General features: G+C 57.2%; 43 protein-coding genes (1 of these 43 only partly in view). 20 read left to right on the top strand and 23 right to left on the bottom strand.

The window, feature by feature from the left end; genetic code table 11:
- On the bottom strand, nt 1-729 hold the 5' end (the start) of the coding sequence (locus RISK_RS03325; RefSeq protein WP_047812835.1) for a flagellin N-terminal helical domain-containing protein. The gene continues 1,227 nt to the left of window position 1, outside the view; 729 of the gene's 1,956 nt are visible here — the first part of the coding sequence; the start codon lies at nt 727-729; its stop codon lies beyond the left edge, outside the window.
- A gap of 170 nt (nt 730-899) precedes the next feature.
- On the opposite strand from RISK_RS03325, the gene RISK_RS03315 reads away from it, so the two are divergent.
- The gene (locus RISK_RS03315; RefSeq protein ID WP_047812833.1) at nt 900-1,532 is read left to right on the top strand and encodes a zinc-ribbon domain-containing protein; all 633 of its coding nucleotides are present in this window, start codon (nt 900-902) and stop codon (nt 1,530-1,532) included.
- 53 nt (nt 1,533-1,585) lie between these two features.
- On the opposite strand, the gene RISK_RS03310 is transcribed toward RISK_RS03315, so the two are convergent.
- Together RISK_RS03310 and sthA are read right to left on the bottom strand one after the other, a co-directional pair.
- Nucleotides 1,586-1,882 carry a DUF202 domain-containing protein gene (locus RISK_RS03310; protein WP_047812832.1) on the bottom strand — a complete coding sequence of 99 codons (297 nt, stop codon included), beginning with the start codon at nt 1,880-1,882 and terminating at the stop codon, nt 1,586-1,588.
- 2 nt (nt 1,883-1,884) lie between these two features.
- A complete protein-coding gene (gene sthA / locus RISK_RS03305) occupies nt 1,885-3,378 on the bottom strand; it encodes a Si-specific NAD(P)(+) transhydrogenase (RefSeq protein ID WP_047812831.1) in 1,494 nt (497 codons plus the stop codon).
- Between the two features lie 164 nt (nt 3,379-3,542).
- Between sthA and RISK_RS03300 the strand changes: the two genes are divergently transcribed.
- A complete protein-coding gene (locus RISK_RS03300; RefSeq protein ID WP_047812830.1) occupies nt 3,543-4,394 on the top strand; it encodes a carbon-nitrogen hydrolase family protein in 852 nt (283 codons plus the stop codon).
- 174 nt (nt 4,395-4,568) lie between these two features.
- Here RISK_RS03300 and RISK_RS03295 read toward each other — a convergent pair whose 3' ends face one another.
- Nucleotides 4,569-5,453, bottom strand: coding sequence for a cysteine peptidase family C39 domain-containing protein (locus RISK_RS03295; protein ID WP_047812829.1), 885 nt, complete (start codon nt 5,451-5,453; stop codon nt 4,569-4,571).
- Nucleotides 5,454-5,791: 338 nt separating this feature from the next.
- Here RISK_RS03295 and rph point away from each other — a divergent pair, with 338 nt between their 5' ends.
- The 4 genes from rph (at nt 5,792) to RISK_RS03275 (ending at nt 10,309) form a co-directional block, all read left to right on the top strand.
- A complete protein-coding gene (rph, locus tag RISK_RS03290; protein WP_047812828.1) occupies nt 5,792-6,532 on the top strand; it encodes a ribonuclease PH in 741 nt (246 codons plus the stop codon).
- A gap of 215 nt (nt 6,533-6,747) precedes the next feature.
- On the top strand, nt 6,748-7,806 hold the full coding sequence (locus RISK_RS03285) for a Gfo/Idh/MocA family protein (protein ID WP_047812827.1): 1,059 nt from the start codon (nt 6,748-6,750) through the stop codon (nt 7,804-7,806).
- The gene (larE, locus tag RISK_RS03280; protein WP_047812826.1) at nt 7,803-8,723 is read left to right on the top strand and encodes an ATP-dependent sacrificial sulfur transferase LarE; all 921 of its coding nucleotides are present in this window, start codon (nt 7,803-7,805) and stop codon (nt 8,721-8,723) included. The genes RISK_RS03285 and larE overlap by 4 nt, the downstream gene beginning before the upstream one ends.
- A gap of 20 nt (nt 8,724-8,743) precedes the next feature.
- A complete protein-coding gene (locus tag RISK_RS03275) occupies nt 8,744-10,309 on the top strand; it encodes a serine/threonine-protein kinase (protein WP_047812825.1) in 1,566 nt (521 codons plus the stop codon).
- Nucleotides 10,310-10,491: 182 nt separating this feature from the next.
- Here the strand turns inward: RISK_RS03275 and RISK_RS03270 are convergent, their stop codons facing one another.
- Entirely contained in the window at nt 10,492-10,890 is a 399-nt protein-coding gene (locus RISK_RS03270) for a hypothetical protein (RefSeq protein WP_047812824.1), read from the bottom strand.
- Between the two features lie 259 nt (nt 10,891-11,149).
- On the opposite strand from RISK_RS03270, the gene RISK_RS03265 reads away from it, so the two are divergent.
- Nucleotides 11,150-12,013 (top strand): GAF domain-containing protein, encoded by an 864-nt coding sequence (locus RISK_RS03265; protein ID WP_047812823.1) that lies wholly within the window; start codon nt 11,150-11,152, stop codon nt 12,011-12,013.
- 126 nt (nt 12,014-12,139) lie between these two features.
- Here the strand turns inward: RISK_RS03265 and RISK_RS03260 are convergent, their stop codons facing one another.
- From RISK_RS03260 to RISK_RS03250, 3 genes are all read right to left on the bottom strand, one after another.
- On the bottom strand, nt 12,140-12,907 hold the full coding sequence (locus RISK_RS03260) for a helix-turn-helix transcriptional regulator (RefSeq protein ID WP_047812822.1): 768 nt from the start codon (nt 12,905-12,907) through the stop codon (nt 12,140-12,142).
- A gap of 436 nt (nt 12,908-13,343) precedes the next feature.
- A complete protein-coding gene (locus tag RISK_RS03255; RefSeq protein WP_236695985.1) occupies nt 13,344-14,150 on the bottom strand; it encodes an aminotransferase class IV in 807 nt (268 codons plus the stop codon).
- 110 nt (nt 14,151-14,260) lie between these two features.
- Nucleotides 14,261-15,388, bottom strand: coding sequence for a fatty acid desaturase family protein (locus RISK_RS03250; RefSeq protein ID WP_047812820.1), 1,128 nt, complete (start codon nt 15,386-15,388; stop codon nt 14,261-14,263).
- 231 nt (nt 15,389-15,619) lie between these two features.
- Here RISK_RS03250 and RISK_RS03245 point away from each other — a divergent pair, with 231 nt between their 5' ends.
- Together RISK_RS03245 and RISK_RS03240 are read left to right on the top strand one after the other, a co-directional pair.
- The gene (locus tag RISK_RS03245) at nt 15,620-16,924 is read left to right on the top strand and encodes a BaiN/RdsA family NAD(P)/FAD-dependent oxidoreductase (protein ID WP_261340209.1); all 1,305 of its coding nucleotides are present in this window, start codon (nt 15,620-15,622) and stop codon (nt 16,922-16,924) included.
- Between the two features lie 276 nt (nt 16,925-17,200).
- Nucleotides 17,201-19,324, top strand: coding sequence for an adenylate/guanylate cyclase domain-containing protein (locus RISK_RS03240; RefSeq protein ID WP_047812819.1), 2,124 nt, complete (start codon nt 17,201-17,203; stop codon nt 19,322-19,324).
- Nucleotides 19,325-19,513: 189 nt separating this feature from the next.
- Here the strand turns inward: RISK_RS03240 and RISK_RS03235 are convergent, their stop codons facing one another.
- The 3 genes from RISK_RS03235 to rsfS all read right to left on the bottom strand — a co-directional run bounded on the left by RISK_RS03235 (nt 19,514) and on the right by rsfS (nt 22,506).
- On the bottom strand, nt 19,514-19,900 hold the full coding sequence (locus RISK_RS03235) for a hypothetical protein (RefSeq protein ID WP_047813012.1): 387 nt from the start codon (nt 19,898-19,900) through the stop codon (nt 19,514-19,516).
- Between the two features lie 124 nt (nt 19,901-20,024).
- A complete protein-coding gene (argS, locus tag RISK_RS03230) occupies nt 20,025-22,040 on the bottom strand; it encodes an arginine--tRNA ligase (protein ID WP_047812818.1) in 2,016 nt (671 codons plus the stop codon).
- 61 nt (nt 22,041-22,101) lie between these two features.
- Nucleotides 22,102-22,506 (bottom strand): ribosome silencing factor, encoded by a 405-nt coding sequence (gene rsfS / locus RISK_RS03225; protein ID WP_047813011.1) that lies wholly within the window; start codon nt 22,504-22,506, stop codon nt 22,102-22,104.
- Nucleotides 22,507-22,810: 304 nt separating this feature from the next.
- Between rsfS and bcp the strand changes: the two genes are divergently transcribed.
- From bcp to RISK_RS03205, 4 genes are all read left to right on the top strand, one after another.
- Entirely contained in the window at nt 22,811-23,308 is a 498-nt protein-coding gene (gene bcp, locus RISK_RS03220; protein WP_047812817.1) for a thioredoxin-dependent thiol peroxidase, read from the top strand.
- Nucleotides 23,309-23,314: 6 nt separating this feature from the next.
- The gene (locus tag RISK_RS03215; RefSeq protein ID WP_047812816.1) at nt 23,315-25,201 is read left to right on the top strand and encodes an Hsp70 family protein; all 1,887 of its coding nucleotides are present in this window, start codon (nt 23,315-23,317) and stop codon (nt 25,199-25,201) included.
- 9 nt (nt 25,202-25,210) lie between these two features.
- Entirely contained in the window at nt 25,211-28,105 is a 2,895-nt protein-coding gene (locus RISK_RS03210; RefSeq protein WP_047812815.1) for an Hsp70 family protein, read from the top strand.
- 96 nt (nt 28,106-28,201) lie between these two features.
- On the top strand, nt 28,202-32,203 hold the full coding sequence (locus RISK_RS03205) for an FG-GAP-like repeat-containing protein (protein ID WP_047813010.1): 4,002 nt from the start codon (nt 28,202-28,204) through the stop codon (nt 32,201-32,203).
- Here RISK_RS03205 and RISK_RS03200 read toward each other — a convergent pair.
- From RISK_RS03200 to RISK_RS03180, 5 genes are all read right to left on the bottom strand, one after another.
- On the bottom strand, nt 32,197-33,051 hold the full coding sequence (locus RISK_RS03200) for a TerC family protein (protein ID WP_047812814.1): 855 nt from the start codon (nt 33,049-33,051) through the stop codon (nt 32,197-32,199). The genes RISK_RS03205 and RISK_RS03200 overlap by 7 nt on opposite strands.
- 93 nt (nt 33,052-33,144) lie before the next feature.
- Nucleotides 33,145-33,921, bottom strand: coding sequence for a sulfite exporter TauE/SafE family protein (locus RISK_RS03195; RefSeq protein WP_047812813.1), 777 nt, complete (start codon nt 33,919-33,921; stop codon nt 33,145-33,147).
- On the bottom strand, nt 33,918-34,331 hold the full coding sequence (locus tag RISK_RS03190; protein WP_083434751.1) for a nucleotide pyrophosphohydrolase: 414 nt from the start codon (nt 34,329-34,331) through the stop codon (nt 33,918-33,920). Before RISK_RS03190 ends, RISK_RS03195 begins: the two co-directional genes overlap by 4 nt.
- 19 nt (nt 34,332-34,350) lie before the next feature.
- Nucleotides 34,351-35,469 (bottom strand): FG-GAP-like repeat-containing protein, encoded by a 1,119-nt coding sequence (locus RISK_RS03185; protein ID WP_047813008.1) that lies wholly within the window; start codon nt 35,467-35,469, stop codon nt 34,351-34,353.
- Nucleotides 35,470-35,915: 446 nt separating this feature from the next.
- On the bottom strand, nt 35,916-39,443 hold the full coding sequence (locus RISK_RS03180) for a mechanosensitive ion channel domain-containing protein (RefSeq protein WP_047812812.1): 3,528 nt from the start codon (nt 39,441-39,443) through the stop codon (nt 35,916-35,918).
- A gap of 456 nt (nt 39,444-39,899) precedes the next feature.
- Between RISK_RS03180 and RISK_RS03170 the strand changes: the two genes are divergently transcribed.
- Both RISK_RS03170 and RISK_RS03165 read left to right on the top strand, forming a co-directional pair.
- Nucleotides 39,900-41,174 (top strand): hypothetical protein, encoded by a 1,275-nt coding sequence (locus RISK_RS03170; RefSeq protein WP_236695984.1) that lies wholly within the window; start codon nt 39,900-39,902, stop codon nt 41,172-41,174.
- Between the two features lie 88 nt (nt 41,175-41,262).
- On the top strand, nt 41,263-42,786 hold the full coding sequence (locus RISK_RS03165; RefSeq protein ID WP_047812809.1) for an RtcB family protein: 1,524 nt from the start codon (nt 41,263-41,265) through the stop codon (nt 42,784-42,786).
- 1 nt (nt 42,787) lies between these two features.
- Here the strand turns inward: RISK_RS03165 and RISK_RS03160 are convergent, their stop codons facing one another.
- Both RISK_RS03160 and RISK_RS03155 read right to left on the bottom strand, forming a co-directional pair.
- Complete coding sequence (locus RISK_RS03160; protein WP_047812808.1) at nt 42,788-43,774, bottom strand: Gfo/Idh/MocA family protein; 987 nt, start codon at nt 43,772-43,774, stop codon at nt 42,788-42,790.
- 127 nt (nt 43,775-43,901) lie between these two features.
- Nucleotides 43,902-45,671, bottom strand: coding sequence for an alkaline phosphatase (locus tag RISK_RS03155; RefSeq protein WP_047813007.1), 1,770 nt, complete (start codon nt 45,669-45,671; stop codon nt 43,902-43,904).
- Between the two features lie 426 nt (nt 45,672-46,097).
- Here RISK_RS03155 and RISK_RS03150 point away from each other — a divergent pair, with 426 nt between their 5' ends.
- Nucleotides 46,098-46,622, top strand: a complete 525-nt coding sequence (locus RISK_RS03150; RefSeq protein ID WP_047812807.1) for a hypothetical protein — start codon at nt 46,098-46,100, stop codon at nt 46,620-46,622.
- 1 nt (nt 46,623) lies between these two features.
- Nucleotides 46,624-47,121, top strand: a complete 498-nt coding sequence (locus tag RISK_RS03145; protein WP_047812806.1) for a response regulator — start codon at nt 46,624-46,626, stop codon at nt 47,119-47,121.
- A 34-nt stretch (nt 47,122-47,155) separates the two neighbouring features.
- Here RISK_RS03145 and RISK_RS03140 read toward each other — a convergent pair whose 3' ends face one another.
- The 3 genes from RISK_RS03140 to RISK_RS03130 all read right to left on the bottom strand — a co-directional run bounded on the left by RISK_RS03140 (nt 47,156) and on the right by RISK_RS03130 (nt 51,223).
- Nucleotides 47,156-47,968: a hypothetical protein gene (locus tag RISK_RS03140; protein ID WP_083434750.1), complete on the bottom strand. Its 813-nt coding sequence runs from the start codon at nt 47,966-47,968 to the stop codon at nt 47,156-47,158.
- Between the two features lie 2 nt (nt 47,969-47,970).
- On the bottom strand, nt 47,971-49,509 hold the full coding sequence (locus tag RISK_RS03135; RefSeq protein WP_047812804.1) for a trypsin-like peptidase domain-containing protein: 1,539 nt from the start codon (nt 49,507-49,509) through the stop codon (nt 47,971-47,973).
- A 316-nt stretch (nt 49,510-49,825) separates the two neighbouring features.
- On the bottom strand, nt 49,826-51,223 hold the full coding sequence (locus RISK_RS03130) for a tetratricopeptide repeat protein (protein ID WP_047812803.1): 1,398 nt from the start codon (nt 51,221-51,223) through the stop codon (nt 49,826-49,828).
- 531 nt (nt 51,224-51,754) lie between these two features.
- Here RISK_RS03130 and RISK_RS03125 point away from each other — a divergent pair.
- The gene (locus tag RISK_RS03125; protein WP_236695983.1) at nt 51,755-53,509 is read left to right on the top strand and encodes a heterocycloanthracin/sonorensin family bacteriocin; all 1,755 of its coding nucleotides are present in this window, start codon (nt 51,755-51,757) and stop codon (nt 53,507-53,509) included.
- A 151-nt stretch (nt 53,510-53,660) separates the two neighbouring features.
- Here the strand turns inward: RISK_RS03125 and RISK_RS03120 are convergent, their stop codons facing one another.
- Both RISK_RS03120 and RISK_RS03115 read right to left on the bottom strand, forming a co-directional pair.
- Nucleotides 53,661-54,503 (bottom strand): hypothetical protein, encoded by an 843-nt coding sequence (locus RISK_RS03120; RefSeq protein WP_047812801.1) that lies wholly within the window; start codon nt 54,501-54,503, stop codon nt 53,661-53,663.
- Entirely contained in the window at nt 54,484-55,191 is a 708-nt protein-coding gene (locus tag RISK_RS03115; RefSeq protein ID WP_047812800.1) for a PTS sugar transporter subunit IIA, read from the bottom strand. Before RISK_RS03115 ends, RISK_RS03120 begins: the two co-directional genes overlap by 20 nt.
- Before the next feature lie 225 nt (nt 55,192-55,416).
- On the opposite strand from RISK_RS03115, the gene RISK_RS03110 reads away from it, so the two are divergent.
- The gene (locus tag RISK_RS03110) at nt 55,417-56,988 is read left to right on the top strand and encodes a hypothetical protein (RefSeq protein WP_047813006.1); all 1,572 of its coding nucleotides are present in this window, start codon (nt 55,417-55,419) and stop codon (nt 56,986-56,988) included.
- A gap of 119 nt (nt 56,989-57,107) precedes the next feature.
- Nucleotides 57,108-57,377, top strand: coding sequence for a 30S ribosomal protein S15 (rpsO, locus tag RISK_RS03105; RefSeq protein ID WP_007329975.1), 270 nt, complete (start codon nt 57,108-57,110; stop codon nt 57,375-57,377).
- Nucleotides 57,378-57,671: the final 294 nt, after the last annotated feature.

The raw sequence follows: 57,671 nt of genomic DNA, 5'->3' as shown, positions 1-57,671 counted from the left end.
CGTCGCTGCCTGTCGAAGGTCCAACTCCACGAAATGGTCGCCATCTGAAACGGTCAAGACGCCAGCTTGGACACCTTCCCCTTGTTTCATGTCGATCAACCGGGTGTCTGCATTCAGCGCCGCGTCCAGCGATTCGCCCTCGATGAATGGCTCGCCCACTCCGATCGCCGTCGCAGCGCTGACAGTGAATTCGGCCTGAGTCCCATCGCCCACCTTGGTCAATCCAATCGCCTGATTGCCATTGAATCGCACCGTTCCGCTGACGTGTTCCAGCGCCAAATCGGTCTGCAGCACACCGCCTAGCAGTTGGTGATCGGCGAACATGCCATTGCCGGCGCTAACGATCGACTCCATTTGTTGGCGGATCGTCATTGCCAGAGCTTCCCTCTGGTCATCCGACAACACGCTTTGGGCGGCTTCGACAGCGGCCCCCCGTGCTTCAATGATGGCCGAATCGACTTTGTCCAACGTCACATCGGCGGATTGGTAAAACGCCTCCGCGGCATCTGCGTTCCGAACCATCTGGTCCGTTCGTGAAACTTCACGCTGCAGCCCGATCGCGCGGGCCGCCGCCGCAGGGTCATCGCTGATGGTCAGCACACGACGCCCGGTGCTCAACTGATCATACTGACGCTGAATCGCCAATTGATCGCTGTTGAGCTGATACATCAACCGCTGATTTTGCAGCGGCGTGCTCGTTCGGTTCGTTGCGACGGGAAGTAATGACATGATTCAACGATGCGAAATGGTTCGAAAACACCGTCCGAGAACACGGTGCAAGCATTTTCGGTATCGTTGTAATCGGCACAATTGACTTCACGACTGAAGATCAATCCCATGGGGATTGGTTCCGGCGTGGCCGAGGCACGGTCCAGCAGGACTCCGCAGCGAGAAAGAACATGATTTTCATCAGCACCATGCAACTGACTCGGACCCTGGAACGGGGCGAGTTCTTCTGTCCCACCTGCGAATCCATCCAGGGATACCGACTGCGGTCCAAACGAACGTTTTTGACGCTGTACTTCATTCCAACCATTCCGATCAGTGCCCCCGAACCGTTCATCCAGTGCGATCACTGCAAATCGCCCTGGGACCTGAGCGTGCTGCATATCGATGAGCGCACGCACAAGAAGGTCCGCGAGAATCAGTTCCGCAATGAAGCGATCCGGTCCTGCGTGTTGATGGCACTCGAAGACGAAGAGATCACGGAGCCGGAAATACAGTCGTTGCTGCGGATCAGTCGCGTGATCCTCAACAACCCAATCGAACGAGAAGAATTAGGGCGTCTGTGTTCCGTCGCCATGCATTCGGGAATCGAAACGCAGAACTACGTCATGACCGTTTCCAAACGTTGGACCATGCAACAACGTTTGCTGGCAATTCAAGCCATGTTCTTGGCCGCCTCTTCCGGAGAAAAGAACATCTCCGACGCCAAGGTTCGACAACTCGGCCGAATGAAAGACCTGTTGGAGCTAACCGACACGGAATTCGAAGCCGTCATCGAAGACTCATTGCTGTACGCCGGCGTCTGACCCCACTCGTGCTGCGCCGCAACGAGCGGAGGTGTTGTTTCAGACGGGTCGGCTCACTGGTGGTCCAATCGCACCCGCCGCATCGTTTGCAGGAATCGGATGCACCCCGCCAACAGCACGACCGCACCGATTCCGATCGCAACATAACCGGCGAACAACAACTCTCGCGATTCGCCGAAGAACTTGATCAGCGTTCCTCCCGTTCCGACCATCATCAACGATGTTCGCAGGTAAGCCAGCAACGTCCGTTCATTGGCGAGATCCGTGCGAATCACCGCCAAGTCATTGCGTTTGCGTGCGAGCGAATCGCCCACCGGTTCGGGATTGGGGTCCGATTCAGATTCGCTCATGCTCAAAAAAGCCGGTTGATCCCGTTGAGAGCCGCGACCCGATAGGCCTCCGCCATGGTCGGGTAATTGAATGTGGTCTCAATGAAGTAATCGATCGTGTTCTGACGCCCGGGTTGATTCATGATCGCTTGACCAATGTGCACGATCTCCGATGCGTTGGCGCCAAAGCAATGGACCCCCAGGATCTCTTTGGTCTCCCGATGGAACAACAATTTCAGCATCCCGGTGGTTTCACCCGTGATCTGAGCACGGGCCAGCGAACGGAACTGAGCCTGGCCGACCTCATAAGGCACACACTGATCGGTCAACTCACGTTCCGTCGCACCAACCGAGCTGATTTCAGGACTCGTGTAGATTCCCGTGGGAATGTCATTGAGCCGTAGGTTGCCGTCAGCCCGACCCAACATATGCATCCCCGCAGCCCGACCCTGCGTGTAAGCCGCACTGGCAAGCGACGGAATTCCGATCACATCACCCACCGCATAGACGTGCGGCAAACAAGTTTGAAAATGCTCGTCGACCACAATTTGGCCGCGGCTGTTGGCCTCGATCGGAAGGCTGTTCAACCCCAGATCATCCGTGTTCCCCTGCCGACCATTGGCCCACAGGAATACGTCGGTCTTGAGAACCTTGCCACTTTTGAGACGCAAAATCACGCCGTCATCCAGCCCCTCGATGCTCTCCATCGTCTCGTTGTGACGAATGATCACTCCCTGGTCACGCAAGTGATACGACAACGCATCAATGATCTCATCGTCCAAGAACTCGAGCAGTTTTTCGCGCGTGTTGATCAAGTTGACCTTGATCCCCAAGTTGCGAAACATTGAGGCGTATTCCGTCCCGATCACACCAGCGCCATAAACGGTGATCGAACCGGGTTTGTCCTTCATCTCCAAAATCGTGTCGCTGTCGAAGATTCTGGGATGCGAAAAGTCGACCCCTTTGGGACGGTAAGGCCGTGATCCGGTCGAGATCACAAACGCTCCGGCAGTGATCACCTCGCCATTGTCGATGGTGATCGTGTGCTCATCGACAAAGCGTGCTTGCCCACGATAAATCGGAACCGCATTGCGATCGTAAAACGATTGCCGCATCGAAACTTGCCGGCCAATGATGGCTTGAGTGCCACGATTGAGTTGTTCCATGCTGGGGCTGGCGGCGAATCCCATTTCGCGCATCACGGGATTCTTCAATGACTTCATCGTACTCGTCACGGCGTACCGCAACGCTTTGCTGGGGATCGTGCCCCAGTGAGTGCAGCCACCACCGATTTGCCGGTATCGCTCGGCGACGCCAACCCGCAAACCACCCTTGGAGGCTTGCATCGCGGCACCTTCCCCCCCCGGGCCGGTACCAATCACGAATAAATCGAAATCAAATTTGTCGCGAGCTGGCTTGGCGGCCGGCTTCGTCTCTTGGGCGGGCAGATTGACGTCCGGCGTTTCGGGGGGCGACGCCGCCCCGTTTGCCGAGGAGGATTCGGTCGCTGATGACATGCCTCGTTCCCTGAAAATGCAATGAATTGCGAGTCAATTGAGCGTCGGCCGCCTCACCGAACGCTTCGTGTCTCGACGTGATTGGGTACCACGGACCGTCGAATTCTGTTCGAATCATGGCTCGAAAGATTCCGTCACCCCGTCGAATAAGTCTTGTTTGTACGATGTTGATTGCTTGCGTCCAGACCGGTGTCCATTTTGCTTCCGTCGATCAAAACGTTGACGACGTCTGTCAAAAGATCAATCGCCTTGGCAAACAAGGCGTCCAGCTCGCGGTTTTCCCCGAGTGCACGCTGACCGGTTACGGCTACGAAAGTCGTGAAGAAGCGCTCGACGCCGCTCCCACGATCGACTCCGCCGCTATCACGACTCTTGTCGAAGCCTGCCAAGTCAACCAATTAACGATCACAATCGGGACGTTGCTTCGGAAAGATCGCGACGAACTGCACAACTCGGCGCTGATGATCGATGGATCTGGGCTGGTCGGTCGCTACAACAAAGTCCACCTGCCGCATCTGGGGGTGGACCGGTTCGTTGATCGTGGCCAAGCCTGCGACCAAATCTTGACAACGCAATCAGGTTGCAAAGTGGGGCTGGGGATCTGCTACGACAGTTCCTTTCCCGAACCGATGCGGGCGCTGGGACTGGCTGGTGCCGACATCATTGCACTCGGCACCAACTGGCCCGTGGCGGCGTCTCGAACGGCCGAGATCGTTCCGCCTGCTCGCAGCATGGAAAATCACCTGTTCTTCGTCGCCGCCAACCGCATTGGAACCGAGCGAGGATTTGAATACTGCGGCATGAGTTCCATCTGTGGGCCCGATGGCGTCGAATTGGCTCGTGCCAAGGGCGCCGAGGAAACCGAACTGATTGTCGATGTCGACCTGGAACAAGCCCGCAACAAACGGATCGAGCGAACGCCCGGAAAACATGTCATCGATCGCTTTGCCGATCGTCGTCCGGAAATGTATTCGCGTTTGGCAGATCCGATTGTCACGCCTCCCGACGAGTGCTGAGTCACAGCTTGGAATGAGGGGTGATGAGTTTGGCCATTCGGCGATCGCCCCGGCTGATTGCGATGAAACCGTGGCTAGCGGCCAAGACGGCCAACCAGACGACGAAGCTGTGACGCGGCACTTGCTGTTGAAACAACCACCGCCGGTGAAACCAACCACTCATCAGTTGCGCGGCTACGGTCGGGACAAGTAGATCGCTTCGCCAGTGAATCGTTTCCGAAGGTCTTCATCGCTCCAAGAAACCTTGCCCACCGCGGGATCGCCGATCAGCCAGCGTCCGCTGTCGGTTTGACCCAGCACCGTCACGACATGCCCGACGGTGACGTTGCCGACGAAGCCTGTGTCCTGCAGATCGTCACCACTCAATCCAAACCGAACCAATGCCACGTTGGGCAACTGGCCCCGCTGATGCCACTTGCTGGGATCTCGCGATGCAACCTTGGCCTTGAGATTGTGCTCGTGAGCCACCGTCGACAACCCTCGATAAAGCCCCAACGGGGCGGTCCCCAGCGAACTGCTCAAACAAGCTGAAGCGAGGTCTCGTTCACTGGCCGAGATCCCCGATGTGCCCAACAAGGTGACAGCAGCGGCGGGCGCGCAGCTGGCTGAGTTGGACTGCATGTAAACCCCATCTTGCCACTGCGCCATCCATTGCGGCTCACGAGGTTGATCCCAGTCCAACGGGAACAGCACCGGGCGAGCGATCGGCGTAATCACAAAGGAAACCGCCAAAGTCATCAGAATTCCCGCGACCGCCGGCCGAAATCGACGACGCAAATCGACGGCATGTCCCGCCATCCCGGCCGAAAAAGCCAACACAACGGGCGTCACGTTGGACCAGTACAGGGCCGCCGATGACGTGATGGCCTCGGCCCAAATCAGACGGCCGAAGAAACTCCAAGCAAATAGAAACGAAATTCCGATCAGCCCCACAAACACCCAGCGATCCGAGGACGTTCGAGAGCGGCATCCCAAGCGGTAAGCCCCCAAGGTCAGCAGCGTCACCACGACCACAGCCAAGGCCAGTTCGAGATCGGGGCGAGCGAATTCAAGGTCCATGCAGGAACCTCCATCAACAGACAACGGGGACTTAACCAACTTTCGGCAGGATTAACGTTAGCAATCAAATACATTCAATACAAATGCTAATTTCACCCCATCTTCATCATTCTCCCCTTCAAAATGCGTTTTGAATGATCGACACCGCCTGCATTCGTGCCCCTTCCCTAAAAACCCCCCTGTTTGATCTGTCTTCCGCCAGGTGCAGTGAAGAGGCATTGGGTGTGCCAGCGTTATCTTTCCAGCGCTACTTTTTAGAGTCGCCCATCCATTTTTGATCGAAAGTCCGATAGGCTTCCCCGTTTCCCCACCCGTTTGCTCGCGCCGTCACCCTTCGCATGAACTCTGCTGCCGATCTTGCACGCCCTCATGATCAAATCCGCCCCGTCGAAATCGAATGCGGTTACTTGGAATCCAACCCCGCCAGCGTCCTCTACAAAAGCGGCAAAACGATCGTGCTGTGCACCGCTTCGGTCGAAACAAACGTTCCACCGTGGATGGAAGGCCGAGGAAAAGGGTGGGTCACAGCGGAATACAACATGCTGCCCGGTAGCACGAGCCCGCGAAAACGTCGCGATCGCAGCGGCAAAGTGGATGGCCGCACCACCGAAATCCAGCGTCTGATCGGCCGCAGCTTGCGAGCCATCGTCGATCTTCATGCTTTGGGCGAACGATCCATCACGGTTGACTGCGATGTTTTGCAAGCCGATGGCGGCACTCGCACCGCGTCGATCACCGGCGGTTACATCGCGTTGTCGCTGGCGGTGTCTCAGTTGGCATCCAATCCAGAACTGGACCCTGCCGTGGACCCTGCGGCCGTCCTTCGCGATTCCGTCGCGGCAATCAGCGTGGGTGTGATCGGCGAGGACGTTGTCCTGGACCTGGATTACAAACTGGACTCCGCTGCTGATGTGGACATGAATGTGATCATGACCGGGTCAGGGCGTTTCATTGAGTTGCAGGGCACCGGCGAAGAAGCGACATTTGATGACGCTCAGCTGGCCGAACTGTTGCGGTTGGGCAAAATGGGCATCGCCGATTTGACTCAACTGCAGGCGGCTCAACTTCGCAGCTCGTGATTGCAACGCAAGGACACGAGCCTTCTGTCATCATGGGCTCCAGTCGTTCCGTCAGCGCGACGGCTGCCTTGTGCAACTCGACAACTTTGTCCAACTTGAAACACTGCCACCGTGACCTTTGATCACCGGCGGTGCGAGCGAGAGGATCGCCATCCACTTGTAACCGAAGGCAATCCAATCGCGTGCCATCATCCTTCCTTTTGCCAGGACAGTGAATGTCTTCTAACGCTAACAAACCCATGCGAGCCGCCATTTTGGGCGTCGGATTCATGGGCTGGATTCACACGCTCGCCTACCAACGAAGCCAAACCGCTGAATTAGTCGGTTTCGCCAGCCGAGATGCCAAGAAGCGCAGCGGCGATTGGCGAGGTATCCAGGGCAACTTCGGTCCCCCAGGCGAACAAATCGATGTTTCAGGGATGAACGTCAGCGAAAACCTGGACGGGCTGTTGTCGGACGATTCCATCGACCTGATCGATGTGTGCTTGCCACCTCATTTGCACGTCGACGCGATCCAACAAATCCTGGCGTCAGGCAAGAAGGTCCTGTGCGAAAAGCCGCTGGCACTGAGTGCTGACGCCGCCCGCTCGTTGCTGGAGACAGCGGCCCCGGGCCAACTGATGGTCGCACACATCTTGCCATTCATGCCGGCCTATCGTTTCCTGGTCGAAGCTCAGTCAGACGGCCGTTTTGGTCGCCCCATCACCGGTCGATTCTCGCGAACCATCAGTCCGCCGGATTGGATCCCTGACTTCTACGATCCCGAGCGTGTCGGCGGTCCACTGATTGACCTGCAAGTTCACGATGCCCACTTGGCTCGCGTGTTGTTTGGCATGCCCACCGCAGCCCACTGCGTCAGCCACAAACAACAAGGTGTTCCCAAGCGATATGAAACCGTCCTGGACTACGGATCACCAGCTGGTCCCGATGAATTGGTCCCCGTTGTGAGCCTGGCCGGTGGCGTCATTGATTCGCCAGCCCGCGGATTCACGCACGGCTACGAGGTGTCATTCGAACAGGCCACCGTCCGATTCGAGTTCGCAGCGTACAACGATGATTCCACCGACACGATTGCCTTGACGGTGATGCACAACGACGGGCGTTTGGAACGGCCTGATCTGGGTGAACAAGATCCAATCGATGGTTTCGTCAGTGAGATGGATGCGGTTGCCCAGGTGGTTGCCGGCGGCCCCATGCATCCGGTGCTCGACGCGCAACTCGCGACCGATGCCTTGGCGATTTGCGAGATGCAAATGACGAGTCCTCGTCGATGAGCGATGTCCAACGATTGGCCGACCAACTCGTCGCGCATCTGAACGAGATCGGCGATTTGGTGGTGGCATTTTCCGGCGGAGTTGACAGCAGCGTCGTGGCCGCGGCTGCCTATCAATCGGATTGCGAAGTCCTCGCCGTCACCGCTGAATCCCCAGCCGTGGCGGAGTGGCAACTCGACTGGGCACGCCGCATTGCGGAGCAGATTGGAATCCCGCACCAATTTGTTTCCACCGATGAATCGGATCGCGCGGACTACCGACGCAACCACTCGGATCGTTGCTTCTATTGCAAACAAACCCTGTATGAATTCCTGACCCCCATTGCGGAACAACGCGGCGCAACCATCGTGTCCGGCACCAATGCCGATGACCTTGGAGACCACCGGCCAGGGATCGTCGCGGGAACCCAGGCACGTGTCCGAACCCCGCTTGCCGATCGAAAGCTCGGCAAGGCAGCGGTCCGCCAACTGGCCGCTCATTTTGGGCTCGAAAACGCGGCTCTCCCCGCCTCGCCTTGCCTGGCCAGCCGGATTGCCTATCAGGTGGAAGTCACGCCTGAAAGATTGAAACGCATCGAAACCGCCGAAGCCTGGCTCCGCAAACGCGGTGTTTCAGACTGTCGGGTGCGATTGCACGCTGACGAGTTGGCGCGGATTGAAGTCCCCCGCCAAGAGTTGCCTCAGGTACTGCTCTGGACGCAAACCGACGAGCTGGTTGAATCTTTCATTACAATGGGGTTTCGATATGTCACCATGGAACTGGGTGGCCTGTCCAGCGGGAGCCAGAACCGTGGGTTGTCCACACCAGAATTGGTGCAACTTTCCCCTGCTCAAATTCTTCGCCAGTCCGATTCCCCCTCGCCTCACTCCACCGTGAGTGACGAGTCATTCTCAAACAGCACAAAGGCACGTTCGTGAGCGATTTAGTTGGCTGTCGCGTGGGTGACTACCAGGTCTTGCGCCGCTTGGGCAGCGGAGGCATGGCCGATGTGTATGCAGCCAAACATTTGAAATTGCGGCGTGATGCGGCCTTGAAAGTGCTGCGTCGCACACCACAAACCAGCCAAGAAGATCTGAGACGCTTTGAACGCGAGGCACAAGCCGCCGCTTGTTTGAATCACCCCAGCATTGTGCAGGTCTATGAGATCGGCGATCACCAAGGCACGCACTTCATCGCTCAAGAATTGATCGATGGCTCCAACCTGAAACAGTGCCTGCAACAATCCGGTCAATTCACAGCGAAAGAAGGGATTGAGATCCTCCGCTGCGTGACAGAAGCCTTGGTGGTGGCTCACTCGGCAGGAGTCACCCATCGCGATATCAAACCCGAAAACATCATGCGATCGGGCGAGGGTGCGATCAAAGTCACGGACTTCGGTTTGGCTCGCGTGCTGTCCAACACAGATGCCAGCGCGGTGGATCTGACCCGGGCTGGATTGACGCTCGGGACACCTCGCTACATGAGCCCCGAACAAATCCAAGGGCACAAAGTCGACGGAAGAAGCGATCTGTATTCGCTCGGCGTGACGCTTTACCACCTGTTGGCCGGCCAACCACCATTTGACGCAGAAGAACCGCTGGCGCTCGCGGTCAAGCACCTCCACGAGATGCCGCAACCGCTTGATCACACTCGTGGATCCGCCGACCTCCCGCCGTGGTTGGTCGCGACGATCATGCGTTTGCTTCGCAAAACGCCCGACGAACGCTTTGCTTCCGCGATGGAATTGTTGGACGTCATTCGGGCCAACGTGGCACCATCAGAATCCAGTCTCAAGGCGATCCCAGCGAGCAACGGCTCCGGGTCCTCCACAACCCTGGAATCGGGGCGTTCCTCCGCAGCGGTCAACTACCTCGGATCCACCTCCGCCACCATTCAGTTGCAACGTGTCACCGACGCAATTGCCGATGACCGACGATACGATTTCATGCGCTGGGTCGGCGTGATCGGCTTGGCACTCCTCGCCGCGCTGGCGGGCTGGGGAATCTCCAATCTCACCAAAGCTCCCTCGGTCTCTCAATCGATTGGGGCCCCCTTGGTCGCCCGTGCGTCCACCATCCAAGACCAGTACTGGCAAGCGATCTCGCTCAATAGCGTGCCCGCTTGGAAGGCGGTGGCAGAGTACTTCCCGAAGGATGACATCGATTCCAAAGAAGAAATCTATCATCTCAAAGCGGCGCTTCAGCTGACCCGTTTGCTGATGGATGAGAACCGTTGGCGAGAAGCTTCAGAAGCACTTGCCAGCGTCGAGCAATCGGGCAACACGTCACGACTGTACCGTGCCCTGGCATTGGTCATGCGATATCAAATTCAAATGGAAATCGGTGCGCGACGCGAAGCCAGCCAAACCAAAACCAATCTTCGCAATCTGGTCGAAGAACTGAAGAACGATCAATCCGCAGCGCTGGAAACTTTCCGGGCACTCGTCCCTTTGTCCGAGCGATTGGAATTAGGACTCGACGAACCCGCCGTGATCGACGGACCGAGCCCTCGCCGCCCTGTCTAAGCAGGTCGGCAGGAATGATCGGGCATCATCATGTGAGCCGTTTGGGCGTTGGCCTGGACTGTACGTGGGAGCAACAACGCTTACCGAAACAGTCCAAATGCCGAAAGACTCCTGCCGACCTGCTTAAAAGTAGTTCCGAGCGAACGCTTGCCTGACAACGGAAAGCTCCGCAATCAAAACCGTCAGTCCAGGTTCAATTCGTCCAGGACATCGGAGATCAATTCGGCATCGACCCGGCACATGGATTTCAGATCGGCATTGAGCAGCAAGCCATGCCCATCCGCCACGTAATCCAACAAAGTCTCGCCATCGACGATGAAACCGCCGACTTCGTCATCGCCAAACAGATCGGCCCGCAACTCCACGAATTCCGCAGCCTGGGCTTGCCCTGTGAACGCCACCAGATACGGCGTTCCCTCTAACTCAGCCGTCAGGGCCCCCAATTCGTCCGACGGATCCTCTTCGCGAAGATGAATCAAGACGTAGGAGTGAGCCATCAGGCAATCCGCCAAACACGCAGCATCACGCTGCTCAATGGCAGTTCGGCATTCGTTCGTATCGAGATCGGGATCCGCAGGCATGGTGGTAAGATAACGAACCTGGCGACTTTACAGAATCAGGGCCCCTCAGAAATCGCCATTTTGTTGATGGCTGCTTTTTCCGGCTTTTTTTGCACCCCCGGCAGGAGAGTGCATTTTTCTCACAACATTGGGATCCTACCTGCGATCGTTCAGGGAGTATCATGAGCGGACTCTCTGCCACAATTGCGTGATAGTGAAGAATTTGGGTGGGTTGCGGTCGTCCGCCTCCACCCGTCATCCATGTTGCAAATGATTTGCCATGATTCTTGAATTGCTTTCCCCAACGCTGGACTTTCGCGAAGCCAGCCGCGTGGTTTTAGAACATCTGCAGTCAACCACCGGGTTGGCCCTGTGGATGATCACACGCACCGAGGACGAGGCCTGGATCGTGCTCGATCGCGCGGATCCAAATCACGTGTATGCCGTGGACTCCGGCGACATGATTCAGTGGTCCGATTCTTTTTGTCAGCACATGATTGAGGGAACCGCACCTCAGATCGCTCGGCACGCCCAGCAGATCCCGAAGTTTGCCGGATCGACGATTTCAAAAAAGCTTCGCATTGGGTCCTACGCTGGCGTTCCGATTCTGGATCGAGATGGCGAACTCTTCGGCACGCTGTGTGGCATCGATCCGGAAATCCAGCCCGAAGAATTTGAATCCCATCTGCCCCTGATTCAACTGCTCGCCCGGTTGCTCGGTGGCTTCCTTTCGATGGAATTGCAGTTGCAAGCATTGCAGCGAAAAAGTGATCGCTCATCGCTGCATCAAATGGTGGATCCAACCACCACCTATTTCAATCGAGAAGGCTGGAGTCGCCTCATTCAAAGAGAACGCGAACGTGCCAATCGCCTGGGACGCCCCTCCAATGTCCTGCAAGTGGACATCCAACTCACCGCTCAGACGGATTTGTCGCAGGTCGTCGCGGCGCTCAAAGACGAATTTGGCTCGGACCATTTGATCGGGCACATCGCCGCCGACCAGTTTCAAATTTTGCTGGAAGACCACGAGATGTCATTGGTGATCCAACGAGGGCGATCGATTCAGGACCGCTTGGCAATCCGCGGTATCACATCCGATTGCGAAGCCTTCAATCTCAAGGTTGCTGAGACCGCCAAGGTCTAGCAGGTCAGCAGCAGTCCCCCGACAGAAGAGCTGCGTTGGCATTCGCCACACATCCCGATTCCAACCAAGGCATTCAGACAACACCTCTTCGACACCACGCTGGCATGCCCGCCAAGAACTCGGTCCCTATAGCAAACCGTTTTCTTCCAACCGGACCACCAAACGAACAATCTCAACCGGACGGGTGAACTGAAGACGCTCCAGAATCTTGGCTCGTCTCACCTCAACGGAGCGACGGGTGAGACCGACCACGGTGGCAATTTCGCTGGTTGTGTCCCCCATCGCGATGGCCTCGCAAATCTGCCGATCGACGGAGTCAAATTGCTGGAACACCAACAGCGATTCGCTCAAGGATGGCCCTTCCTCCGCCGCGTCGGTCTTCAACAGCGCAACCGGCCGGATCAACATCGCACAGATCGCACCGGCACCCAGATTGAGATCGAGTCGTATGCTGGACACATCCCACAGGCATCTTCGGTCGCGATCATCTTCTGCTTGGAAGGAGTAGTCCAAATCAGTCGCGCCCGACGAGACAAGCTCGCTTCCAAGCCCCAGCATCTGGACAATCGCCGCGGGAAGACTATCAGGCAAGAACTCCATGGCACGGAATTCAACCTCCACAAACAGATCTTCGAGTGTTTGATTCCAGGCGACCAACCGGCAACCTTGATCCAGTATCAAAACCCCTGACTCAAGACGCAATTCTGTGAGCGAGACACGAAAGGATTGAAGCGGAACCTTCGTCCAATCAACTGCGGAGTCGCCGCCCGACAATCCAGCGCTCGAACAGGTGCTGAACTGAGTGCTCAACCATCGATCCACCCCCAGCCGATCTTCGGCGAATGGGCGGCGGTATGCGATGCGATGCATTGCGGTGACTAGTTGCTGGACCATGCCAAGCCTCGCCCCCCATGGGGAGAAAAACACCGCGGAAGAATCCAATCAGTTCAGATTCGCTCAAGGCGGTCACGAGCTGGCGACTCCCCAGGGTAGCTGTCTGGTAACACCTCTGAAAGGCCATCCGACAGCTGAACTGGTGCGTTCAGAATTTCAGGACATTCAATTTGAAGAAGACCATGGAATCAATGAGCCCTCATGTCATCTTTTTGACCAGATACGAAGAAGTGGTGGCCTGTGGAGACTGCCAATGGGGCACAATGCAGTCCCCACAGAACCACCTTCCAAAGAGGCTCAACATCGCGGGGCAAGCGATGTCAAGCCAAACTTTGATTCGCATATGCGAACAGAAGGAGCATCGGATATGTGAATATGCGCAATGAAGGAACAAATGACAAGCCCGATATTCCCCCCATGGCACCTAAACAAACGATCAGCGAGCCCCCCCCTCTCCGGTCGCGGGAGCTGGAAAACAGGCCTGCAACTGCGAACAGACACACCCTCTTTGAAAAACAGGACGCCCGTAACCAAGACTACTGGCAAACCACACGCCTGTATCGGTCCCCATCAGTAGCACTTCGTCTGCCTGATGGAGGTCGAGAGGCATCAAAGGTGCCTCCTGGCAGGTGATCCCCATCCTAGCCGCCTGCTGACGGAGATAATGCATTGTCACCCCTTTGAGCACAGATTTTTGTGGTGGGAAGACCAGATGCCCGTCTTCTACAATCGCTACATTCGCCACATTCGACTCAGTCACGCTGCCATCGGCATCCAACAGCACCCCGGTCGCCGCCGGATTTTGCCGCTTGGCTTCCAGGTCGGCCAGGTAATAGTGCAAACGATTTCGTACTTTCGCATGCCGCGGCCAGGACTCGTTGGGCGGCTGAACCACTTCCGTGATGACCACGGGCTGGCCATGAAGTTGGCGATCGGTGACCGCGCGGTGATCGATCGGATTGAGATGGACCGCCCAGGTCGGGCCCGATGGACGACTGCCACCGGTCACCCAGATGGTCATGCCCACATCCATTTGCTGAACCAGTTCCGCATTCTGCCGCAGGCATTCCGCGATCAGTTCGCGGAGTGTTTCCGTGGACGGTCCGCCAGCGATTTTGATCAGCCGAAGCGTTTCGGATAGACGTTGCAGATGCAACTCAGGACAGAACACCACTCCGCCATAAGTCCGAAGTCGCTCCACCGCCGTCACTCCCTGACGAAAGCCGAGATCGTCGATGGGCAATGAGATTTCATGGAATGACCGCCACCCGCAGACGTCTCTGGCGGGACAGCAAAAGTAGGCCTGGTGGCCTGAAAACAGATCCTGAGTTCCCGAGACGATCGGCCCCGCGTTCAAGTGGACGCAACCACGTTGGTGGACTCGGAAGCATTCGCCGAAACCGCCTTGCGTTCCTTGGCTTCTCTCGCCCGCGCCCAGAGCGCCGCAATTTCAGAGACCAGCGATTCCGCGGAGGTTTGGTGATAGATCGACTCCGCTGGCAAACCTTCCGTGAGCCGACGGTGAGCTTTGCCGAGGTTGTGATACGGAAGTCTTGGGAACAAGTGATGCAAAGCGTGATAGCGGGTGCCGATTGGCCCCCACAATTCGCTCGCCCAGGCGTGCTTGGGGTAATTCACCGAATCCAGCAACTGCTCTGAAAAACTCATTTCGCCGCCGTCATTGGTCCACCGATGGGCACCGAGCGTGCGGACTTCGTTGAGCACCAAGATGCCCACTCCCACGGCATAGGCAATCAACCAAAACGGATCCAGCCATTGATCGCGAAGAATGCCACCACGAATCAAAAACCAAACGCACCAGGCAAAGCACAATGCTTCCTGCAGCAACACGATTCGCATCACTTTGGGCGAAGCATCAGGCCGCTCATAAAATGGATCAACGACCATCGTCGACAGGTGTCTGTGAACGATCGGCCGCAACCGAGGCACGACCCAGCACATGGGGCTGATCACCGCGAAACGAAAGATGGCCAACAGCGGCAGAACCAATGCTTGCCCGATGAAAACAGCAATCAGCCAGGGACCGCGGTTGCTCAACGGCAAGTACTCGCCGTCATGCTCCGTCCCGTAGTGCTTCCGCCGGTGATGGTCGACGTGCGGGTAATAGAGAAACGAGGGCACAAAGAAAAAGATCCCACACAGAGCATTCCAGGCGACCCGAAACGCGGTGAAGCCTTTCTCCGGCAGGTGCACCAGTTCGTGAATGAACATCAGTGCCCGCATGTAGAGAATCAGGGTCAGCACATAGCAAACAGCCATCCCCGCCCAGACCTGCGGCGTGAATCCATAAAACCAAGGCAACAAAAAGATGCCGTGCAGGAACACGTGGCCCACCAAAATCGAGCCCAAAAAGTCCACCCAGTAGATGGCTTGATTGGGCCGCTGCAAGTCTCCGATGAGAGCGCGAGCCTCTGAAAAACGGAATGCATCGCAGGAGGCGTCTGGACTGGAACTGCTCATTTCACTTTGGGAAATTGAGGGTGTGAACGAGTCATCGCTTGTAAGGTAAGATCAGAATTAGTTAATCAAGCAGCAAAATGCAATTCAGATTTGCCGTTCCGCCCCACCGAATGGCAGGGGCCGCGACACAATGTCTCTCACCCAGACGTATTGAAGGCTGAATCGGGACTTTCCCCCATCCTCTCTGCCGGATCGCACAGGCCCCGCCGAACCCCACAGGACCCGAGAACTTTGACACCCGCGGCAAACCAATCGACCGAGCCCCACGTTGTCGTTGTGGGTGCCGGAGCCGCGGGGATGATGGCGGCAGCGGAAGCTGCCCGCTCGGGTGCTCGCGTCACCGTCCTGGAAAAGAACACCAAAACAGGCGTCAAAATCCTGATGTCCGGTGGCACGCGCTGCAACATCACGCACGACACAGACGCCAAAGGAATCACCCAAGCCTTCGGGCACGCGAAACGTTTCTTGCAGCCGAGCATTGGCAAATTCGGCCCCTCCGAGGTGATCGAGATGTTTCACGGTCTCGGTGTGGCCACCAAACGCGAAGAGACCGGCAAAATTTTTCCGGTCAGCAACCGAGCGGTGGACGTTCGAGACGCGCTGCATCAATCCATGCTGGACGCGGGCGCCCGATTGGAACTCCGCTGCTCCGTCCAACGCATCCAGCCACCTTCGGGGGACCAACACAGATGGTGCGTTGCCACCGAATCGGACGGGAACGCTCAAGAATTCCAGGCCGACCGTGTCATCGTGACCTCCGGAGGCAAGAGCTGGCCCGGCTGCGGCACCACAGGCGACGGATACGACTGGTTGCGAGCCCTGGGGCACACCATCGTGGCTCCACGCCCCGCATTGGTTCCACTGGTTGGCGGCAACGAAGCGACGCACGCACTCTCCGGCCTCACCCTGCCAGACGTCAATGTCTCGGTCTTCACCCCTGACCACCGAGCGGGCAAGAAACCCAAACTGGAACGCCGATCCTCCTGGCTGTTCACCCACTTTGGATTCTCAGGCCCCGCCGCGATGGATGTCAGCGGCGTCATGACCGCCTACGACCGAATTCAAGACTCCACGATGCGTCTGGATCTCACGCCTCAAACTAGCGAAGCGGAAATTCGGGAGATCCTGAGCAAGCGATCAGGCGATGCAGGGAAGCGAACCATTGCGACCATTCTTCAACAATGGGTGCCATCTCGATTGGCACTGGCCATATGCGAACAAAGCCATCCGGCGAATGCCCAATGCAAACTGGCGGAACTGCCCGGCAAAGAATGCAACCTCATGATCGAAAAACTCAAACGCTGGCACCTTCCCGTCAATGGAACACGTGGGTTTGCCAAAGCGGAAGTCACCGCCGGCGGTGTTCAACTCAGTGAGGTCGATCCGCGGACCATGCAAAGCCGGCTGGCGAAGGGACTCTACATCGCCGGAGAAATCCTTGACGTCGATGGCTGGATTGGCGGCTACAACTTCCAGGCAGCGTTCAGCACCGGCCGCGCCGCAGGAAGGGCTGCCGCACAATGGGACGACGCCTAGCAAGGCCTTTCATTCCTGTTGCACCTGCCCCGTCAATGCGAACGTCGCGTCTCCAAGATCAACATCGTGCCGAACACGACGAGCCCCCTTTCACATCGCAAAAACGACCATTCGTCTCCGCTCAATGCAGCGAGGTGTCCCCCACCGATTCGCCCCCAGTTCTGCCGGACACTTCTCGATCGGGTACTCTGCGGGACCGGGTGCTTTGCAGGACATTGAAAAGAACGGTCGCGTCACCAACCTGCCTCATGGTTCATTCACGGAAGCCTTCGAAACATGCCTGATTTGATCGCTCAAGGTGCCGGGGATGGATTCCGATGGCGGAAAGGCCTTCCCGATCTGATTGCCGGCGCCGAAGTCCTCTTGGGCCGACAATCATCCGGCACTCCGGAACCAATGGAGATCCAACCTTCAGCTGGCGGTGCCTCAGACACCGACTCGGCGGATCCCGATTCATCGGAACGCGAACACCTTCCCCAGCGTGATCGACGTCGAACCCGAACCATCCACTGGCAAGTCCCCTGGGACCCATCGATCTCGCGTTGTCACGCGATCTTGACTGTGCTGAGCAACGATCGCGTCCAAGTTCACCGGGACGCTCGAGCACGCAACCCTGTCTTTTTTCGAGGGCGTCCGCGAGACCGGTTCGTGGTCGTTCCGGGGGAGCACTTCGTGATCGGCGAAACCACCTTCACACTGGCTCGTCGCCCTGGATTCACCGACCAAGTCGATCAAGCCTCCCGCGACCAGTCCATCCAGGAACGGGCCGTCGATTCGTCCACGCCGCGTCCCGGGCCCCTCCCGCACGCTCAGCGCGAGGACATGAACCGCAGCGCAGAAGGTGTCACGGAAATGGCCTTCGCCTCCTCCGCTTTGCGTGAACGAGACTTCCGCGACACCCGGCGACGCATCCAGTTGTTGGCTCGCCTTCCCGACATCGTCGCCGGCAGCGTCGATGACGAGGAACTCTTGGTGCGAGTTTCGGACACTCTGTTGCGAGCGACTCCCTCTGCTTCGGCCGTTGCGATCGTCCGTGCCCAGGTCGCTGATCGAACCGGAACCGACGAACCGCTTGCCAATCAAACGGGATCCTCGGCGGCGAAACCTTCCGATATGAAAGTGTTGCATTACGATTGTCGAGAGAATGACCTGCAACAACATGCGGTCAGCTCTCGCTTGGTCACCACCGCGCTGCAGCGCCGAGAAAGCGTCCTGCATCTTTGGGAAACCGAACGCAGCGGCGGCGTCGAATTCACCGCCGCGGAAAACGTGGACTGGGCGTTCTGCGTGCCCCTGAGCAGCGAAGCTTGTGCCGGATGGGCCATCTACGTGGCGGGGTCGCGTGCACTCGGATCCAACTGGAAAGAACTCGCCGACGACTCTGCCACCCTGGCGGATCGCTTGGGCGACGACGTCAAGTTTGCCGAAGTGGTGGGGTCGCTGATCTCAGGAATTCGGCAAACCTCTCACTTCCAACAACGCCACTTGGCGATGCGTCGTTTCTTCGCTCCCGTGGTTTTGGACGCTCTCTCAGGACAGGACCCCCAGAGTTGGCTGCAACCCCGCCAATGCGAACTCTCCGTGATGTTCTGTGACCTTCGAGGTTTTTCACGCACCTCAGAAATGAAGAGCGATCAATTGCTGTTGTTGCTCGAGCAGGTCAGCGCGGCGCTCGGTGTGATGACACGTCACATCCTCGACACCGGGGGTGTGATTGGCGATTTCCATGGTGATGCCGCAATGGGATTCTGGGGCTGGCCCATTGAACTGCAGCTGCCCGAACCCCATCAAGACCTCACGGCCTCCGCACCGCTGGTCGCCAGTGTGCTCGCGGCCGCTCGTGCTGCGGCGGGAATCCGGATGGACTACGCCACCGGACAAACCGAATTCCGGTGCGGCATTGGCATCGCCTCCGGGTCCGCCGTCGCGGGGCGAATTGGAACGGTCGACCAAGTCAAAGTCACGGCCTTTGGACCGGTCGTGAACTTGGCCAGTCGTTTAGAAGGCCTGACGAAACACTTCGGGGTCGAAGTCCTGATGGACGATGTGTCCGCCAACGCGCTGCAGGCATGGCTCGACATGACCTCCACCTCGGAAGACAGCCAGAGGTTTCGACGACGCAAATTGGGACGGGTCCGAGTCGCAGGAATGAAGACCCCGGTCGACGTCTATCAATTGGTCGTCCCCAGCGGCCAGCACCAGAATTTGACAGACTCTCAAATCGACGCCTATCAAAAGGGCTGGGACGAATTTGCCAGCGGGGACTGGGATTCGGCCTACCAACGGCTCCTGGAACTTCCCGCTTGGGACCGGCCCAAAGACGTTCTCCTTCGTTTGATCCTCCAACACCATCGAATCGCCCCACCAGGCTGGGAAGGCATCCTCGACTTCCCGAAATAGTCGCCCTGCAGGGATCGTCACCGGGCGCCCAAAAGGATGGTCCATCCGGGTTGAGCAGGGGATCTGCAAGGACTCCAGGAAGACGTCGGTGATGGCGCATAAAAAAACAGCGAACCAAGGAGACTGGTTCGCTGCAAATGCAATCCGTCATTCGGATGGTGCAATGAAGGGGACTCAATTCAGTGAGTCTCAGCCCATCAATTTTTCAAGCGCGGTCAAGGCGTTCTTGGCATCCTGCACGCTGCCCATTTCTTCCACAATCTTCTTCACTTGAATCAGCGAATCCAGCGAAACTTCATTGCTGGTGGCTTTGTTGGTGCTACCGACTGGTCGGCCGCGTTTCGCACCGGTGGTCTTCTTCACGCTGGCGGCCGGCTTCTTGGCCGATTTGCGAGCGGACTTCTTCGCGGATTTGCCCATCGTGGTGGACTTCACTGTGCTAACAAAAGCAGGCGTGACAACGATTCCCTTCTTGCTCAGCTCAGCTGCAACTTCCATTGGCTTGGCGTCGGGGTTGGCACCGTAGTAATCACGAATCGATTGCGACTTGTTGGGTCCACCAGATTTTTTGGCCACGTTTAACTCCATAAGTGTGTTTCGAAAACTCTATTTCGCCACACGTTATAAAAAACGCTGTTACTGTCAATGCTTCAAAGGCAATAACTGACATAAATTAGATAACATAGTCATAGAAGAACGCTTACATACGTTCGGCAACGTCAATTCCCAACAGCGACAAACCCTTCTTAAGCACCCGACCGGTCAACACCACGAGGGCCAATCGAGTCTGCATCACAGCGGGGTCATCATTGCCAAGCACACGGCAACTTTCATTGAAAGAAGAGTAGGTCTTGGCGGTTTCAAACAAGTAATCACAAAGCGCGTTGGGGGCATAATTCAGTCGCACGAGTTCGACCGCTTCTTCAAATCGCATCAGCATCAAGGCCAGAGAACGCTCATTGGGATGCGTGAAGTTCATCGTTTGAGTGGCGCTGGCTTGCTCAATCGTTTGTTCAAATGCGGGCAGGGCTTTGCCATCCGAGGCCCGCCTTAAAATGCTTTGAGTTCGTGCGTAAGAGTACTGCACATAGGTCGCCGTGTTGCCCTCAAGAGCAACCATTTTATCGACGTCAAATTTGTAGTCACTGGTCCGATGATGTGAGAGATCAGCGTACTTGATCGCGCCAATGCCGACGATTTCGGCGATCTGCTGCTGTTCCTCTCCGCCCATTGGGGGATCCATCGTCGCCAATCGGTCCGGATTGCAAACCACTTCTTTCGCCCGATTCACGGCGTCATTCAATAAGCTTTCCAAGCCAATCAAAGATCCACTGCGAGTCTTCATGGGACGACCATCAGGCCCCAACACCGTTCCGAAATTGACATGGACCAATTGAACGCCTTCCATGCCCAGTGGTTCCGCCATGGCGAAGAACTTTCGGAAGTGTTCGCCCTGTCGTGAATCCACCACATAGAGAATCTCGTCCGGCTGGAACTCGTCACGACGGTACTGGAGAGTCGCCAAGTCCGTCGTGGCGTATAGAAATGCTCCATCGCGTTTCTGGATGATCATGGGGCTGTCAAAGCCCTCAAGGAAGACACAGATCGCCCCGTCGCTCTTGGTTGTCAAACCAAGTTTCGTCAGTTCCTCCACCACGCCTGCCAAACGGTCGTGATAGAAGCTCTCACCGAGCGTATGATCAAACTGAACGTTCAGCCGGTCGTAAATGCGGTTGATCTCGTCTTGGCAATGCGGCAAGAACTCCTTCCACAACGCCAAGTTCTCAGCGTCGCCTTCGTGCAATTTGGCCGTTTCTCGAAGGACAGCCACATCCACCTCGGAGTGCTCCGCCGCCAATTTGGACAAGTCGGGGTCGTTGTCGACCGCGGCAACTTTGTCCTGCAAGGACTTGAGTTCCGCTTCCGTGGAAGCAATTCGCCGACTCGCTGCGTCTGCGTTCTTCCGCAACTTCTTCTTGTCTTTGGGCTTCAGACTTTCATCGGATTCCGCCTGATCGGCGGCCAACTTCGCGTCCGCAGCATCCTGTTTCGCGGCAATCAACTTGTCCGCGATCGTCACCAAAGATCGTTTGGCCTTTTGATATTCAATCAGTTGATTGGTAAGCCGATAGAGCGAGGACAATTCCGGCACAGGGTTGGCCGCGACTTTTCCGGGGTCACCAAAGTGACGGTAACCATAAATGATGATGCCAAACTGGGTGCCCCAATCCCCCAAATGGTTGTCGGTGATGACCTCTTCACCATAGAACCGCAGCGTCCGGGCCAAGCAATCCCCGATCACGGTGCTGCGAATGTGCCCCACATGCATGGGTTTCGCCACATTGGGCGAGGAGAAGTCAACGACGACTTTCTTGGGGGCGGAGGTCTTGGACACGCCCACTCGATCGTCCAACAACATTTGCTGAATCGAATCAAACAGGACCGAGTCCTTCAAACGCAGGTTGATGAACCCAGGTCCGGCAACCTCAGGTTCCTCAAAGAGGTCCGTCACATTGAGATTTTGGACCAATTCCGCAGCAACGTCTCGAGACGATTTCCCCACTTTTTTCGCCAAGGGCATCGCAGCATTGGATTGGTAGTCGCCAAACTTGGGATCCGCGGCCGCGCGAATCATGCCTGCGAAATCGCCCGGGGAGTCCGTCAACGACTCGAGGGCTTGGACAAAACGAGCCTGAAGAACATTGGGTAGATGCATCGAACCTACACACCTGGAGAGGAGGTGGGGAAGAAAAAGAAATGGGACATCCAAACGCAATTCAGCGTTGGGTCAAACCAAGATCCGCCAACGGAATGGGCGTGGCATCCGCCCACAAGGACTCCAGGTCGTAGTACTCACGAGTCTCTTCATCAAACAGATGAACCACAACGCTGCCATAATCCAGCACGATCCAGCTGCTTTCCTGATAGCCCTCGATTCCTTGCCGGTGGTCACCCAACCCTTTTTCAAGCGCGTCGTCGGTCTGCTCGCTGATGGCGTGCAATTGACGGCGACTGGTTCCCGTGGCGATGACGAAGAAATCAAACTCGGCGGATTGCTCACTCACGTCCAAGACCGTCACGTCTTGACCATTGTTGTCCAACGCGACTCGAGCGGCTTCCGTCGCCAGTTTGCGCGCTTCTTCCAATCCGTGCGGCCGAATCGCCCGACTGGGATGAGCCATGGGATCAACTGATGGGGTGTCGTTGGAGGAAGAGGTCGGTTGATCAGACAAGTTCAAACAACTTTCATGCGAGTGGTGAAGGAAGAGGGTGGAGCAATCCCACGTCTTGGAATTGCCCCGTAGTGTAACGCGTTTATTTGTGGGGGGCACCCGGCAATTGCCTTTCCAACGGCTGAATCTGGCCTGATTTCCCGCTTCGGATGCGATCCATTGGTTTGGCCCAACCGCCCCCGCTGGCGACAAGTTGACCGATCGAAAACAATGCGTTGATCCATCCGCCTCCTTTCAATCCATATGCCCCCAAATGGGGCGTCTCATCATGGCTGATTTCATCGATCCCGGCAAAAAGGCCCCCGCCTTCGCGCTCCAAGACCAAGACGGGCAAACCGTCCAATTGAAGGATCTGGCTGGTTCCCCGGTCGTTTTGTTCTTCTACCCGAAGGACAACACGCCTGGCTGCACCAAAGAGGCCTGCGCCTTCCGAGATCGATACGGCGACTTGCAGGCGGCCGGAGCACAGCTATTCGGAATCAGCACCGATTCCGCCGAAAGCCATGTCAAGTTTCGCGAAAAATTTGAGCTGCCGTTTCCATTGCTGGTCGATGAAGACCATGCCATGAGCGAGAAATACGGTGCCTATCGAGAGAAGAACCTCTACGGCAAGAAATCGATGGGAATCCAACGCTCGACCTATTTGATCGACGCCGACGGCAAAGTGGTCAAGGTCTGGAAACGTGTTCGCGTCGACGGCCACGACCAACAGGTCCTCGACGCCCTCGCTGCACTCTCAGAGCAAAACTAAATCATCATGAGCGAGCAAAAATATTGCATCGGGATCGACCTGGGCACGACCAACAGTGTGGTTGCCTACGTCCCCCAATCCGATGTGGAAGCCCACGGGGCGGACCAAGCCCCTGAGATCCAACTGCTGCCGATCCCCCAGGTCGTCGCGTCCGGCCAGGTCGAATCGCGAACCTCGTTGCCGTCGTTTCTCTACTTGCCCCGGGATCAAGAAGTCGACTCGCTGGAAGTCACCAGCGATCACGCTCGGTTCCCGTCGTCCACCGAAGGCGTCGCTGGCGTTTACGCGCGGCAACAAGCCGCTGACAACCCACAACGCGTCATCGTGGCCGCGAAAAGTTGGTTGTGTCAACGCAAGGTCGATCCTGATTCGCCCGTTCTCCCATGGCAATCGCCCGATGAGATCCCGCGAGTTTCAGCGGTCGAATGCACCGGCATTTTCCTGCGTCACTTGGTGGCTGCCTGGCAGTCTCAGTTCCCGGATGCCCCCATCGATCAACAACAGGTCGTGCTGACCGTTCCAGCCTCCTTTGACCCCGCCGCACGCGAATTGACACGCCGCGCGGCCATCCGCGCAGGACTGAATGAAAACTTTGTCCTGCTGGAAGAACCTCAAGCCGCCGTCTATCGCTACCTCGCATCGACCGACGGCAGTTGGCGAAAATCACTCAACAACGGAGACACGTTGTTGGTCGTTGACGTTGGTGGTGGGACCACCGACCTGACACTCGTTGGCGTGCACGAAGAAGACGGCGAATTGACACTGCAACGAGTCGCCGTCGGCAATCACTTGTTGGTCGGTGGTGACAACATGGACCTCGCCCTGGCCTATCAAGCCGCCGAGCAATTCCGGCAGTCCGGTCATGACTTGGACCCTTGGCAAAGCACTTCTCTCTGGCACGCCTGTCGCGATGCCAAAGAACGATTGCTCAGCCACGACGGTCCCGATTCCCAATCGATTTCCGTTCTCGGTCGCGGCAGCTCACTGATCGGTGGCACGATCACCACCGAGATGAAACGCAGCGATGCGGCAACGCTTTTGCTGGACGGGTTCTTCCCTCAGTGCGCTCCGCAGGAACGCCCGCAAGCCAACGTGGTCAGCGGCTTTCAAGACGTGGGGTTGCCATATGAGTCGGATCCGGCGATCACCAAACACATCGCAGCGTTTCTATCGGATCAATCGGTTCTCAATCACAAGGGTGAACCAGAAGACGATCAAAGCCACGGGCCGGTCACGCACCTGCTGCTCAACGGCGGCGTGTTTCGAAGTCCCGTGATGCGTGAAAGACTGGAGTCGACGCTCTCCTCTTGGACCGACACAGACGTCCAAACGTTGTCCTCCACTGATGACCTCAACGACGCCGTTGCGATCGGTGCGGCCTACTATGGTTGGACCAAATCCAATGGCGGCATCCGAATTCGCGGCGGCACAGCCAAAGCGTTTTACATTGGCATTGAAACCGCCGGCATGGCGATCCCTGGGGCTCCCCGTCCCCTGCGTGCGGTCTGTGTGGCAGCACAAGGCATGGAAGAAGGAACCCAAGCGGAAGTTCCAGGACAAGAGGTGGGAGTCGTCGTTGGCACCCCCGCTCGATTCCGATTCTTCTCCTCCACGACGCGCGCCAGCGACAAACCCGGCGATCGCTTGGACCGCTGGAGTCCCACCGAATTGCAAGAGAGCGAACCCATTGAATTGACATTGGATCACCATCGATCCGAAGGCGGGGATCCCAATTCACCTGCCGCTGAAAACGAAGCGGCCCACAGCTTCGTCCCGGTGCAATTCGAATCTCGCGTGACCGAACTGGGGATGTTTGAACTCTGGTGCCACGACAAACGGGGTGACCGTCGTTGGAAACTCGAATTCAACGCTCGCCAAGAAGATGAGTCCTAGGAAGACGGCATGAATTCACGCGTCCCATCGTCCGAACCAGACGACCAGCTTCCCTCACGCTACTGCATCGGCATCGACCTCGGCACGACCAATTGCGTGCTGGCATACGTCGATACCGAAGCCACGGGAACGGAATCCGATCCCAAACATCCCTCTTCCCCGGAGAGTGTCTCGCAAAATGAAGCGAGGGAAGGTGCGAACACGGACTTTGCCGTCCGCACGTTTTTGGTGCCGCAATGGGTCGATCTGGGCGTGGCGGAATCCAGACCCACGTTGCCTTCGTTTCACTACACGCTTCACCCGTCAGAACAGCTCCCCCACAGCGACGCCCATCCGTGGCTGAACCCAACGGACGCTGGCCTGGCATCCTGCGTCGGTGAGTACGCCCGCGTGGCTGGCCTGCTGCATCCCGGACGTCAAATTGCTTCGGCCAAAAGCTGGCTGTCTCATGAAGGCGTGGATCGCACCGCGGACCTACTGCCATGGCACGGAGATCACGATGTTCCACGCCGCTCTCCCGCCGACGCATCGGCCAGCTACCTGAAACATCTGGCCGATGCTTGGGACGCGGAACACCCCGCGCATCCGATGTCCCAACAAGACATCGTCATCACGTTGCCAGCCTCCTTCGACGAAGTCGCACGTGAACTCACCATCCACGCCGCAAAGATGGCTGGGTTGCCCCGCATTCAATTGATCGAAGAACCCCAGGCTGCCTTTTACGCCTGGCTGGATCGGCACCGCGACGAATGGCAAGAATTGGTTCAGGTCGGCCAGCTCATCCTGGTCTGCGACATCGGCGGAGGCACCACCGACCTGACCCTCATTCGAGTGCGTCCTGCGGACAAAGACGATCAATCCAACGTGGTTCAGTTCCACCGCGTTGCCGTGGGAAAACACCTGATTCTCGGCGGAGACAACCTGGACCTGGCCGTCGCGAAAGCAGCGGAAGCCAAACTTGGACGCACGCTGTCACCACGGCAATGGCAACAACTGTTGGCTGCGGCACGCCAAACCAAAGAAACGTTCCTGTCAGAACCGCGACCGGAGTGCACGACCATTCACTTGCCCGGCGAGGGCTCCTCGTTGATCGGTGGCGGACTCAGCGTTGAGATGACCGCAGAGGAAGTCGACGCTCTGTTGCTCGACGGATTTTTCCCCGACGTCGAGATGACCTCGGAAGTCGATTCGCAACAGAGCGGATTCCAAGAGGTTGGCTTGCCTTACGCAGCGGACCCCGCCGTCACCAAACACCTCGCTGAATTTCTTCGCGAACATCGTCGCACCGGTCTGGATGACCAACCGGCGGACGCGGCGAATTCCGTGGACAGCGACCAAGTCAACTTGGTCCTCTTCAACGGTGGCGTGCTCACCGCGCCGGCGATTCGCAAACGAGTGGTCGGTTCGCTGACGAAGTGGTTTTCCGAACCAGCCGTCTTGGAATCCGCTCGCTTGGATCTGGCAGTTGCTCAAGGTGCCGCCCACTACGCCATGGTTCGTCGGGGGCACGGGGTTCGGATCGCCGCGAACCTGGCACGAACTTACTTCATGCAGATCGAACAGAACCCGCCGCGAGCCGTGTGCGTGATCCCCGCGGACGCGCAAGCCGGGCAATCCTATCGCATCGACCAAGTCCCAATGGATTTGCGAGTTGGCGTGCCCGTCAGTTTTCCACTCTGGGTCAGCAGCACACGTTTGGCCGACCGTCCGGGTGACATCGTCGACATCGACCCCAACACCATGACCGCGTTGCCGCCCATCCAAACGGCACTCAAAGATCGCAAACGCCGCGACCAATCCACGATGCAAATCGTGATCGAATCAGAACTCTCTGAAATTGGCACCGTTGGACTCTTCTGCGTTTCCAATGACAAACGATGGCGGCTGGAATTTGATATTCGGGGAACATTGGAAACCGACCGAGAATCGCACGACTACGCCGGTGAATCGGCCGGGATCGTCGATGAAGAAACGCTCGATGAATGCCGGCAGCTGATTTCACGTGTCTTTGTGGACGGATCACTCAAGCCGTCGCTGCTGATCAAACGCCTGCAAACCACACTGGGCAATTCTCGCGATCAATGGCCACCGGCGCTCCTGCGTCAGTTGTGGGAAACGCTGATGGAGGTTCAAGACAACCGCCGACGCTCACCTGCCCACGAGTCGCGGTGGTTGAACCTGGCCGGTTTCGCGTTGCGTCCTGGATATGGCGTCGCGGTCGATGACTGGCGAACCTCTCAGACCTGGCGAATGATCTACGGAAAGATCTCCCACCCGGACCATCAAGTCCGCGCTGAATCCTATGTGATGTGGCGACGCATCGCGGGCGGGATGACCGCGGGCCAGCAAAGCCAACTGGCGACATCGCTGGGCAAATGGCTGCTGGCAGGAACCAGCAACCAGGACATGGCCGAAGCCAATGAAGCGTGGCGTACCATCGGTTCCCTGGAATGGCTTCCAATCGATCAGAAACGAAGCTTTGCAACCGCCGTCATGGACTCGCTGGATCGCAAGAAAGCGTCGCCGCTGTACCCCAGTTTGTTTTGGACGCTTGGCCGTCTCGCGTCTCGCGTGTTGGCATATGGGCCGCTGAATTTGATCGTCCCAGCCACGGACGTCTCGCACTGGATCCAAAAACTCGCTCATTCTCGCTCGCTTGAAACCAAGGACGACGCAACCAGGCGGCCAGCCGCATTCGCGATCACGCAGATGACCCGACGCTGCGACGACCGTTTTCGTGATGTCGATCACCCCACACGTGACCGCGCCCTGAGTCTGCTGGATCGGCTGGACGCCCCGGATCACTGGACCGAACTGGTCAAGAACGGCGGCCAACTCGACCACGAAGAACAACAGGCCGTCTTTGGAGACACCTTGCCGCTGGGAATCGAATTGCGAGGGTAGGCAGATTCGATCGTCTGCCGCATCGAAATCCCTCGCATTTGTTAGACTGCATCCGCTCTCGAGCTCGTGTCAGTTTGTTTTTCAAGGATGCTATCGGTGACTTCATCTCAATCCCCCGCCAACCAGCAATCTCAGGCCAACAAACAGCCCACTTCCAGCGTCTGGGGGATCGCCCTCGTCGCTCTTGGTGTGCTCGCTGGGGCAGGGTATTGGTTCAGTCGCGGGCCAGCCGATGTTGCCGACGATGACACCCTCACGGAGGTCGACGAAGATGCCAATCAGCTCGCGTCGCAGAACCTTGATCTGAACCGAGTTGCGCTGGCCTCGATGGAGAACTTGGAAACCGACCAAGCCGAAACGGCATGGTCCTCGCTCTCCAAGACTCGTCCCGAGGATCTCTCGATCGCCCTGAACCGGGCCCTGAACCGAGCCCTGACGATCGACGAATTGACGGCCGTCGCCACTGACGCCTCCGCCAAACAAGACGAAAAGCAGGCTGCCCGTCAGCGTCTGGCAGCGTTGCTATCCGAAACTCGCGGTCTGATCCAAAAGTATGTTGAACTCGGTGGCGATTCCAATCTTGCCACATGGATGAACGCCCGCGTCGATCTGAACGAAGCCAAACTGCTGCCACGCTCGGTGATGCAGTCCATCCGCAAGGAAGTTTTTGCGAGACTGATCGAATCGATCCAAAACACAACTGAAAGCGACGGCAGCAAGAACAATTCCATTTTATTGGCGGGCACGCTGACCCAAGTCATCGATGTGTTGGAAGATCCCATCCGTGGGATTCCGGCCACGATCCTGGATCCCGCCGCGAACGCGTTGACACAGCTTTCCGATCAACAACCCAACAACCTTTATCTGGCAGTCCGAGCCGCCCGCCTTGGAATCGCGAATCAATCCAAATCAGCCGTCGATGCGATCCGGCGGACACAAACACTGGCCGCGTCGATCGAACCCACCCTTCGCCAACAAACCGCCCCGATCGGAAAGACACCTGGTGAATTGGTCGATGGAATTGTGGCCTCGGTGGAAGCCGGTGAATTTGAAGCTGCCGACAACCAAATGATGCTCTGGTTCAATCTGCTGAACTCAACCGAGCTGATTAAAACCGATCGTCGTCGAGCGTCACCACACCCCTTGGATCTGATTCAGTTTGAATCCCTGCGTCGTCTGTCTGCGCAAGTTTCCGAGCAATCTCGCATCCCATCGGCCTCAGGAGCGTTGTCTTTTGCAGTGGAATCACTGAGCGTGGAGGCCGCGGCGGATTCCGCCGATGGAAAACTCCCTGTGCCGGCCGAGATGATTCCCATCGACGCCAACCTCGATTTCCGAATGGACTTGGTCTCGATGCACCCCGGCGAGGACTCCGCGCAGTTGCTTCTTTGGATGCAAGGTGACGAGGGCTGGCAGAACCACGGAACCTTGAACGTGGACGGCCGGTGGACCGGCATGATGGTCGCGGATCTGTTCATGGTTGACTCCAGTTCATCTGGGCGGCTTCGGCAAAACACAACCTCACGCAGCCACAATACAATTCGAAGTCTGATCCTCTATGGCGACTCGGGCGCTCAATTGGTCGTTGTCGACGGAAGAGACTTCGGCACCCCCGACGCGACGGCTGAAAACGCTCTGAAAACGGACACCGCCGACGGGCTGGAGACACTCCAGAACGTCCACGCAATGATCAGTGGCGACTTCGAAGGCGACGGTGACCTCGACCTCATGGCCGCAACTCAGCGGGGCTGGGAATTGCTGGTCAACCGTGGCAACCGAACGTTCTTCCCGTTGCCGACGAATGACCAACAAGCAAGCGAGTGGGACCCAAAGGATCCCCCCGTCGCTTTCGCGATCGCGGACTTGGATCGCGATTTGGACCTGGACGTCGTGACCGTTCATCCTCAATCCGGTCGCGTCGGCTGGATCGAAAACTTGCTTCACCTGCAGTTTCGCTTCTCGTACTTCGACGACATCCCGGTTCTGCCAGGAGTCGATTCGCTGGCCATCGAAGACATCGACGGCAATGTGTCCTGGGACATCGTGCTGGGGTCGCCTGAAATAGGCCAACTCGTGTTGTCGCACACCGGCGACATCGGTGTCTGGCGAGTGGATGCGGTCACACCTTTCTCCTGGCCGACAACGGAAGACGCAACACAGCCAACGGCACCCCAACCAGGCTCACTCATCGTTGCGGACTTGGACAACGACAGTTTCTTCGAATGCCTTCGTGGCGGAATCGCCTCCTCCGCGCTGGAACTTTCAGCCACCTCGATTTCCGAAGATTCGCCTTCCGCTTTCGGCCCGCAACAAGAACTGCAATGGAAAAACGCGACCGACCATCCAGCGGTTCACATTCGCTCGGCCGTCGACTTCGATGGTGACTTGCGTCTTGATTTAGCGGGTTGGTCGGAAGCGAGTGAACCCCAAGCATCCACCATTTCCATCGCCTCCAACTCAACGGAACTGGACGGCAAAGCCGTCTCCGTTCGCTTCAAAGGCATTGATGACAACAATGCGAACAGCGGACGAGTCAACCACTATGCCGTGGGCTCGGTTTTGGAACTTCGTTTTGGCCCGCACTATCGCTCTCGCATTGTTACGGAACCCACCACCCATTTTGGGCTTGATGGTCTGGTCGGCCCAGGGAACCTGCGAGTCATCTTCCCCAACGGCCTGACGCAATCGGTTCCCAAGATTGAACCTGGCGTCATGATCGAAGAAGAACAAACGCTCAAAGGATCTTGCCCTTACCTGTATGCCTTCAACGGCGAGCGATTTGAATTTGTCACCGACTGTTTGTGGGCCGCGCCGCTGGGACTGCAAACGTCCCCCGGTGTGGTCGTGCCTGACCGACCTTGGGAACACTTGCTGGTCGAAGGAAAGTTCTTGGCCCCCAACGACGGAGCCTACGAACTTCGAATCACGGAAGAGCTTTGGGAAGTCGCCTACTTCGACCAATTGGGATTGGCCGCGATTGACCACCCCGAAGACATCGTGGTGTTCACCAATGAGAAGGTGGGCCCACCCTCGATCGCCGAACCAACGATCCACGCCTTCGATCGATCGGAACTTCGCCCGATTTTGAAAGCCACCGATACCGCGGGAACCGATGTCACGTCACTCCTCCGCGAAACGGATGGCGAGCACGTGCAAGGGTTCGAACACCGCTTTCGACAAGGCCTCTGCCCGCCCCACTGGATCGACCTGGACCTCAGTGATCGTGTCTCCAATGAGACCTCCGGGGATGCAAAAATCCATTTGGTTCTCAACGGTTGGATCCTTCCGACAGACACCTCGCTGAACATCCAAATTGACCAGAACCCTGAACTTGCATCGCCCGAACCTCCTTCGCTGTGGGTCCCTGATGACGCCTCTGAATCCGGCTGGAAAATGGCCTCGCCTTTCATTGGGTTCCCTGGCGGCAAGAACAAAACCATCGTGGTCGATGTCACCGATTTCATGAACCGAGACGACCCTCGCGTGCGAATCCGAACCACCAACCAGATCTATTGGGACTCGGCCGCGGTGTCCGTTCGCACAGTGGCCGAGATCGAGCGACTCCGTGACCTGGTGGACGTGCGACCGCTGCAACTGCAGTCTGCAGAAGTGGCTTGGCACGGTTTTTCTCGACGCATCCACCCCGGTTCCAAACAACCCGAGACCTACGACTACCAAACGGCGCAGGATGCTCCGCGATGGCCGCCTCTGGACGGTCCACTGACCCAGTACGGCCCCGTCGAGGACTTGATCGCCGACTGGGATGATTCCATGGTTGTCATCAGCGGCGGCGATGAGATCCGGTTGCGTTTCGCGGTTCCCAAGGAACCACTGGCCGCTTCCAAGCAACGCGACTTCGTCTTGCACGGGGTGGGTTGGGACAAGGACGCCGACCTGAACACGTTGGCTGGTCAATCAACGCTGCCGTTGCCATTTCAATCCATGAGCAAGTACCCGCCCACCACTTCGCAGATCAGCGAGGCGGCCAATTCACGTCAAACCAACGCCAACCACCTTTCGCGGGAACAACCGTTCCGGCAATTCTGGTCGCGTGGCGAGATGACACCGGAGCGTCGAAGCCAAGCACAGGCTCACTGAGCGGGCTGGACGACCACTTTTTTCGTTGTGCGAAGGTTCAAAAACTCGACCATCATTGAGAATGCCATCGCGAAGTAAACGTAGCCTTTGTTGATCGGCGTTCCGACGGCTTCGCTGAGCAGCACCACCGAAATCAGAATCAGGAATGACAACGCCAACATTTTGACAGTTGGGTGCTCCTGAACGAAGTCACTGATTTGATTGGCAAACGTGATCATCACCCCCACACTGATCACCACCGCCGCGATCATGATCGGCAGGTGCGATGCCATCCCGACCGCAGTGATCACGCTATCAAGCGAAAAGATCACGTCCATCACCGCGATCTGAACCAACACCGAAGTCACGGTCACCGGTTTTCGCGATTTCACCGCCGCATCGGCCTCGGGCAAATCCATGTCCATCTGCGGGTCGTCGTCGTGCTCCCCTTCCACTTTGTGGTGAATTTCTCGAACCGCGGTGAACATCAAAAACATACCACCGAACAACAAGATCAAATCGCGACCGCTGATCTCGTTGATCTCAGGGTCGGCGATCAAGTGCTCTTTCAGCGTCTCCACCGGGACCAGCGACGACAGTTCAAAAATCGGCGACTGCAGACTCATCAGCCAACCGATCATCAACAGCAGCAGGATGCGCATCCCCATCGCGAGAAACAATCCAAACCGCCGAGCGAAGGAACGTTTCTCGGCGGGCAATTTACCGGTCAGAATCGCGATGAACACAATGTTGTCGATGCCCAACACGATTTCCATCAGCGTCAACGCGAACAGCGCAATCAAGGATGGCACCGACCACAGCGGCGCTTCCGCCGCGACCTCAACCGACGACAAAATCAGATCCATCATGGGACTCACAAAAGGACTTTCAAACCCGCAACACAAATACAAGACGCAGCCATTCGGCTCAGCCAACCTGACACCGTGACATTCACTTAAAAATCAGACGGGCGACAACCAAGGTGCGGCCAAACCAGCCACCCCCATGAGCAATAACAATGCCATCGTGATCCGCCGTAGACGCTGCGTCCCCAAGGCCGTGCCGACTTTCAGCCCGACCAAGGTGACGACCAGCAAAAGAGGGATCGCAGCGGCAGCAATCAACGCCGGTGGAATCACACGTGAACCGAAGAACCAAGCCAGCACGGCGATCCCCGGTGCCAAACTGATCAGGTACATCGAGAACAGAAACCCACGCATTCGCCGTGTGTCCCAGTCGTGAGCTTGCACCCAAAGCACCATCGGCGGCCCGCCCATCCCGACCAAACCCTGCAAAAAACCTGAGAGCGGGAACACGAGGTAGCTCCACATCGGATCGACTTGATCTCGCGGTCGAGGTCGAAACAACATCGTCGTCAGGGTGGCCGTCAACACCGCCGCGCCGACGACTTGCCGCAACGTCATCATCGAAAACGATTCCATCCACTGCAGCGTCAACACGCCCAACGGCAAGAACAGCAAACGCGCCGCCCCCGGCCACACCAGGCGTTTGGGCTCCAGCGAATCCCGAAACGAAATCACTCCCCACAGATTCTGAGGGATCGTCGCGACCAACAACGACGTCTGGGCTTCTGGAATCGAATACCCCGCCCACAGCAGCAAGGGCACGATCACCAACCCGCCCGCGAATCCTGCGGCGGCTTGCACGAAGATGCCCAAGCACAAGATGCTCACCAAACGCCACGTTTCCGGCTGAGCCAGGATTTCAAGAAAGCTCACTTGGATTCCGGCGACTTAGATCTTGCCGCTTCCCCGTCTCCCACCAGCTTCGCATTGTTGCGATGCCGAGACTCATCCCGTTTGGTTTTCTTTTCGAGGTTTCGCCGCAGGGCGTCCGTCAAATCGATGCCCGATTGATTGGCCAGGCAGATCACGACGAACATCACATCGGCGAGCTCATCGGACAACTCCCCCAGCACCACCCCCGACTTGGTGGACTGCTCGCCCTTGGTGCGTGAAAGGATGCGAGCGACCTCGCCAACCTCCTCGACCAACTGAGCCAAATTGGTCATTTCATCAAAGTACCGCACGCCAATGGTTTGAATCCATTGGTCGACCTGTTCCTGCGCGTCCGCAATCGTGATGGCCGGAGAAGGGGATTCAACGGGGTCCGTGGAAGATTGCGTCATCAATGGTTTCGAGCGAGCGTCAGGGTTTGGCTAACAAGAGGTAAGTGCCGCTTTTTCCGGCCACTGCCAGGTCCATTTTGCCGTCGTCGTTCAGATCTTCGGCAATGATCTGCAACCCGGTTCCCACGCGGCCTTCGTCAATCACGTGCCGCTGAAACGATTTTGACGCAACATCGAACGAGTACCAGTACAGACACGGAACTTCTTTTCCGCCCGGATCGTTTCCGTTGTGAGCGTAGTAGCGTTTGCCGGTCACAAGATCCTTGCTGCCATCACCATCCAAGTCCACCCAGATCATCGAGTGTGGCTGGCTGAACCGACGATCAATTTCATGCTCTTTCCACTCGATGGATCCCGACTCATCCACCCCGGTGTTCTCCCACCACTGCAATCCGAAGTTGTGTCCTTCGCCATAGATCAGGTCTTGGTCGCCATCTTGATCGATGTCTTCAATCAGCATTGGCAAACTGGCGTGCAATTTCCAATCTTGGTGGGCGATCCACGGTTGTCCCCATGGATCTTCGGCGGGTTGCTCATACCATCCCCAACCGACCAGGATGTCGTTTCGACCGTCGCCGTTGATGTCGCCGACGCCAATTCCGTGGCCATTGAATTGTTCTCCTAAGACCTGACGTTTCAATTCATAGGCTGGCTTTCCGGCCTCCTTCGATTCGGTCGGTTCAAGCCGCCAAATCACCGTCGGAACCTCATTCTTCCAGCTGTTCACAATCCATTCGGGACGGCCATCGCCATCGATGTCCTCGAACAATTGGCCTTCGTTGGCGGAGGCCCCTGTGTCGACCAAAGTGGACTCGGGCCACATTTTCCCCAGTTGCAACGCTTCGTCGCCTGGATTGCGATACCACTTCACCTCGGTGGGTAAAAACGATCCCGCAATCACATCCAACTTCCCGTCGGAGTCAACGTCAAACAGGTAGTCGCCATTGCTCTGAACGTAGCCGTTCCAGTCTTCGATCGCTCGCAAGGGACGAGGAGCCCAATCGCCGTTGCGAAACCAGTTGCGTCCGGCGACCAAGTCGGTCTTGCCATCGCCATCGACGTCCCCCGCGGCGATGCCTTCATTGGCATCCAGGGTCAACAAACGAATCTCAAACGCCGACGCCTCTTCCGCTGACAACTCAGCGACCGGGGCCGACAATGATCCGAGCAAACAACAACCAGCAAACAAGGTACGAAACCGCATCAAACAATCACTCCAGAAGAAGAACGCCACTTTTCCTGGCCATTGTAGTTCAAAGCGGTCTCACGCAGGCATCGCCATCGCAATCCGCTGGCTGAGGTCGTGCAGTTTTAAACGCGGTGCCAGTAACGCCTTGAGAACCCCGCCCGTTGCCAACGGGAGGGGTCGAAAAACGAGCGTTCAGCGAGATTTCCGGGGGAGGTCCATCCGCGCCACTTCCCATGCCCGGCCCTCACCCTCGCGTACGCCTGAACGGCGTCGCTCGACCTCTCCCCAAACTTCGTTTCGGGAGAGGTGCGCCATGTGGAATTCTGCCGAAAAGCAGCACCAGAAAACGGCACGATATCGGCTCCGGAAAGGGAAGAATATCCGAGCCGAACTGATCAGCTCTTCTGCGACGTCCCCAGCCGTTCCATCAATTCGGGTGGCAAGGAACGCAGATGCAAGTCGCGTTGTGGGAAAGCGATCTCCAACCCTGCTGCATTGAAGCGTTTGTTGATCTCCGTGTGCAACTCATGAATGGTCTTCAAACGATCATCCAGCGTCGCCAGATAACACCTGAGCACCAAGTTCAGGGTCGAATCCCCAAAGCCCTCGAATGTCACCACCGGACCGGGATCCTTCGAGATTTTAAGATGCTCATCGCAAATGGTTCGCAGCAATTCACAGGCGACTTCCGTGTCACTGCCGTAGGCAACTCCCACGTTGACCACAATCCGGTTCGTGCTGTCGGTCAGAGTCCAGTTGACCAGTCGCCCGGTGATCAAATCCTTGTTGGGGATCACCAGTTCCTGGCGATCCCAGTTGGTCACGGTGGTCGCACGTATTCGAATCCGAGCCACCACGCCCGTCGTGTCGCCGAGCGTGACCACGTCGCCGACGCGGATGGGCTGTTCGAACAACAAAATCAAACCGCTGACGAAGTTCGCAAAAATTTCTTGCAACCCAAACCCGAGGCCGACCCCCAGCGCCGCAACCAGCCACTGAATGTTCTGCCAGTGCAGTCCAAGTGCCTTGGCCGTCATCAAAATGCCAAAGGTGATCAAGGCGTAGGTCCCGAGCGTCGTGATCGCGTACCGAGCCGGTTTGTCCAACGGCAACCGTTCCAGCAACACGCCTTCAATCAAGCCAGGCAAGTTCCGCACCGACACCCAAGTCAACACGATGATCGGGATCGCAAAAACAATGTTCTTCAGCGTGACCGGAGAAACGTTGCCGTCACCGTCGGTGGTGGTCCACCCCAGTTTGACTTGGTCCAAGTACTCGACCGCGGGCAACACCGGCGACCACACCAACGCCACCCCCACCAAAGCAACGATGAACAGAATGGTCTGCAACAATCGAGTTGTCTGTGCATTGATTTCGGAGGCTTCCATCGAAGTGCTCGGTTCGATTTCGACTCCGCCCGCTCCCAAACGCTCCGATTCTTCCAAGCGTTCCCTGTGAACTGCCATCGTCAACCGACGGCGATTGGTCAGCAGCCAACGGTTGACGAATCCGCTGATGTAGTAAGTCAGCAAACAGAGCCACAGCGTCAGATAGAGTTGTTCGACCAAGACACGCGCACCGCTGCTCAGGCCAATCAAGGCGATGAAAGCAAGGGCCAGCGGCACCACCAGGATGAATCCAAACCAGATGTACCTCAGCCGAGACATCCAACCGTTTGGATTGAGCTGAATGTGTTTGGAAAAGACTCCTGTGGCGGGCGAAAACGATCGCCACAACACGACGCTGACCAGAATCATCCCCAGCACCAACATCACGCGACTCAGCGCCGCGGCGGCTTGCCAGCGACCGAGGTTCTCTGCAATGCCGTAGAAAATCAAAAGTGGCACGCCGATGTCGATCATCAATCGCAACCATTTTCGAAGCGGCCCGATGGACGTTTCATCGGCACCAAAGTGCGCCACGGCCAACCCTTCCCGACGCAGACATTGACGCAACAATTCAATCGGAGTCACCGCCACCGCCGCCAAATGAAATGCCTTGGCCGTGGCCCGGACAATCGCTTCGCTGGCACCGGACGCCAGCAACGCGTCCCCGAGGATCCACAGCAACCCGACCAACGGCAGCACCAACGCCCACGACAGCACGGTCGCCGCCAAAGTGGGTTTCAAAGAGACGCTTTGCCGACTGCGGGCACGTTCCCCGTGCGTCGCGATTCGTCGACGCAAGCGTGCCCCAGCGTAAAGAATCGTGAAGATTGCAATCATTGCGATCGCGATCAGCTCGGGGCGATTGAGCAGCCCCTTGAGCACGCAGCGTCCGATGAGCAGCAAATTGTCGGGGTGAACGATCGCGCGAAAGACCTGCCATGAAACCACCAGGTCGTTCAACCGAAAGGCTGGCTGACTTTTGATCCAGACGATTTTTGTATCGATGATCGAATTCAGATTCAGAACCAGCCTTTGCTTTTGCTCCAACTGGCTTTGCAGGCTGACCATCTGAACGATGTAGTCGCTCAAATCGGAGATGAATTTGTTGACCAACCGAATTTCATCTTCAGTCAGTTTTCCTTGTGGCATCGAAACGCCTTCGATGTTCTCCAGTGAGAGCCCGATCGATGAGTTGTCCAGAATCCCTTCCAGGGTCAACTCCAATTGCGTTTGAAGCGCCCGATTGCTCTCAATGCTTTGCCGCAACTCGGTAATGCGAGCACTGATGGGCGTCAGGGCAGGGAGTTTGTTCTTGAGCAACAGCAACTCGACCCCCAACGTGCTGGTCAACCCACCGGACGTCGCGATGTTCTCTTCAATGTCCTTCTCGATTTTCGTGCGGCGTTCGGACAGCTTGTCGAGTTCCGCCCTCTCGTCGTTGAGCGTTCGGCTGATGCGATCTTTCTCGCCGGCGATCCGTATCCAGCGATCTTGGAGCGATAAGATCAATGAGTCTTCGGGGTCATCGCCCTTGGCTTCCAATTGTCGTTTGAAATCTTTCAGATCCTTGCCGATTTCGCTTTGGCGTTTCTTTGCCAAGGTTGCCGACCAGGCTTGCGCCTTTGCTTCCGCTTCGGCCAATTCCTTTTCCGCTGCCGTTTTCATCAACGGCAAGAGGTCGCCCTGTGATTCGAAGAGCGTCTGCTGTTGCTGATACGCCGCCAAACGTTGGCGTGCTTCTTCCAGCTTTGCCTTCAGTTCAATCTCCCGAATATGGCGCAAACGTCCGTCGGGATCATCATTGATTTCGCCGATCGTTTCGCCAGACAGTCGTTCAATTTCTTTCCGGGTCTGAACAATTTGCTCGGGCAGTTTCTCCAAGGTCTCTTTCCGAGTCGTGATGTCCGACTCGATTTTCTGCAACTTGCTGCGCGCAGCATCCAAGCTGAGGCTGGCTTCCGCTTGTCTCTGCTGAATTTGCTCAATCGCCATGTAGCGATCCGCTTCGATTGGCGTGACCACAACTTCTTGCGCGGCGAGCGTTTTGTAACGTTTCTTTTCTTCCGCGATCGACAGCAGCGACTTTTCATACGACGCCACGCGATTGCCGAATTCTTGCCGCGCGGTCAAGACGGCCTGCAGACTCTTGAGAGACTCCAGCAACCGATTCTTCAACATCGGATCCAAGATCGCGTCGTTGTTCACGGATTCAATTTCCGCGACAACCGCTTCCACGCTGCTCAGGTCGTTCTTCGGCTTGGGAGTGGCTTCTGCGGTTCCCCCTCCGGTCGCCGCGGTGCCAGACGACTCATCGGCTTGAAACGGTGCGTAGGCCGCGACCTGCAGAATGGATTGCTCGGACGCTGCTGGCGTTGGAACGGCCGACGAATTTGGAACAGCGCCCTGACCATTCGCTCTGCACGCAACCCCTGCACAGAAGCAAATCGCCAGTCCCCAGCCAAGCGACTTTGATATCGCAGACTGCCGAACAGTTCGAGAACGACCGGAGCGAATGGATGGTCCGTCAAGGAGCATGGTGGATCGTCGAAACGAGGGGTCGGTGAGCACTGAAAATTACGTTGAAACCAAGCCCGGCGAGTGTCTCGAAAAGCAGCACACGACCGAAAGCCCAAACCCGGGCGCCCTCGTGTTTCAAAGCCTCAATTTCCCGAGAAGGTTCTCAACCGCGGAATACACGCCAGTGTCAAAGTCAGTCAAATCATGTGCCAATTCAGTCCGAATGCTGAAAATGCAAGGTCGTACGTTGACTCCGAGCCCTCCGTTTTGGTAGCTGCGTCGAATATGAACCAGTTTTTCCCGCATGTAGAAGTCCACCCCGCTCCAACGCGAAAAATTTTCGCGGCAGGTCGATGGGTGCCTCCGCGTTTTGCGTCAGAGCGTTTTGACACTCCGCGTTGGTTCCTGTGGTGCGCCAGTTGGTTCGTGCTGGCAGGGATCATGATCGGCGGGATTCGCCCATCCCACGACCTCATGGCACAATCCGTTGCGTCCGTGACGAATGCCTCCGAAAACAACGCGTCAGGGCACTCAAAGGCATCGAATTCACCCGACGACCAATCCGATTTCATCCTGCTTCGCAATGACCGCGTCCTCCGGGGTGACGTGCAAATCGCTGGTGAATCCATCGTCATCCGTCGGGGCGGTTCGGAAATCCGACTCCCTGCCAAAGAGGTGATCGGTGCACGAGACAACCTGGAGGCACTCTTTGAACTTCGCCAGGAATGGCTCGCCGCCAGAACATCGCCACGACCACTGCCGCGAGCCTTGTCTGCTGCCCGTTGGTGTGTCGACCAAGGACTGCATCCTCAGGCGGTTCAGCAGTTGATGGACGTCTATCAACTCGATCCCAACAACACCGAAGCTCAACACCTGGAATCACGACTTCGGAACATCGCCCGCCCAGACTCCTCCGATTCTCCGCCAAGTGATGTTCAACAGGCCAGCTACGTCGAGACGACCGAAGAGCACGTCCTGGCGGTGTCTTCAACGAGCATTCATGAAAACCATGATTTGCCGATTGCTCCACCGAAGTCCACCCCGACCGACCGACTGCACGAAGAGGTCATGGACTCTTGGTTGCTGCATGCCTTCACAGCACGAATTCAACCCATCCTTTTGGCCCGGTGCGCTCAATGTCACGATCAAAGCCTGAGTGACGATGCCGGCGATCTCCAGCTGATTCGTCCGATTCATTCCAGTCGTCCAACCCGCCGAATCACCGAGGCCAACCTGCGGGAAATCTTGAAGCACTGTGTGCCAGGCGATCCCGCGGCGAGCCCTTTGGTGAGAATGGCCCAGCAAGACCATGGCCAGAAGACTTCCCATCGCCAACACACGACGTCCTTGCCCAGCGATTCGGCGCTCCTAAAAACCTTGGAAAGCTTTATTGATCAGCTTCCACGACTCAGCGAATTGAAAGAAACTCGCCCTGAGTCCAACTCCCCAACATCACCAAACGCAGTGCCTCTCAAACAGGTCGCAGCGGCCTCGTTTGTAAAAGAATCACTTGGGGTCCAAACGTCCAAGGAAGAATTTGAAACGTCCCCCTCATGGTCGCCACTCGCAAACAGCGACGTCAAACTTTCACCGAGCGAAACCCCAGCCCTCGCCCCGACTGAAAGCCAAGGTGGGGACCGCCCCCGGCGTTTGCCGAAAGTCGAACAACCCCTCTCCAAAGATCTGTTCAATCGCCAAACAGAACTGATCGAATTGTTCCGCGGAACGCTTCCCACGCGAGCTGATTGACCAGGTCGCTTCTTGATGTAGCTTCGGTTTCAAAGGATTCGCCGCGAACCTTTGAAAACTCGTGTTCTCTTGTTGTTCAATCAAGCTCATGAAAGAACTCAAGAGGACAAGTGCGATGGACACCATGCACGAAATGCTGCAGATCAGCGGCCCAGCGATGGCAAGTTTGCCGGTCGGCGATAACTGCTCGCCCATCACCGTGATCGGGACCGATCCCATCCGGCAATCGTTTGGAAGTCAAACCTTTCAACAAGCCATCAACAGTCGCTTGGCTCCTGGCGTTTCGCAAGTCGTGCTGAACCCGGACGCCCACGTCGGTTACGGTGCGCCGGTGGGTTGTGTGATGGTCTCCCCGACCCACGTTTATCCTGGTCCTGTGGGGGTCGATATCAAGTGCAGCATGAGCTTGCTGCAAACGGATCTACCGGAAAAGGAAATCGCGGATTGGAAAATTCGTCGCCGGGTGATCCAAGCGATTGCGAAACGAGTCCCCACCGGCGCAGGCCGTGGTCAACGACATGTCCCCAAAAGCCGCAGTGTTGACGGACCGCTTGGTTTCCAGGTGGCGACCGAAGGTGCCTCGAAGTCGGTGCTCAAGAAGTTGGGCATCCCTAAGGCCTGGGCAAACCGCTGCGAAGACGCATCGCATTCCGCTCCCGATGGATCAACCGACACGCTTGCAGCGAGATTGGAATGGATGGGACGCGACCGAGACAAACGCGATCGAATTGAAAGCAAGTTTCGGCAACTGGGGAGCTACGGCGGGGGCAACCATTTTGGTGAAGCCGAGGTCGTGTCGTTGTCACAATGCCCCAAACTACGATCCGTTGGTGAACAGTGGGGACTGCGACACGGTCGCGTCGCGTTCTTGTCTCATTGCGGGTCACGTGGTTTCGGTCACGATTTAGCGATGGGACAATTCCGCGCGATGAAGTCGCATTTCCAATCCAGTGGCCTGGCGTTTCCCGCTGGCGATCCGCAACTGTGTTACGCCGAAGCGAACTCCCCCGAAGGCCAGCGGTACCTGTGCGACATGGCCATGGGAGCTAACTTCGCAACGGTCAATCACCTGCTGATCAATCAATTGGTGCTCGAATCCTTCCGTGAAGTGTTCCCGGGAATTCGAGGCGAATTGATCTACTTCATCAGCCACAACATCGCTCGCCAAGAACCGGTCGACGGACGCCAACAATGGGTCCATCGAAAAGGCGCGACGCGAGCGTTCCCGGCGGGGCATGAACAATTGGCGGGCACCGATTTTGAATCGACCGGTCACCCGATCCTGCTGCCGGGGAACCCTCGCGATGGCTCCTCCATCATGGTCGCTCGACCCGGTGCATCCGTGTCGGCGTTCAGCGTCAATCACGGTGCGGGACGACAACTCAGTCGAACCAAAGCGAAGAAGAATCTCAACCAAATGGTCGTCGACAAAAACCTGCTCGACCACGACGTGATCAGCAACTGCCGAGTGTACCCGCGGGACGAAGCGCCGGATGCCTACAAGGACTTCACCGAGGTTCTCAAGAGCGTGACGGAAGCGGGCTTGGCAGAGGAAGTTGCCCGACTCACAGCCAAGTTCGTGCTCAAAGACGGTGCCCCCGCTGACGATTGACTCAAGACCGAACGTCAACGACTCCTTTGGAATCGTCGGCGTTTGCGTAAGCCATTTCGATGATGTCGTTGGTTTGCTTGCCACGCGATCCAGTGATTCCCGGCTCGCGATTTTCTTCCAACGCCAGCGTGAAGTCTTCGATCAACGGCGCGTGCAGGTTGTCCGCCGGTGGATGGGATTCTCGCGTGAGTCCGTCCGCGGTGAACAACTTCAGTTCGTCGCCGTTGAGTTCTTCGATGGTGACCCGACCGTCCGTTCCAATGACCTCCAAGCGATCGGGAGCGTTGACGGTGCCAAAGTAACTTTGCAACACACCGTGGACACCGTTGTTGAATTGCATCAACAACGTCGCCACCTGTTCCGCTTCGAAGTCAGCGGAATCGATTCGGCTGGATTGAACCGATCGGATATCGCCGATCAAGTGCAGGAACAAATCCAACCGGTGACTCCCGATGTCCATCAACGGTCCTCCGCCACCTCGGGCAAGCACCACCCGCCAATCATCAGCAGGAAACCGGTTGGGGTTGCCGGTCACGCAAGCGATCGACAGCACACGGCCCAAAGTCCCTGACTGGATCAGTTGTTGGATCCGTTCAACGGCAGGATAGAAACGTCGGTAATAGGCGACGCCCAGGGTCACCCCCGCGCGTTCGCAGGCAGTGATCATGCGTTGGCATTGTTCCGGATCGATCGCCATTGGTTTTTCAACCAAAACATGCTTGCCCGCCTCGGCCGCCGCGATGGTTTGCGGGCAATGGCAATCGACGGGTGTGGCGATGTAAACCGCATCCACTTCTGGTGATGCGATCAATTGCTCCGCGTCGGTGAATCGGTGTGGAACGCAGTGCTGATCCGCAAACTGATTCAGTTCCAGTTCGCTGCGCCGGCAAACGGCGACCAATTCGGAACGAGGGTCGTCCTTGATCGCCGCGGCAACGCGTTTGTGGGCAATGTCACCCGTGCCGATCAGTCCCCAGCGGATTGTCATTGAGATTCACTTCCTTTTGATCCGACGAACTCGGCAACACTGCAAGGGACTTTGATGGCGGCGGGAAGGCGGGGTGATTGCAAAGGCACTTCAACCTTTCCAGTCCAGCCCCGATGGGCTCACGGAATCAGCGATTCGCAGCCGCGGCTTTCTGGGCTGCGTTGCTGATCGCGTCGACGTTTTCGATCACCAAGAAGTGACCGTGGTCACTGGTGACGAAGACTGCGGTGTCGTCCCATGCCTCATTCTCTTCGACCCAGTTCACGATGGTTGCAAAGGCTTTGTCGCCACTGAGCACCGCACCGATGCTGCTGTCCAAATTATTCGCGTGGTTGGCCCAGTCAACATCGCCAGCTTCGACCAGCAACCAGAATTTGGATCGTTCATCGGCGCCCTTCTTCGGGGCCGACAAGAACTGCAAGGCGGACTGAGTCATGTCAGACAGCGTTGGATTTTCAACCACATCGGCTTGGGTGTATCGCTCTGTTCCCTTGACGTCAAAGGTCGGATTGAAATTGCCATCGGCAGTTTGGAAGGGGAGGTGTCCGCCTTTGGTTCCGAAGTAGCCCATCAAGCGAGTGTCTTCCGCGATGGCTTTTTCGGTCGCTTCTTGCAACACGTCCGCGCCGGGGCGACCCTCGGTCCGTTCAACCAACACGTACGAATGAGGCTTTCCCTCTGCGTAAGCCTTCTTCAACGCATCACGATCCGACTCGTGGAAGTATTTGTTTCCTTCCATGAAGTTGTCGCCTTGGGATTTGTCTTCCCCGGTGCCTTCGCCCCATCCGCCGCCGATCAACAAGTCCAATCCAGGCAGCGGGTCGTTGCGATGGGAGGATGATGGCAGCCCAACCAAGTCTCGGCTGATGTCTTGATAGTCCTGACGAATGACGTTGTTTGCATACGAAGCCGCGGGAGTGGCATGGCTGACCGGAACACTGGTCACCGCCCCCACCTTGAAGCCATCGGCTTGCAATTTTTGAGCGACTGGCACGGCGTGTGATCCATCAGGCAGCACGTTGATCGAACCGTTGTAAGTCTTCACGCCGGCCATCAGGCTAGTTGCCGTCGCAGCCGAATCAGCGACTGTGTGCGGGACCAAGCGGTCTTGTCCAATCACATATTCACGACGAGATTGCTCATGCCATGGCTTCGCTCCCCCATGCTCGGCGGAGAAGCCACCGGTGGACTCGGAATTGGGTGCCGTGACGGTTTGTGAGTTGACGTCATACTTCGTGCCGGACGAAAACGGTGTCGTGACGATGAACGCGAAATCGGTCTTCACGCCACGATAGTCTTGGAACAACAACCCAGTCCCCCGGCCAGTGTCATAGCGATTGCTTTGATTGTGATACAGAGCCGCCGCACGCGTCGTTGGCCAATCCATTCCGTCAAAGACCATCAGGATCACATGCCGTTTGCCCGCCTTCGCTGCGGCCATCTGCAAATCATGAACGTCAACTTGATCGTGGTAGTTGGCGTTGGGGTTCAGCGTCTTTTCATCCACGCGTCCGAAGTGCTCGCGCATGCGACCCGGGTTGCTGTACAGGCTTCCTCTTTCTCGCAATTCATTCAGCGTGAAGCCGAACGTGTAGAGCGGCACCATCCGATTGCTGTGGTTGGTCCAGGTACTGTACTTCTTGGGGTTGCTGCCCCAATGTCCCCAAGGTGCGGATTGTTTCTTGATCGCGTTGGACTGCATGTCTCGCATCGGATCGACAATTGGCTCCCCGGAAGCCGTCGTTCCGGGAGCTCTCGAATCATCGACGTCGACCAAACTCTTGGCCTTCTCAAGAATCTTCCCAACGGTTTCCTCGGCAACAACTGGCGTGACGGCCAGCCCTGCCAACGAGGAGAGAAGCAAGCAAGCAACCGGCAGCAAACGCGTCGAGATCATTGATTCACGGAACTTTGAAGGGGGCGTGGGAGGCAGGGCACCGGACAAAGTGACATCATGTCTTCAAAAGTCCACTCGTCAAACGGGGCAATTGCAAAGATCCTAATAAGAATCGGTTCAGAAGTGTCCTCAGAATTCGATCGATGCATGACAGATGATCACGGCGTCACCCCCAGTTGTCGTCTTCGTTCCGTCAAACCGCAACGATTAGGGGAACTCTGCTCCTCGACAACCTGCGATGAGGTGACATTCCACGCCACCCCCCTGGCAAAATTCCTTGACGACATGATCCCACAGTCGTACTCTCACTGTCTCTGCCCTGGACTCGATTGCTGGGCATGATCTTCCAGAGCACGGGCCACCAAAGCACGGAGGAATAACACTGGCATGACGAGCGCAAAACCCGATCTTCGGAGGGTGGTACCAATGATCGCCCCGCCTGCGATGGTCCGGGACGGTGACAACACCTCCCAAACAATCTTGATCAACGCGGCTTTTCTGCAAGAAATCAAGGACAGCAATCCCAATCTCTGGCTCGCAGCCAGTGAATTGAGAGCTCTCTGCGAGGCGGAACACTGGGACCCCGACACGACCAGCCAAGCTCTAATCAAGCAATTTGTGCGTGCCCTTGGCGAATTGAGAGACCTCATCGCCTTTCAATTTGGCCTGGAAGAGTCCTACGGCTACCTGAGAACCGTCGGCCCAACCCCCCAACTGGCCAATGCCTCGCCTGACTTTGCAGAGGTGCAGCAACAGCTTCAATTGGCCCTCGAACAGCATCAAAGGCTGTACCTGGACCTTTGTGATCTCGTGGAGCAGTCGGAGGAATTACAATATCGAGGTTGTGATCGATCGGCTGTGGTCAGCTTTGCCGAACAGGTTGCCCACTTCACACGTCAGATGACCCGTCATGAACGTCTCGAAGCCGAACTGATCGAAAGGGAGTTGTAGAATGCTAGGCGATTCACGCACCAAACCAATGGAAATTCTGTTGGTCGAAGACGGTTTGGTTGACGCGCGGGTGACAATCCACGCGCTGCGACGAAGCGGTCTGCACCACCGATTGACGCTGGTTCGCAGCGTTCATGAAGCGATCTTGTTCATGAAACGAACCGGCATCTTCGCACGCGCCCCGCGATTGGACTTGCTGCTCCTGGACATGATCCTGCCCGATGGCACTGGAATCGACGTGCTGGAAGAAATGCGAGAACTGCAGTCTGACGCCGCACGTGTCACCACTGTGGTGTTGACCGCCTGCGAGGAAGCTTCGTATCGAACTCGATGCGATGAACTGGGAGTTTGCGACTACATTCAAAAACCCGTCAGCGAAGACGAGTTCCTGCGAGTCGTTCGCGACCACAAGAAATTGATGATCCACCTGCAACAGGCCGCCGTGTCTGCCGCCGCCGGCAATCCAAGCCCGGCACGATCTGGAACGATGGGCGTCTAGACGCGTTTGACCAGTCGGGCGATCGCGGCCCGCTTCAAACCTTTGTGACCCGCATCAAAATCGGAAACTCGGTTCCACGAATCGTCCAGCTTCGATTGATCGACAACTGGAATCCAGCGGACGATCTGCCTCGCCAACCAACGGCGAGTGATCCAATCCGAATCAAGTGAATCCGCCCGGCGGTCGCGATTCGGAATCGAGCATGAGCCCTCACGCTGCGGTGGTTCGTTGGATTGATCGCGGCCCAAACCGCCGTCACCTCATCGCGAGCAGTCACTTGACTGGCCGCTCCGGATCCAGTCGGGGATTCTGCCGCGAGCACTTCGTGAAGCAGCGTTGAATAGGCGCCGCGACCGCGAACCTCAGGCGACAATCTCGCCGCGAAAAGCCAGCGTTGATGCTTGGCCAAGTCGATTTGCAAATGCAGGTCCGATTCAATGAATCGGTCGGTTGCGATCCAAACGCCCCCAACGATTTCACTCCAGGACTGAGCCGGCTCGGTTGCCCCGACTTTGGATCCCGAAACGGTGTCCCGAGCCAATCCGTACGCGGAAAGGGATGGCTCGTCTGAATCGGAAGCAATGCCGGAGCCCGCACTTTGCTGATACGAACATCGATCAAATAGCGTCACACGTTCGATCTTCGCAAGCTCGTCGGATGACTCAGCCAGCCGAACTCGGTAAGGAGCCTCTTCCGATCGCTGATTCGCCCCTTGGTTCTTTGGCACATCTTTCTTTGACACATCGTCGAGCCGCACGATTTCCATGCAGCGATACCGGAAGATCGATGCTGGGATGACGCGGCAAAACAGGATACCAAGTGTGTATCGCAGGCCTCGACCTGCCATCACTACCGGCTCATCGCAGCTTGGCGAATTTGTCGGACCAGATCGGCATCGGGACTGCTCAACGTCATCACCTGTTCGCGTTGCTGGCCGTCAGGATCCCGCAAAATCACGATCATCTCGGTCGCCGTTCCGGCGGATGCCATGGCTGGCGCAGAGGCTGCCGCCGCTGCGACGTTGGCACCGAACTGACTGGGAGCATTGAGTGCTGGTTCGTTAACGAATTGGTTCGCAGGTGCTGCAGGACTGGACTGCGTCGCTGCCAATTGGTTGCTGACGGGAGCCGCGGGACTGCCTTGATACAAACGTCCCAGCTGAATTCGCTCCAACTGCCAGTGAACCGACCCCGGTCCAGTGTAGATCCCGAGATCGGACTTGTAATCGGCGGCGTTGCAAACACCGATCAACACACCACGGTCATCGAACAAGCCACCTCCGCTACGGCCATCGATCGGAGCGCCATCGATCTCAAGATTGGATGCACCGAGATTTTGATTGTATTTGTCGACCCCCGTGATGCGGGTGTCACGGCGGCTGGGATCATCGCCGCGATCGCATCCAAAACTGAATGCCGTCTGCCCCACTTTGACGGTCTCGCCTTCTTGAATCACTTTCACAGGCTCCACCGCAAACCCGGGCCGAATGGCGACCAAGCCAATGTCACGATCGCCCGCGTCGTAGTCGACGACTTGTCCAGCGACGGTCCGAACTTCCCCCGCGACGAACAAATCCACTTCAATTCGATCTTTGCCTTCGCCGTCACGGAAAAGGTGACCGCAGGTCAGCACCAAGGCTTCATCGCCGTTGGTATCGATGATCGTTCCTGTACCAGCTCCGTAGCCACGACCGTCGAACACTCGCAGGCGTACCGTCGCGGCCTTTGCCTTTTCGATCGCATCAGCCAGAGACATGCTGGGCATGGGCTCCATCGCCGCGTCTCGTGAGCTCACCAATTGAGCGGACGGTGCAGCAGCGTTGTTCATTGCCTGCCAATCGTTCGCAGGATTCGAATCGCTGTCGGCTCGTTCCTTGCGAATCGCGCGTCGTGGACTGCGATCGACTGCATTTTGCCCGGAGGTCAGGGGAGCCAAGCGGGTTTGAGGTTCGCTCCACGCCGGCTCGGTCGAAGTGCTGCGTGTCGGAATCAACGGCCCGGCAGCGGTTTGGTTCAACGCGGCGGAAAGTTCGCTCACCGATTGAACGCCCAACAATCGCGTGACTTCTTCGCCTTCCCGAAGCACCACGTAGGTTGGCGTGCTGCGGATTCCGAAGCGGCGGGTCAAATGGGCTTCTTTGTTGACGTCCACTTGGCGGACGGGAACACCGCGAGCGATCAATTCGGAGACGACCGGTTTCATCGCCAAACACGGGCCGCACTGAGCCGAAGAGAACTCCAGCAAAACAGCGTCGTTGCCCGCAGCGGACGATGCCAAAGCCGAAAGCGCAAAGCACGCCGTCATGAACTGAATCATGAGGTGCTGAGCAAACCAACGAATTTGCCGTGATCGATCGAGAACGCCAGCCAGTTGATGAGTCGTTTGCACTCTCGTCCCTCCTTGGACGATGGAAAAGTTCAATCAGCACAAAGCGTTTGGGTTCTCTTCTTCACCATCCTTGGAGACGAAGAGAACAGCCTTGTGTCCGCCGCGCGATGGTCGGACATCGGCGGGAACCACGGCAACCCCAATTGATTCGGCGGTCCGCCAATTCTTGAGTCTTTCTGCCGAGAATTTCTAAAAAAGTGGAGCGTACGAAGTTCGTGTGGGGGGCATCCACACCAAGATCGTGACGAGAGTGTGCCGTCCACGTGCCAAGGCCAGCGTTCTCAATCGGCACTGGAATTCGTCTGCTAAGACGCTCTCAACGCGACTCGGCCTTTTCCAGGCCCGTGGCTTCGGCCTCCTTCTCAGCCTGCTCCGCCAACTGTTTCGCAGCGGCCTTCTTCGCTTCCGCGTTCTCTTGATCAGCTTTCTTCTTGGCCTCCTTTTCGGCGGCAGCAAGTTCCGCTTTTTCAGCCGCAATCGGATCCGCGATGTAAGGCTTTTCAGCTCGGTATCGATCCAAGATTTTGCCAGCAAACTCCTTCGCGTCCTCCGGAGCCGACTCAACCACCTTTTCTTGCCAGCCCACTGCCTCCTTGAATTCGCCTTGAGCTGCCAAGGCGGCCGCGAGTGCAGACAGATCGCTGATGTTGCCATAGCCGTTCAGCTCGCAAGCCTTTTTCGCCGCTTCCACGGCGGCATCCGCGTCCCGCAATGATTCATCCTCGGTCGTGGCCAGCAACCAAGCCCGGTTCTGGTGAGCCAATCCGTACTCCGGCGCCAACTCAATCGCCCGCTCGTAATCCGTGAGAGCTTCCTTGGCTTTGCCGAGTTGGTAGCGGTTGTAGCCACGGTTGTTCCAAGCCACAGGATCCTTTTCATTCAGCTCGATCGCCGCTGAAAAATCAGCCGCCGCAGCCGCGTACTCATGCTGTTGAAATCGGATGTAGCCGCGTCCCATGACCGCAGCGACATCTTCCGGGTTGTCGTCCACGATCGCATCGTAGTCCTGGATTGCCTTTTCCATTTCGCCCGCGGACTTGTACGCCAGCGCTCTCTGGCGAAGCAGGCCGGCGTTCCCCTCCCGAACCTCCAGAGCCTCGGTGTAATCCCCAATTGCCGCCTCGAATTCACGCTGAGCCATCCGGACAGCGGCACGATTGATGATCGGCGTGATGTCTTCGGGATCCAGCTGCAAGGCACGCTCGTAATCCTTGATGGCCTCGTCATGTTCACCGCGAGCGGCGTAGAACAAACCGCGACTGCTGTAAGCGTGGGCCTCTTCGTAGCCCTTTTCGATGGCTTTGTTGAAGTCCTCCATCGCCTTGTCCTGTTCTCCCAACGCCCACCAAGCCGAGGCACGAAGCGTGTGGTAGCGGCCTTCCTCGGGGAATTCTTCGATCAAATCGGTGTAAATCTCAGTCGATTCCGCTAATTCCAAGGCGTTGACCTTGTCCACTGCCCCCCGCGTCCCATCGTGGGTGACGATCACGTAGTCCTCGCCGCGATCTTCCACGACCGTCAACAAGTCACCTTTGGCGATGACATCAACGACCTTGTCATCCTTCGCAAATTGCATTTCCACGCGAGCGACCACGGGTTGCCCCGGTTTGGCAGCAAAGCTGATGGCAGGCGTGATCCCGCACGCCACCGCGATGACGATGGCGGACGATCCGGTGCGGGCGGCCCAACGGAGGGAGTCTAACAGGGCGTTCATAGATTTCTTCGGAAGGTGCAAGTTCGGTCGAGACCAAGCCATCAGTGGCTGCCGGCCTCACAACGGAGTCCCCCGGACGATCCAATCGCTGAAGGGACTGAGTGTGCGAAAGAAGAAATTTATCAACCAGAATCTTCTCTCACGAGGGACGCCGCCGGGGAAAAGCAAATGTTCCTAGGATTTCCCACCCGCGATCGTTTGGGCCCCCCGATCTAGGAGCCCCGGCTGGTTGACCACGCGAAACCTGCGTGCTGTAGGATGATTGCGTCGGTTGCAAGGATTGTGCTCATTGCAACAATTAGGTGCTTTTTTAGGACCTGAACGATTGTAACCTTTCGGGACTGATCTAATCTGTTGCATCGGAACAAGGACATGCCCCCATCGACGCTGCGACAACCACCCGCAGGAGATGGACAAAGGAACACTCTCCGGGCTCGTCCCAGAGTATCAAATCACCCCTTCCCGTGTGCCGTCGGACCTCGATTGGCATTCGTATCCATCGTTGTTTAAGACTCTTTGAGGAATTCTCCAGTGAAGTTTGGATCCACTTTCGCAGCCATCGTCGCGACCTGTTTCGCTTCCATGGTTGCCACCACCATGGCCCAATGCGTGCCATGCGGCGGATGCTCCGATCCGTGCGGTGCATCGGCTCCCGTTGTCAGCAGCGGTTGCGGCGGCGCGGTTGGTTGCGGCCAAGGCTATGTCGTCCCGAGCCACACGTATTCAACCGGCGTTGTTTACAGCAGCGGCGCATCGGTGATGGGCGGTTCAGTCGTCACCTCCTCGGCCCCTCTTCGCGAAACCATCTGCGAACCAGTGGTCGGTTATCGCGTGGTCATGAAACCGACCTACGTGACCGAATCACGCATGGTCAACGTGACCGAAAACCAACCCGAAACTCGCTTCCGCACCAAAACCGTTTACAAGACGGTTCCCGTGACGGAAGAAAAGTATCGCACGACAGTCGTCAACGTTCCCAAGACGGACACCAAGACGATCACTTACTCCGTCTTGGTTCCCGTGAAAGAAGAGAAACAAGTCGAAGTCACGGAGTCGGTTCCTCAGTGGTCCGAAATCCCTGAAGAGTACACCGTTCGCGTGCCAACCCTGGTCGACGTTCCAGAAACGTACACCGTCAAGGTTCCTAAGTTGGTCGACGAAACCTTCACCTACACGGTCAACGTGCCTCAAGCCGTGACGACTCAAAAGACTCGCACCGTTGTCAACGCTGTGCCAGTCACCAAGAGCCGCACCATCGAAGTGGCGGTTCCAAAGACCACCATGCAAACCGTCACCAAGGACTACGGTCACTGGGAACAACAGGTCGTTGAAGTCGCCGCAGCACCGGTTGCGACCAACGTCACTTACGTCGGCGGTTGCGGTTCGACTTCGTCGGTCTCCTCCGCTTGCGGCGGATCGTGCGGACGCCGTTGCAGCGGATGCCGCTCGTGCGGCGGTTGCGTTTCCAAATGTGGCGGCTGCGGCAACGGCTGCGGGCAAGTCCTCGCCGGTTGCGGTGGCGGGGTTTCCTACTCGTCGCCTGCATCCACCGCCTGTGGATCGACGACCAGCACCATCACCAAACGCGTTTGGGTTCCCAACGTTGTGACGGAAGAAGTTCCTGTCACGACCAGCACCACCGAATCGCAAATCGTGAACTACACCGTTTACGAACAACAAGCGACCGAAGTTCCTTACGAGTGCACGACAATCGTCTACCAACCCGAAACTCGGACTGGTACCAAACAAGTTGTGCAGTACGTCGACGAAGCTCGCACTCGCACTCGCAAAGAAGTCCAGTACAACGACGAAACCCGGACTCGCATTCGTAAGCAATTGACTTACACCTCGGTCACCAAAACCGAAACGATTCCCTACGTCACCTACAAAACCGAAGAACGCACCAAGGAAGTCAGCTTCACTTACAACGTTCCGGAATACACCGTCGAACCTTACTCGACCACTCGTTACGACCAAGTCGCTGAACAAGTGATCGAAGAATACACCGTCAGTGTTCCCGTCACCGTGACCCAGGAAAAGAAGGTCCAAGTCTGCAAGATGGTTCCGACCTTGGTCGAAGAATCCTTCACGCCTTGTGCCGAATCAGCCACCGTCGGTGGTTATCACTCCGGATCAGCCATCAACGTGGGACCATCGGTCATCATGGGTGGCAACGGAGCGAGCGGATGCAGCACCCCCATCCACTATCAATCGGCACCGTCGATTGGCAGCGGTTGCGGAAGCTGTGGCGCCACGGTCAGCGCATCGCCTTGCACCGGTTGCTAGTTCGCTTCGCCACTCCAATTGGCACACAAAGCCCGCCTGCGATTTTCGTGGGCGGGTTTTTTCATGCACCGCAGCCTCTTCGACTTACAAAGCAGCCTGCGTCATCCCAGAACCAGCACCGTCAAGAATCCGCCAATGCCCCGCGGACAGCTCAAGCCAACAAAGACTCCAGCGACTCACGACGAGTCGGCTTGTTCCAAACCGCCGACACACCGGACCGCCGTGCGGCGTGGATCTGAGCGGGAGTCGCCATCCCAGTCATCCAAATGTGCCGGTAACTTCGCCCCGACAAATCCTCTGGCACCTGAAAGGGCTTCGGATCGGCAGGCCGCCAAACCGAGTCATCCCAAACCACATGCGCGGAAGCAAGCCGATCGGCTCGCGTCAGTCGATCACGACGCCACGTCATCACTGGAACCGGCTGGTCACGCTCGCCCGCGATCGATTCCATCGCGTCAAAGATCGCGTCTGCGGTCGCCCAAGACCTGGAAACAATGACCAAGCCTTGTGCGGGCCGTGTTGGCGTTGAATGGGACCCCGCCCGAGATTCATGTTCTGCACGCGAGCGGTTCAACCACACCGGAAGTGTTTGCAAACTGTCTCGCCAACTGATGGTTTCAATCCATCCCTGTTGCCCGGGCAAGCCCACGGAAGGAGCCACCAGCGGCCCCAACCAGCGCACCACGCTCGCGTTCGGAGCGACGCGCTGCAACTCGCGGAGTTGTTCCGCTTCAATCGGATGCGAGCGGTCGGTTTGAGCCAACAAAACGTGAGTCAGCGGAAGTCGCGGAGGCGATTCAATCAGTGACGCAACGTCTGGACAAGTGGCAACGGCGTCCGCGTTCTGCTCGCACAAAGCCTTGGCGTGCTGCGCCAACGGATCCGATGACCTGCCCACCCAAGCGACGATGCATGGAGCAGCAATCGTCGCCGAAGCATTGTGTTGCCCCGACCGTGGGACGGATTCGTCCAACTCAGAAGGTGTGATTCTCATCGAGTGACATCTCGGCTTCGTTCAAGATTGCCCAAGCGTCCGCAGGCGTGTCACTTGCACGCACGCCTTCCAAGAAGGATTCATCGGAGACAATTCGGCTCAATTTAGCCAAAATACGCAGGTGCGAACTGTCGTCATAAGAGCAGATCAAAAAGAAAATGTCCGTCAGCTGCCCGGTGTCCGAGAACGCGACCGGCGTTGGACAGATTCCCATCGCCAACACGGACTCGGCCAAAATCGACGTTTGCGGGCGGCGAGGGTGAAGCAAAGCAACACCGCAATCCAGCGCCGTCGGATGCAATTTTTCGCGAGTCGCGACCGCTTCGGCCATCGCCGGCGCATCCCACAGCATCCCGGTCCGGCTGGCAAGTTCGCACATGTTGCGAATCACACTGCCGCGAGTCCTGGCCACGAACGGGTTGGCAACCAACTCAACCGGGCAGATCTCCGCCAACGAGTGAGGAGGCGCCTCCGACTGCCGATGCAGCACCGCACGGACCTGATCCAGCTCGCCTTGGTCACTCAATCCAATGCGTTCTTCCAGCCAATGATGAATCTCGGCTTCGTTGAATTTCCATTCCCCTCCGACCCGCCGGCCCGGCAAGGTTCCTCGCGAAACCATCTTGATCACTTGGTCCGGAGTGATGTGCAGGTACCGAGCCAATTGTGAAATGTCTAAATCTTCCATCGCTGTGCTTCCCTCTTTCCAATGAATTGTTGATCAAACGAGCCAACTGCCGCTCAGATTTATCTTGACGAAAGTTCGTGGAAATCGCTAAATCGACTCAAGTAGTTGTTTCGACCGCGCCCGCCGAATTCAAAGTGCATCCCTTTGGCGAACCATTTTCACCACTTCGTCGCTCCGCAGGCGGGCGTCATCATAGGAGGATTCTCTCGAATCGTCCTCACCTTGATGGCGGCTTCGTTGGGATGCGTCGTGGTCGTGGTGGATTCGGCGCCTTCGATCGCGCAAACCAACTACGGCGAAACCCCACAAACCAATCTCGCTCCGATTCAATCGCCCGCCATCGGCACCTCGCCGTACGGTCAAACCGGCACCACCCCTCCAGCGGCCAGTGGCGGCTACGGCAGTTCGATCTATGCCAGCCCCAATTTCGCGACCCCACCGCCACCCAACACGGCGCCAGTTTCAGGCTCGCTGTTCGATCCTTACGCCTCGGCGGCCTCCGCCCCCAATTCCTTCGCGGTTCCTCAGTACACCCCCACGGCTCCTCCGGGGACCACTCCGCTGGGAGCCCCTGTTCCACTGACTTCAACCACCGGAAACGCCGCCTATCCCAACGGTGGCCTGCTCAACGGATTGTTCTCCGGCAGCATGTTCAGCGGGGGTTCCACCACGGCTCCCTACCAGGGCGCCGCCTACCAAGGCAGTGGATTCGCAACGGGATATGGCGGTGGGACCGCGGTTCCCTACGACGCCGGATCGATCTACTCCGGTGCCGCACCAACCTATCCTGGAACCGGAATGCCCTACGCGGGCGGAACCGTCTCCCCGAACTCCGCACTCGCGCCACCAAGTCTCAATCCTTATCCATCCGCCGCGTACCCCTCCGGATCTCCCTCGACCCTGTTTCCCGGTGGTTTCTCAGGATCCCCCTCGAGTCTGTTCCCGGGCGGCTTCAGTTCCCCGGAAGCCATCAGTGCCTACCAAATGCTCAATGGGCCCCGCCTTCGCCACACATACATTGGCGGTGGCGACGGTCCCACCGAAGTGGGTTACAACCAAACCGACGCCTCGATTGGATTCGCTTGGCCCAATTTTCTGTTCAGCACACGGCCGTTGTTCGTCGTCCCCTCCTTCTCGCTGTATTTGTTCGATGGCCCCGCCACTCCCGCGAGTGCCCCGACCCGAATGTTGCCGAGCAGTGCCTACGCCGCTTCCCTCGACTTTGGCTGGCAAACCGATCCCAATCAGATCGTCGGTGCCGAACTGGGCGTGCGAGTGGGGGCGTACACCGATTTTGACACCTTCAACAGCGACAGCATCCGTGTTTTGGGAAAGGCGTTGGCCTCGTTTCGCTTGACTCCAACCTCGACACTCAAGGGTGGCGTGTACTACCTGGACCGTCTCGACACAAAACTCCTTCCCGCGGGGGGACTGCTGTGGCAACCCAATCCGTACACTCGATTTGACATCTACTTCCCTGAACCCAAACTCGCAAAATACTGGCGAACGATCGGCACCCGTGACGTTTGGTGGTACTTGGCCGGAGAATACGGCGGCGATTCTTGGACGCTCAGCGATACTGCGCTCGCTTCGGATGGCGAACGAGTCGATATCAACCAGATCAACGCGATGTTCGGGTTCGAGTGGGGAAACTCGCAATTGCTGCAAACCGGCCAACGCTCCGGTTTCATCGAGGCGGGCATCTCCTTTGATCGAGAATTGCTCTACGAACAATCGGTCTTGGGCAACACAGGCCTGGATGAAGCGTTTATCCTACGAGCTGGAATCGGCTACTGAGCCGATTTTCCCACGGCAGCGAATTTGACGTTGCGTTCGCAGGGGGGCACGCTAAACTCCTGCGATTCAGAAACATTGGTCCACCGCGATCACAAACGATCAGGAAAGCATCAGTCGGTATGACGATTTCGAAAGAACGGAAAGAAGAAGTAATCAGCGAGCACGGCGCCGCGGCTGGAGACACTGGTTCTCCTGAAGTGCAGATCGCGATTTTGACGGAACGAATCAACGGATTGACCGAACACATGCGAACTCACCGCAAGGATTATGCCTCGCGTCGTGGTTTGCTTGGTTTGGTGAGCCGACGTCGCCGTCTGTTGGATTACGTTCGTGGGCAAGACCCTCAACGTTACTTGGATATCATCGGAAAACTTGGTATCCGCAAATAATTGTGTGACCGGGTGGTCGACGGCGTGGCCGCGGCCACGTGGCGTGCGTCCCCCCGGGCTCTTTGGTCCCGGGGCGGGGTGGAGTCGTAGCTAGACTGCGACTCAACAACGCATTCGGGAAGATCCTTTCTTTGGATTTCAATCCCCCCTTCCAAATCAGCGAACGCGATCGCCGTTTCGCTGGCTCTACTTTGACGCGTCCCTGTATTGGCAGCCGGTCCGGCTGCATCTTGTCGCCTCGTCAAAGCAGTTCCCTTGTGGCACCTCCGGGTCGCCATTGCGATTCAATCAAGC

It is taken from the genome of Rhodopirellula islandica (assembly GCF_001027925.1).
Lineage (GTDB): Bacteria > Planctomycetota > Planctomycetia > Pirellulales > Pirellulaceae > Rhodopirellula > Rhodopirellula islandica.
Note: the sequence above shows the minus strand (reverse complement) of the source record. Positions and strands in the feature narration are given on the sequence as shown.

Bases quoted from the DNA above. Each gene is read 5' to 3' on its own strand.
- RISK_RS03315 (WP_047812833.1), top strand. From the start codon at position 900: ATGATTTTCATCAGCACCATGCAACTGACTCGGACCCTGGAACGGGGC.
- RISK_RS03310 (WP_047812832.1), bottom strand. From the start codon at position 1,882: ATGAGCGAATCTGAATCGGACCCCAATCCCGAACCGGTGGGCGATTCG.
- sthA (WP_047812831.1), bottom strand. From the start codon at position 3,378: ATGTCATCAGCGACCGAATCCTCCTCGGCAAACGGGGCGGCGTCGCCC.
- RISK_RS03300 (WP_047812830.1), top strand. From the start codon at position 3,543: ATGTTGATTGCTTGCGTCCAGACCGGTGTCCATTTTGCTTCCGTCGAT.
- RISK_RS03295 (WP_047812829.1), bottom strand. From the start codon at position 5,453: ATGGACCTTGAATTCGCTCGCCCCGATCTCGAACTGGCCTTGGCTGTG.
- rph (WP_047812828.1), top strand. From the start codon at position 5,792: ATGAACTCTGCTGCCGATCTTGCACGCCCTCATGATCAAATCCGCCCC.
- RISK_RS03285 (WP_047812827.1), top strand. From the start codon at position 6,748: ATGTCTTCTAACGCTAACAAACCCATGCGAGCCGCCATTTTGGGCGTC.
- larE (WP_047812826.1), top strand. From the start codon at position 7,803: ATGAGCGATGTCCAACGATTGGCCGACCAACTCGTCGCGCATCTGAAC.
- RISK_RS03270 (WP_047812824.1), bottom strand. From the start codon at position 10,890: ATGCCTGCGGATCCCGATCTCGATACGAACGAATGCCGAACTGCCATT.
- RISK_RS03265 (WP_047812823.1), top strand. From the start codon at position 11,150: ATGATTCTTGAATTGCTTTCCCCAACGCTGGACTTTCGCGAAGCCAGC.
- RISK_RS03260 (WP_047812822.1), bottom strand. From the start codon at position 12,907: ATGGTCCAGCAACTAGTCACCGCAATGCATCGCATCGCATACCGCCGC.
- RISK_RS03250 (WP_047812820.1), bottom strand. From the start codon at position 15,388: ATGAGCAGTTCCAGTCCAGACGCCTCCTGCGATGCATTCCGTTTTTCA.
- RISK_RS03240 (WP_047812819.1), top strand. From the start codon at position 17,201: ATGCCTGATTTGATCGCTCAAGGTGCCGGGGATGGATTCCGATGGCGG.
- argS (WP_047812818.1), bottom strand. From the start codon at position 22,040: ATGCATCTACCCAATGTTCTTCAGGCTCGTTTTGTCCAAGCCCTCGAG.
- rsfS (WP_047813011.1), bottom strand. From the start codon at position 22,506: ATGGCTCATCCCAGTCGGGCGATTCGGCCGCACGGATTGGAAGAAGCG.
- bcp (WP_047812817.1), top strand. From the start codon at position 22,811: ATGGGGCGTCTCATCATGGCTGATTTCATCGATCCCGGCAAAAAGGCC.
- RISK_RS03215 (WP_047812816.1), top strand. From the start codon at position 23,315: ATGAGCGAGCAAAAATATTGCATCGGGATCGACCTGGGCACGACCAAC.
- RISK_RS03210 (WP_047812815.1), top strand. From the start codon at position 25,211: ATGAATTCACGCGTCCCATCGTCCGAACCAGACGACCAGCTTCCCTCA.
- RISK_RS03200 (WP_047812814.1), bottom strand. From the start codon at position 33,051: ATGATGGATCTGATTTTGTCGTCGGTTGAGGTCGCGGCGGAAGCGCCG.
- RISK_RS03190 (WP_083434751.1), bottom strand. From the start codon at position 34,331: ATGACGCAATCTTCCACGGACCCCGTTGAATCCCCTTCTCCGGCCATC.
- RISK_RS03180 (WP_047812812.1), bottom strand. From the start codon at position 39,443: ATGCTCCTTGACGGACCATCCATTCGCTCCGGTCGTTCTCGAACTGTT.
- RISK_RS03170 (WP_236695984.1), top strand. From the start codon at position 39,900: ATGGCACAATCCGTTGCGTCCGTGACGAATGCCTCCGAAAACAACGCG.
- RISK_RS03165 (WP_047812809.1), top strand. From the start codon at position 41,263: ATGAAAGAACTCAAGAGGACAAGTGCGATGGACACCATGCACGAAATG.
- RISK_RS03160 (WP_047812808.1), bottom strand. From the start codon at position 43,774: ATGACAATCCGCTGGGGACTGATCGGCACGGGTGACATTGCCCACAAA.
- RISK_RS03155 (WP_047813007.1), bottom strand. From the start codon at position 45,671: ATGATCTCGACGCGTTTGCTGCCGGTTGCTTGCTTGCTTCTCTCCTCG.
- RISK_RS03150 (WP_047812807.1), top strand. From the start codon at position 46,098: ATGATCGCCCCGCCTGCGATGGTCCGGGACGGTGACAACACCTCCCAA.
- RISK_RS03145 (WP_047812806.1), top strand. From the start codon at position 46,624: ATGCTAGGCGATTCACGCACCAAACCAATGGAAATTCTGTTGGTCGAA.
- RISK_RS03140 (WP_083434750.1), bottom strand. From the start codon at position 47,968: ATGGCAGGTCGAGGCCTGCGATACACACTTGGTATCCTGTTTTGCCGC.
- RISK_RS03130 (WP_047812803.1), bottom strand. From the start codon at position 51,223: ATGAACGCCCTGTTAGACTCCCTCCGTTGGGCCGCCCGCACCGGATCG.
- RISK_RS03120 (WP_047812801.1), bottom strand. From the start codon at position 54,503: ATGAGAATCACACCTTCTGAGTTGGACGAATCCGTCCCACGGTCGGGG.
- RISK_RS03115 (WP_047812800.1), bottom strand. From the start codon at position 55,191: ATGGAAGATTTAGACATTTCACAATTGGCTCGGTACCTGCACATCACT.
- RISK_RS03110 (WP_047813006.1), top strand. From the start codon at position 55,417: ATGGCGGCTTCGTTGGGATGCGTCGTGGTCGTGGTGGATTCGGCGCCT.
- rpsO (WP_007329975.1), top strand. From the start codon at position 57,108: ATGACGATTTCGAAAGAACGGAAAGAAGAAGTAATCAGCGAGCACGGC.